The 43,465-nt window shown below is 58.9% G+C and carries 40 protein-coding genes and 1 pseudogene; 16 read left to right on the plus strand and 25 right to left on the minus strand.

The window, feature by feature from the left end:
• Positions 1-87: 87 nt before the first annotated feature.
• Positions 88-989, plus strand: a pseudogene (locus AB5Y91_RS14505) (IS3 family transposase); the annotation flags it as partial.
• A gap of 143 nt (positions 990-1,132) precedes the next feature.
• Here the strand turns inward: AB5Y91_RS14505 and AB5Y91_RS14510 are convergent.
• The gene (locus AB5Y91_RS14510; protein ID WP_368170119.1) at positions 1,133-2,056 is read right to left on the minus strand and encodes a WYL domain-containing protein; all 924 of its coding nucleotides are present in this window, start codon (positions 2,054-2,056) and stop codon (positions 1,133-1,135) included.
• A 100-nt stretch (positions 2,057-2,156) separates the two neighbouring features.
• Between AB5Y91_RS14510 and AB5Y91_RS14515 the strand changes: the two genes are divergently transcribed.
• The 5 genes from AB5Y91_RS14515 to AB5Y91_RS14535 all read left to right on the plus strand — a co-directional run bounded on the left by AB5Y91_RS14515 (position 2,157) and on the right by AB5Y91_RS14535 (position 8,147).
• Positions 2,157-2,447: a DUF4258 domain-containing protein gene (locus tag AB5Y91_RS14515; protein ID WP_368170120.1), complete on the plus strand. Its 291-nt coding sequence runs from the start codon at positions 2,157-2,159 to the stop codon at positions 2,445-2,447.
• A gap of 6 nt (positions 2,448-2,453) precedes the next feature.
• Positions 2,454-3,095: an ADP-ribosylglycohydrolase gene (locus tag AB5Y91_RS14520; protein WP_368170121.1), complete on the plus strand. Its 642-nt coding sequence runs from the start codon at positions 2,454-2,456 to the stop codon at positions 3,093-3,095.
• 710 nt (positions 3,096-3,805) lie between these two features.
• On the plus strand, positions 3,806-6,178 hold the full coding sequence (locus tag AB5Y91_RS14525; RefSeq protein ID WP_368170122.1) for a dynamin family protein: 2,373 nt from the start codon (positions 3,806-3,808) through the stop codon (positions 6,176-6,178).
• On the plus strand, positions 6,175-7,092 hold the full coding sequence (locus tag AB5Y91_RS14530; RefSeq protein WP_368170123.1) for a diguanylate cyclase regulator RdcB family protein: 918 nt from the start codon (positions 6,175-6,177) through the stop codon (positions 7,090-7,092). The genes AB5Y91_RS14525 and AB5Y91_RS14530 overlap by 4 nt, the downstream gene beginning before the upstream one ends.
• Complete coding sequence (locus tag AB5Y91_RS14535; RefSeq protein WP_368170124.1) at positions 7,077-8,147, plus strand: patatin-like phospholipase family protein; 1,071 nt, start codon at positions 7,077-7,079, stop codon at positions 8,145-8,147. Before AB5Y91_RS14530 ends, AB5Y91_RS14535 begins: the two co-directional genes overlap by 16 nt.
• 103 nt (positions 8,148-8,250) lie before the next feature.
• On the opposite strand, the gene AB5Y91_RS14540 is transcribed toward AB5Y91_RS14535, so the two are convergent.
• Positions 8,251-9,159, minus strand: a complete 909-nt coding sequence (locus AB5Y91_RS14540; protein WP_234568122.1) for a WYL domain-containing protein — start codon at positions 9,157-9,159, stop codon at positions 8,251-8,253.
• 100 nt (positions 9,160-9,259) lie between these two features.
• On the opposite strand from AB5Y91_RS14540, the gene AB5Y91_RS14545 reads away from it, so the two are divergent.
• Both AB5Y91_RS14545 and AB5Y91_RS14550 read left to right on the plus strand, forming a co-directional pair.
• On the plus strand, positions 9,260-9,481 hold the full coding sequence (locus AB5Y91_RS14545; RefSeq protein ID WP_139744413.1) for a hypothetical protein: 222 nt from the start codon (positions 9,260-9,262) through the stop codon (positions 9,479-9,481).
• 74 nt (positions 9,482-9,555) lie between these two features.
• Positions 9,556-10,215 carry an ADP-ribosylglycohydrolase gene (locus AB5Y91_RS14550; RefSeq protein WP_234568120.1) on the plus strand — a complete coding sequence of 220 codons (660 nt, stop codon included), beginning with the start codon at positions 9,556-9,558 and terminating at the stop codon, positions 10,213-10,215.
• Between the two features lie 29 nt (positions 10,216-10,244).
• Here the strand turns inward: AB5Y91_RS14550 and AB5Y91_RS14555 are convergent, their stop codons facing one another.
• The 5 genes from AB5Y91_RS14555 to AB5Y91_RS14575 form a co-directional block, all read right to left on the minus strand.
• On the minus strand, positions 10,245-10,901 hold the full coding sequence (locus AB5Y91_RS14555) for a HEPN domain-containing protein (protein ID WP_234568118.1): 657 nt from the start codon (positions 10,899-10,901) through the stop codon (positions 10,245-10,247).
• A gap of 503 nt (positions 10,902-11,404) precedes the next feature.
• The gene (locus tag AB5Y91_RS14560) at positions 11,405-12,124 is read right to left on the minus strand and encodes a metallophosphoesterase (RefSeq protein WP_368170125.1); all 720 of its coding nucleotides are present in this window, start codon (positions 12,122-12,124) and stop codon (positions 11,405-11,407) included.
• 255 nt (positions 12,125-12,379) lie between these two features.
• Entirely contained in the window at positions 12,380-13,150 is a 771-nt protein-coding gene (locus tag AB5Y91_RS14565; protein WP_368170126.1) for an ABC transporter substrate-binding protein, read from the minus strand.
• A 53-nt stretch (positions 13,151-13,203) separates the two neighbouring features.
• Positions 13,204-14,019, minus strand: coding sequence for a carbon-nitrogen hydrolase family protein (locus tag AB5Y91_RS14570; protein WP_368170127.1), 816 nt, complete (start codon positions 14,017-14,019; stop codon positions 13,204-13,206).
• An 8-nt stretch (positions 14,020-14,027) separates the two neighbouring features.
• Positions 14,028-15,179, minus strand: a complete 1,152-nt coding sequence (locus AB5Y91_RS14575; protein WP_368170128.1) for a methionine aminotransferase — start codon at positions 15,177-15,179, stop codon at positions 14,028-14,030.
• A 113-nt stretch (positions 15,180-15,292) separates the two neighbouring features.
• On the opposite strand from AB5Y91_RS14575, the gene AB5Y91_RS14580 reads away from it, so the two are divergent.
• Entirely contained in the window at positions 15,293-16,183 is an 891-nt protein-coding gene (locus AB5Y91_RS14580) for a LysR family transcriptional regulator (RefSeq protein ID WP_368170129.1), read from the plus strand.
• Positions 16,184-16,293: 110 nt separating this feature from the next.
• Here the strand turns inward: AB5Y91_RS14580 and araA are convergent, their stop codons facing one another.
• Genes araA through AB5Y91_RS14595 form a run of 3 tightly spaced genes read right to left on the minus strand, consistent with a single transcriptional unit; the run spans position 16,294 to position 20,180 of the window.
• Entirely contained in the window at positions 16,294-17,793 is a 1,500-nt protein-coding gene (gene araA / locus AB5Y91_RS14585; RefSeq protein WP_368170130.1) for an L-arabinose isomerase, read from the minus strand.
• 15 nt (positions 17,794-17,808) lie between these two features.
• Positions 17,809-18,507, minus strand: a complete 699-nt coding sequence (locus tag AB5Y91_RS14590; protein WP_368170131.1) for an L-ribulose-5-phosphate 4-epimerase — start codon at positions 18,505-18,507, stop codon at positions 17,809-17,811.
• Entirely contained in the window at positions 18,504-20,180 is a 1,677-nt protein-coding gene (locus AB5Y91_RS14595) for a ribulokinase (RefSeq protein WP_368170132.1), read from the minus strand. Before AB5Y91_RS14595 ends, AB5Y91_RS14590 begins: the two co-directional genes overlap by 4 nt.
• 361 nt (positions 20,181-20,541) lie before the next feature.
• Between AB5Y91_RS14595 and AB5Y91_RS14600 the strand changes: the two genes are divergently transcribed.
• From AB5Y91_RS14600 to araC, 4 genes are all read left to right on the plus strand, one after another.
• The gene (locus AB5Y91_RS14600) at positions 20,542-21,525 is read left to right on the plus strand and encodes an arabinose ABC transporter substrate-binding protein (protein ID WP_163149068.1); all 984 of its coding nucleotides are present in this window, start codon (positions 20,542-20,544) and stop codon (positions 21,523-21,525) included.
• Between the two features lie 66 nt (positions 21,526-21,591).
• Positions 21,592-23,088, plus strand: a complete 1,497-nt coding sequence (gene araG / locus AB5Y91_RS14605; RefSeq protein WP_368170133.1) for an L-arabinose ABC transporter ATP-binding protein AraG — start codon at positions 21,592-21,594, stop codon at positions 23,086-23,088.
• Between the two features lie 50 nt (positions 23,089-23,138).
• Positions 23,139-24,140 carry an L-arabinose ABC transporter permease AraH gene (gene araH / locus AB5Y91_RS14610; protein WP_106887023.1) on the plus strand — a complete coding sequence of 334 codons (1,002 nt, stop codon included), beginning with the start codon at positions 23,139-23,141 and terminating at the stop codon, positions 24,138-24,140.
• A gap of 132 nt (positions 24,141-24,272) precedes the next feature.
• Positions 24,273-25,184, plus strand: coding sequence for an arabinose operon transcriptional regulator AraC (araC, locus tag AB5Y91_RS14615; protein ID WP_368170134.1), 912 nt, complete (start codon positions 24,273-24,275; stop codon positions 25,182-25,184).
• A 76-nt stretch (positions 25,185-25,260) separates the two neighbouring features.
• On the opposite strand, the gene AB5Y91_RS14620 is transcribed toward araC, so the two are convergent.
• Positions 25,261-25,881, minus strand: a complete 621-nt coding sequence (locus AB5Y91_RS14620) for a bifunctional 4-hydroxy-2-oxoglutarate aldolase/2-dehydro-3-deoxy-phosphogluconate aldolase (protein ID WP_163149066.1) — start codon at positions 25,879-25,881, stop codon at positions 25,261-25,263.
• Positions 25,865-26,827, minus strand: coding sequence for a sugar kinase (locus AB5Y91_RS14625; protein ID WP_368170135.1), 963 nt, complete (start codon positions 26,825-26,827; stop codon positions 25,865-25,867). Before AB5Y91_RS14625 ends, AB5Y91_RS14620 begins: the two co-directional genes overlap by 17 nt.
• Before the next feature lie 314 nt (positions 26,828-27,141).
• Between AB5Y91_RS14625 and kdgR the strand changes: the two genes are divergently transcribed.
• Positions 27,142-27,936 carry a DNA-binding transcriptional regulator KdgR gene (gene kdgR / locus AB5Y91_RS14630; RefSeq protein WP_106887019.1) on the plus strand — a complete coding sequence of 265 codons (795 nt, stop codon included), beginning with the start codon at positions 27,142-27,144 and terminating at the stop codon, positions 27,934-27,936.
• Positions 27,937-28,060: 124 nt separating this feature from the next.
• On the opposite strand, the gene AB5Y91_RS14635 is transcribed toward kdgR, so the two are convergent.
• From AB5Y91_RS14635 to kduI, 3 genes are all read right to left on the minus strand, one after another.
• The gene (locus tag AB5Y91_RS14635) at positions 28,061-28,585 is read right to left on the minus strand and encodes a YgjV family protein (protein WP_106887018.1); all 525 of its coding nucleotides are present in this window, start codon (positions 28,583-28,585) and stop codon (positions 28,061-28,063) included.
• A 67-nt stretch (positions 28,586-28,652) separates the two neighbouring features.
• Complete coding sequence (gene kduD, locus AB5Y91_RS14640) at positions 28,653-29,414, minus strand: 2-dehydro-3-deoxy-D-gluconate 5-dehydrogenase KduD (RefSeq protein WP_290071074.1); 762 nt, start codon at positions 29,412-29,414, stop codon at positions 28,653-28,655.
• Between the two features lie 80 nt (positions 29,415-29,494).
• Complete coding sequence (gene kduI, locus AB5Y91_RS14645) at positions 29,495-30,331, minus strand: 5-dehydro-4-deoxy-D-glucuronate isomerase (RefSeq protein ID WP_234676952.1); 837 nt, start codon at positions 30,329-30,331, stop codon at positions 29,495-29,497.
• A 280-nt stretch (positions 30,332-30,611) separates the two neighbouring features.
• On the opposite strand from kduI, the gene AB5Y91_RS14650 reads away from it, so the two are divergent.
• Positions 30,612-30,944: a SemiSWEET family sugar transporter gene (locus AB5Y91_RS14650; RefSeq protein ID WP_111910953.1), complete on the plus strand. Its 333-nt coding sequence runs from the start codon at positions 30,612-30,614 to the stop codon at positions 30,942-30,944.
• Positions 30,945-31,097: 153 nt separating this feature from the next.
• Here AB5Y91_RS14650 and AB5Y91_RS14655 read toward each other — a convergent pair whose 3' ends face one another.
• The 7 genes from AB5Y91_RS14655 to AB5Y91_RS14685 form a co-directional block, all read right to left on the minus strand.
• Complete coding sequence (locus AB5Y91_RS14655) at positions 31,098-31,931, minus strand: sugar phosphate isomerase/epimerase family protein (RefSeq protein ID WP_368170136.1); 834 nt, start codon at positions 31,929-31,931, stop codon at positions 31,098-31,100.
• A 183-nt stretch (positions 31,932-32,114) separates the two neighbouring features.
• Entirely contained in the window at positions 32,115-33,758 is a 1,644-nt protein-coding gene (locus tag AB5Y91_RS14660) for an alpha-glucoside-specific PTS transporter subunit IIBC (protein WP_234676954.1), read from the minus strand.
• A gap of 35 nt (positions 33,759-33,793) precedes the next feature.
• Positions 33,794-34,867, minus strand: coding sequence for a glycoside hydrolase family 105 protein (locus AB5Y91_RS14665; RefSeq protein ID WP_368170137.1), 1,074 nt, complete (start codon positions 34,865-34,867; stop codon positions 33,794-33,796).
• The gene (locus tag AB5Y91_RS14670; RefSeq protein WP_368170138.1) at positions 34,864-37,326 is read right to left on the minus strand and encodes a hypothetical protein; all 2,463 of its coding nucleotides are present in this window, start codon (positions 37,324-37,326) and stop codon (positions 34,864-34,866) included. The genes AB5Y91_RS14665 and AB5Y91_RS14670 overlap by 4 nt, the downstream gene beginning before the upstream one ends.
• A gap of 545 nt (positions 37,327-37,871) precedes the next feature.
• Entirely contained in the window at positions 37,872-38,579 is a 708-nt protein-coding gene (locus AB5Y91_RS14675) for an oligogalacturonate-specific porin KdgM family protein (protein ID WP_106887010.1), read from the minus strand.
• 447 nt (positions 38,580-39,026) lie between these two features.
• A complete protein-coding gene (ykgO, locus tag AB5Y91_RS14680) occupies positions 39,027-39,152 on the minus strand; it encodes a type B 50S ribosomal protein L36 (protein WP_025326720.1) in 126 nt (41 codons plus the stop codon).
• The gene (locus AB5Y91_RS14685; RefSeq protein WP_368170139.1) at positions 39,149-39,418 is read right to left on the minus strand and encodes a type B 50S ribosomal protein L31; all 270 of its coding nucleotides are present in this window, start codon (positions 39,416-39,418) and stop codon (positions 39,149-39,151) included. The genes ykgO and AB5Y91_RS14685 overlap by 4 nt, the downstream gene beginning before the upstream one ends.
• Positions 39,419-39,673: 255 nt before the next feature.
• Between AB5Y91_RS14685 and AB5Y91_RS14690 the strand changes: the two genes are divergently transcribed.
• Positions 39,674-39,928 (plus strand): DinI family protein, encoded by a 255-nt coding sequence (locus AB5Y91_RS14690; protein WP_025326722.1) that lies wholly within the window; start codon positions 39,674-39,676, stop codon positions 39,926-39,928.
• Between the two features lie 125 nt (positions 39,929-40,053).
• Here the strand turns inward: AB5Y91_RS14690 and AB5Y91_RS14695 are convergent, their stop codons facing one another.
• From AB5Y91_RS14695 to AB5Y91_RS14705, 3 genes are all read right to left on the minus strand, one after another.
• Positions 40,054-40,818, minus strand: a complete 765-nt coding sequence (locus AB5Y91_RS14695) for a DUF2927 domain-containing protein (protein ID WP_368170141.1) — start codon at positions 40,816-40,818, stop codon at positions 40,054-40,056.
• An 81-nt stretch (positions 40,819-40,899) separates the two neighbouring features.
• On the minus strand, positions 40,900-41,403 hold the full coding sequence (locus AB5Y91_RS14700) for a M48 family metallopeptidase (RefSeq protein WP_368170140.1): 504 nt from the start codon (positions 41,401-41,403) through the stop codon (positions 40,900-40,902).
• 131 nt (positions 41,404-41,534) lie between these two features.
• On the minus strand, positions 41,535-43,178 hold the full coding sequence (locus AB5Y91_RS14705; protein ID WP_162627260.1) for a hypothetical protein: 1,644 nt from the start codon (positions 43,176-43,178) through the stop codon (positions 41,535-41,537).
• Positions 43,179-43,465: the final 287 nt, after the last annotated feature.

Below are 43,465 nucleotides of genomic sequence, written 5' to 3' on the forward strand. Positions count from 1 at the left end.
CAGTACCGCGATCGGGTGGTCAAGGGATTGCACCGTCGGGCCGCCGAGTTTGGTTTCACCCTACAGGCAATCGAGGGTGTTTCTTAGGAAGGCTAATGCTCTCTTGATGGCTGACGAACTCGAACGTACGCGCTGATAGACCGGTTAATAGAGCAAGCCCCCACCTCCCTGGTCTGCTGCGCCTTCGGTATCTCAGCCGCCTGTTTTTACGACTACCTGGCTCGCAAACGCAGCATCAACCCCGAGCGGTTGCAGCAACGAAGCGAACTGCGGCGTCTGTTTAAATAGAGCCGGAGCTCAGCGGGCAGCCGAGCCCTGATGTCGATGATGCGGGAGCTGGGGCATCAGATTGGCCGATTCAAGGTGCGCAACTTGATGAAGGAAGTGAGCTGGTATCGAAATAGCCTGGCTACCATGCCTATAAGACAGCCCGGTCCGAGCGACCGGATATCCCGAATGTGCTGGCGCGCGAATTTGATGTCCAGCAACCCAATCAGGTGTGGTGTGGCGGTATCACCTACGTCTGGGCCGGTGGTCGTTGGCATTACCTGGCGGTGGTTCTCGACCTTTATGCCCGCCGAGTCGTGCGCTGGTCGATGTCTGACAAGCCTGATGCAGAGCTGGCAATAAAAGCACTGGAGATGGCCTATCAGCAGCGGGGTTGCCCATCAGGTGTGCTATGTCACTCAGACCAGGGCAACCAATACGGCAGCCGGGCATTCCGGCAACGACTGTGGCGCTATCGCATGACCCAGAGCATGAGTCGGCGTGGCAACTGTTGGGATAACGCACCGATGGAGCGATTGTTCAGGAGTCTGAAGACAGAGTGGCTCCCGACAACGGGATACATGAGCCTACGGGAAGCGAAGCGGGATATCAGCTATTACCTGATGGATGACTACAACTGGCGGCGACCGCATCAACACAATAATGGGGTATCGCCAGTGAAGGCCGAAAATCGGCTTAACACAGTGTCCGGATTTAGTTGACCGCTACAACTGATTATGATCAATTGCTGACGCGTCTTGGCACTATGTAATTTGGGGCCTTTGATTGGAAAAGGCTCCCGCCATGGCGGGAGCACTTCTTGTTGAGTTCTCTTTGCCGGATGTGATGAGTGCAGGGAGTGCCACTAGTGTGGCAGCACTTGCAAATCCGCACTCTTGAGTTTGAAGGTACAGCCTTGCTGGATGAGCTCCTCCCGATTGGCCAGCACCAGCGGGTAGAGCAGGGGATGTTGTTGGTGTTCGCCGTTATAGCTCACCTGCATCCGCTCCAATGCGTAGTGCATCAAAGGGATGCGCTGGCTGATCAATAACTTGCCATCTGACATGGCGTAGTCGCTGGCGATGATGGCTTGCTGACCTTGACTAAGACTTGGATTGGGAACGACTACGCCGCTGACTTGGGTGTTCCACTCCAGATCCAGTTCCCTACCATGGGGTGACGCATCCAGCAGGTCAGGTTCGCCACGAAAGCGGCTCATCACGAAGTCCAGATATTCTCCTTTCTTCTCGCAATAGGCCCGCACATGCCAGCGGATCCCGTCATAAACCAGGGTATGAGGCACGATATTGCGGCCGCTCTGCTCTTCTGAACTCAGTGACACATAGTCCACATCTACCCGTAACTGGCCTCGAGCCGCTTGCACCAAACCACGTACGATCTTCGGGTCAATATGTCGGTTTGGCACATCCAGGATCTCTATGTGGCCGTAGCGCAGATCCATCAAGGGTAGGGTCAGAACCCCGGATTCGTGCTGGCGCTGATATTGCTTCTCCCGGTGCAGCAGCATCAGATACTCGTCAACCTTGCCTTCACTAAAGCGGGGCACAAACTGGTCGGTTGGTTTGTATCCCTTCAGGCTCTTGTCATAAACCAGCCCGTCAGGTGCGTATTCGTTGAGGTAGAGGTTGATGTCTCGCGAGGCTTGCTGGCGACCGATATTGAAAACGGTTGTCAGGTGGTTGGTGGTGAGTCGTCCTTCCCACAACAAGACGATCTCCAGCAGGCGAAAACGCAGGGTTTGATCCCAGGTGAGCTCTTTGGGTGTCATATGTGCTCCAAAATGCGACATGTGTATGTAACCAGTATCGGCATGAGTATACAGGCTACATATAATGAGTCCATCTAAAGCGGCACCAAAGGAGAATGTCATGAACGGTAAACTGGATACTACCTATAGCCATCATGCGTCATGCCGGATGCAGCAACGTGGCATCGCACCCGAGCTTGTAGAAGTGCTCCTGAACATCGGATGCTCTACTTATCACAAGGGGCGCGAACTGGTTTATCTCGATCGCAATGGATTGGCAATGCTGCAAGCCAGCTGGGGCTTGCCAGCGGAATTCTGCCAGCGTCTGCGTCGTCACTATCTGGTGCTGCAGGGCGGCGAGATTGTCACCGTTGGCCACAAAACCACCCATTTCAAACGCGATCGCCACTGAGGCACTATGAACCAACATCTGGTACCGGGTCAGGGGGATGCCCCCCTGATCAAGGGGATTGCTTGCCTGCTGTCAGCTGAGCGAGTCACGGAACTGACCTCTTTACTTGGCAAGGGGGGGCCTCACCAAGTTCGTGGGGCATCACCGCTGGCGGTTGTGACCGCATTGGCGATCCATATCGAGCAACATCGGCTGGATCGCACGTTACTGCCCATTTGCCAGGGGCGTGAGCAACTGATGGCCGGAGCTGCTGACTTGCTGGGGAGAGAGGCAAGTTTTGAAGATCAAGACGCGTTTCGCCTGCTGGCACTGCTGCTCGACAAATTGCTGCGGGGAGGGGGTGACAGCCGTCAGGCCAAACTGGATGGACTCACACCTAGCGTGATGGAGCAGCGGGCACTGGCGGCCATATCCCCGAATACTGGTTCCGTAGTGCGCGGCAGCTGGCGGCGCAAGTCACGTAATCAGTTGGGTCATGCCAGTTGGTTGGATGTGGTGGAAGCGGCCCTTTGGTGTTTCTGGCATGGTGACGCCTTGGAAAGCGGCGAAGTATTGCTCGGCGTGCTGTTGGGTCGGGATGAGCGAGTAAGGGGGGTCTATGGTTTGCTGGCCGGGGCTTTCTACATGAACAAGTCAGCTGGGTGCTGATGAGGCTGTTTGAATGTTATTTCAAGGCATTGAAATATAACTGCAAATTGAACTTCTGCAGTTTATGACCACGAACTTCTGCATGTTGTGTTTCACATATGAAACAGCTGGACTGGCCTTACTTGTTTTTTTGCGGCCAAAGCGGATGAAGTCCTGACGGTTCAGTTGCTCAAACGAACACCGTTACTATCTGTAGCAATGGTCCTCAAATTTCATCATGTCCCAATTGTGTACCGCGCTCATCAGCGTAAGAAGCATAAACCTTTATAAATCAGTTCATTAAAAAACACATATTGCAAAACGTGGAAGTAGAAGGTGGGCTCGCTGCCGGGCTGTGCTGTTTTGCTCATGTTGCTCGAGGTGAGGTGTCCGATGGCGGCGCCATGGCGCCTGGGTGGGCGGTGCCATGCACCGCAGTTGCCAGCATGGTAAACCATAGCGCAGGCAGAGCGAAGCCCGGGCGCCTTGGCTGCCGGTTTATTGGGCGGAAAGTGATATGTGGTGGGTTCAGGTCTGGTATGCATGGTTCATGCTGACATGTGCTTGAAAATGTGACATGTGAGTCTGTACAGTACTTAAAATCCAGATTGCCAATCTATATCATCAGGCCATCACAGATTTGGCATGTTCGTTCGTCCAAGAGCGAATGCGTAAGAAAATGTTACCAGAGTGTGTTTTTGCATTAAAAATGAGCAAAATAAGGAAGAATAATGCACGAGAATAATATCGAGTTGTTGTGTCATGAAGCCGAAAGATTGTTAGAACTTAACATTGACTTGCTGCAAAAAATGCTCACAGAACCGAAAGTTCTGGGCGATAGCAATGCTCAATTGTTTGATCGCAGTAAAGCTGAAAAGAGAATTGAAGAGTTGCAGGGGGAGCAAAAAAAAATTCTCGGGAAAGAAATGGTCCTTGCAGTTGTGGGTACTATGAAAGCGGGTAAATCCACGACCATTAACGCGATTGTCGGCAAAGAGATCCTACCCAACCGCAATCGCCCGATGACATCGATTCCAACCTTGATTCGTCATGTGCCGCGTAAAATAATACCAGAGTTGCGACTCGATAATATTGAGCCTATCCAGAAACTGTTCGTGACGTTGCAGAAGAAAATCGATACTGAAGATGGTAAAAAACTACTCACTGAGCTGAAAAAAGATCAGGCACTATGGAAGTTGCTGGATATTATTGCTGATAATACATGGCTTAAAGGCAATTATTATGGTGAAGAGGATATATTTTCTTGTCTCGCTTCGCTTAACGACTTGGTTCGTTTGGCTACAGCGTTACGTGTGGATTTCCCTTTTTCTGCCTACGAAGAAGTCCATAAACTCCCAGTAATTGAGGTAGAGTTTAGCCACCTTGTCGGAATGGATGATAGCCAAGGTACGCTGACACTCTTAGATACACCTGGCCCTAATGAGGCAGGTCAACCTCAGCTACAAGCAATGATGCGCGATCAGCTACAAAAAGCCTCCGCTGTTCTTGCGGTGCTAGATTACACCCAGCTGAAATCAGAGGCGGATCAGCAAGTACGTAAAGAATTAAACGCTATTGCAGAAGTTGCTGCTGGTCGCCTATTTGTACTGGTCAATAAATTCGATCAAAAAAACGCTAATAGCGACAACGCTGAGACCGTTAAACAGGCAATTCCCGCCATGCTAGATAGCGGCGCACTAAACAGTGATCGTGTTTACCCTGGTTCATCTCTTCGAGCTTATTTGGCAAACCGAGCGCGCAGTGTAGTAGATCAAGCCGGTAAACTCTCTGTCAGCGAAGAATGGGTTGATGATTTTGCCAAAATGGCATTTGGTCTCGACTGGAGAGAAGAGGAAGATGATGTTCTTGCTGATGTGGGAATTGTGCTCAAAAAGGCAAACACAATCTGGCGTACATCACTATTTGAGAAACTGATTACTGAAGTGATCCACGCAGCTCATGCCAAAGCGGCGGCGCTGGCGGTAGACTCTGCTGCGGCTAAGCTGGTACAGAATGCTGAAAATATCGACGAATATCTGTCGTTACGTCATCAGGGGCTGCAGGCCAGCATTCAGACCTTGCAGACACAAATAAAAGATCTTCTAAGCGACATCGACAATATCGATAATTACCAGAAACAAGTCGATAGCGAAGTAAAAAGTTCGATGGGAAGAATTACCCATCAAACTGGCGAGCTGCTAAGTAGCTCGGAGAAAATACTAAATGAACAACTGGACGAATATTTCAAAGACGGTAAGCGTAAAGAGCAAGATGCATTTAACATGCAAGCACAGCAACAGGGGCGTGGTTTTTGGAACTTGATGAGTACGGTTGCCGGGAATACGCCATCAGGCGACCGCGATTTTGACCCAAATAACTCAGAAGTGAAATTTTCTGAACATGCTGAAGCAGTCCAGTTCATTGAGCGGATAGAAGAGTCGGTAACCAGCCTGCTGGCCGAAACCGAAAAGAAAATTAAACCGACACTAACCGACATCGTCAGTACCATCGAAAAAAACTTCCATGGCACTACCATGCAGGCGGTCGATAAGATTGCAAGCCAAATTAACTCGCGACTGGAAGACGATGGCTTCACGGTGAAAATCTCTTTTCCTAAAGTTAGTCAGTTACAGACCAATCTTGCCATTGGCACCCGTATGACAAACCTTCTGGAAGAGAAAACCTTTAGCGAAACGCGGCAGCGCCGCTCCAGCGGTGCATGGGGAACGGTATGCAAATGGTTCAATACAGACAACTGGGGCTGGGAAACTTACAGTGTGGATGTCACCCGTAGCGTAGTAGATATTAGAAAAATAAAAATTGCTGTCACCAACCAGACCAGAGCACACTTTAAAGAGCTCAACAATATGATTTCTAAAAAAATAAATGAGCCGATTTTGCAAGAAATTAACACTTTCTTCATTTCCTTTAAAGGCAAGGTAGAGCAGCTTCGCAATACTCTGATCCAGAGCACAGAAGATCATAAAAGTAGCAAGCAAGACCAAGAACAATTGACTGAGCGCCTTAGCGCACTGAGAAAGCTAACACCGGAGATGATCAGTGACAGTAAGATACTCAAGAAAGAGTTGGAGCCGATGCTGTGATATCAACATTTACTGCAACGTTTCCTAATAGCGAGGCGTGCCAAATCCTGGCATGCCTGCCGGAGAAATTTATCGTTGATTTCGCCAACGGGATAGATGTAGTTCACGACCATGTGCGTCAACAAACGGATCGATCCTTTTTTCGGCGCATCAAAGAAGGATTCAACGGGCGATCATCCCAGAGGCAGCAAGCTATCAATGCTTCGTTGTTAGATGGGGTGGAGGCCTCTCTCAATTGGCTTACCGAGTTAACGTCATCACTTGCAACCACCAACTATGCGCTTGCACAGGTGAACGATAGGGTCAGTTCGTTGATGCAGGATACAGCTACCATTGCACACTATTCTGCAGACACTCGCGAACAGTTGAACATGTTGGCGACGCAAGTAAATAAACAGTTACATCATCTGGAACAACAGCTCCGTAGTGTCGATCGGCTGCAACGTGGCCAGCTGCATTTGGAACAAATATTTTCCACTTGGAGTGCTGGTCGATATTCACTCCTACCCCTGGCTGGACGTTGCTATGTGGCACTGGAAGAGCTGCGTTGGGGGGCATTTGGTGAAGTGATCCGCCATGGTGAACAGCAACAGGCAAAACAGTTACTGGATATTCTAAGAAATCGAGCAGTGGTTCAGCTTGCAGAAGACCATAACAGTCCAACATCGATGTGCCACGACACGCGCAGTTGGTTAACTTGGCAGGGTGAGCATGAGCAATACAGTGACTGGTCCGCAGCCGTTAACTGGTTGGCGGACTGGTGTAATGAAGATACTCATCCCATCATCTGGTCCACTACACAGTCATACAATGCTCCGCCTATACGTATGCCACGGTTGTGTTCTGCAGAACGCATTGCTGGTGCGATGGTCGATGAAATCTTCAGCAAGGAGTTAGTATGGATCAGCCGATGAAAGTAGGGCTGGCGCTTTCCGGTGGAGGGGCCATAGGTGCTTATGAGGTTGGTGTGGTCAGAGCCTTGGCTGAATCAGGTACAGATCTTCATGTTGTTGCTGGTGCTAGTATCGGTGCACTAAATGGGGCTATTTTGGCCTCTTCAGATACTTTGGCTCAGGCTGCAGAAAGGATGACGGAAATTTGGTCGCATCTGGGCAATAGCAAGGTGCTAGAGCTAAACAAATCTATCTATTTCTCACTACTGACACAGTTTGGCTTAGGGTTCGGCACACCAGTACTAAGCAAAGCAGGAGGCATTATATTCGAGGCTCTCAGTCGTGCTGCATTGGTTACGGGGGGGGTAGGGCAGCAAAGTGACTCGTTGTTATCTGATCAGCCACTTATCGATTTGATGAACCGCTATCTGGATATCGATGCCTTATCTTCCGGATTGCCATTGTACGTTTCCTTATATCCTACAGAAGGTGGCATGAAAGATATTTTTAATTGCATAGCCGCCGAGTTTGGGGTCGGTACGACTCGTATTTCGGAGTTCCATCACGTACAAAGTTTACCTGTCAATCAACAGAAAGAGGCGTTGCTAGCCTCTGCCGCGTTACCCTTATTGTTTAAATCACGCGAGATTAATGGTGTGCTTTACAGTGATGGTGGAATGGGAGGCTGGCATACAATGCAGGGCAACACACCAGTAAAACCTTTGGTTGACGCTGGTTGCAATATGGTGATTGTCACTCACTTAAGCGATGGCTCGCCGTGGGACCGCCACAATTTCCCAGACACTACTGTGTTGGAGATTCGCCCGCAAAGTTCCTTAAAACGTCATGATGGTTTATTTGGAGGTGGAAAGGATCTGCTTGGCTTTACTGCCCAGCATATCCGTTCATGGATTGAGCAGGGTCACCATGACACAATGAGTGTAATAGGGCGAATCCAGAAACCTCTCCAAGCTCGACAGGCACTTCGTACTTCGGAAGTGATCGTTTCAGACAGCCAAGACAGGAATATTCAAACTGGTATAGCGCTAAAAAGCGCTATGGATAGGTTGAGATAATCGCAAAAAGTTAATGTCGTTGAACTCAGATAAATTGGGTCATAGGCCTGCGACATTAAGACTAAAAATGTGAGAGGCGTCATGCCTCTCTTTTTTGTCGTGGTTAATAATCTACATTTTTGAGCTTGAAGGTACAGCCTTGCTGAATTAGCACCTCCCGATTTTCCAACACTAGCGGGTAGAGTAGTGGATGCTGTTGGTGTTCGCCGTTATAGCTTACTTGCATTCGCTCCAGTGCGTAGTGCATCAGGGGGATCCGCTGTGTGATCAATAACAGCCCATCGCTCATAGCATAGTCTTTGGCAATGATAGCCTTTTGTCCTTCGCTGAGGCCCGGATTGGGGATCACCACGGCGGTGACCAGGGTGTTCCACTCCAGATCCTGATCCCGGCCGTGAGGGGAGGCATCCAACAGTTCCGGCTCTCCGCGAAAACGGCTCATCACAAAATCCAGATATTCCCCCTTCTTTTCGCAATAGGCGCGTACATGCCAGCGGATCCCGTCATAGACCAGGGTGTGAGGCACGATATTGCGGCCGCTCTGCTCCTCTGAGCTCAGCGATACATAGTCCACATCCACCCGTAATTGGCCCCGAGCCGCTTGCACCAAACCACGTACGATCTTTGGATCGATATGGCGGTTTGGCACATCCAGGATCTCTATGTGGCCGTAGCGCAGATCCATCAAGGGTAGGGTTAGAACCCCTGATTCGTGCTGGCGTTGATATTGCTTCTCCCGGTGCAGCAGCATCAGGTACTCGTCCACCTTGCCTTCACTAAAGCGGGGCACAAATTGCTCGGTGGGTTTGTATCCCTTCAGACTTTTGTCATAGACCAGTCCCTCTGGCGAGTAGCAGGTCAGGTAGTGGTTGATATCCCGCGAGGCCTGTTGGCGGCCGATATTGAAGGCTTTCATCAGGTGATTGGTAGTCAGCCTCCCCTCCCACTGCAGCACGATCTCCAGCAGGCGAAAACGCAGGGTTTGATCCCAGGTGAGTTCTTTGGGTGTCATATGTGCTCCAAAATGCGACATGTGTATGTAACCAGTATCGTCATGAGTATACAGGCTACATATAATGAGTCCATCTAAAGCGGCGTCAAGAGAGTATGTCATGAACTACAAGCTGGTTCTCACCTACCACTGTCAAGCCTTGTGCCATATGCCATTGAGGGGGATTGTCGCTACAGCCATAGGCTCTCTGTTCATGTTTGGCAGGGGCAAGTATTACAGGGAGAAAAAAGTGTTTTACCTCAAGCATTTCGCGCTCAGGAAACCGCAAGCAGGAGGTGATCTGATACTCCAAAATGCTAACACCCGCATCGCCACTACCTGATTTGGCCAGGTAGCGACATCGTTACCATCAGCAACCGCATCACTTATTTCAAACACCATCGTCACTGAGGTTCTATGAATTCAAATCTGATATTGGATCAGGCGGCAATGCCTCTGATCATGGGTATCTGTTGCCTGCTGCCAGCCGAGCAGGTCGGCGAACTTGTGACTGTGATTGCAGAAGAAGAGGGTCGATTGGGCGTTATGTCATTGACGGAGGCCGAGGGAACGCCTCACTGTATTGAGCTGCGCAGATTGACGCGTTTGGCTTTGCATATTGATCGGCATCGGTTGGATCGTACTGTTCTGCCCATCTATCAAGGGCGGGAGCAACTGATGGCAGGGGCTGCTGCATTGTTGGATGACGATGTGACTCTTGCATGTGGTGATGCCATGCGGTTATTGGCATTGCAGCTCGACAAGCTGTTGAGGGGAGGCCGTGGCAGTACACAGGCCAAACTGGACGGGCTAACCCTCAGTGTTATGGAGCAAAGAGCGCTGGCCGCCCAGTCCCCCAACACCGGTGCTGTGGTGCGGGGGAGCTGGCGCCGAAAATCACGTAATCAGCTTGGCCGAGGCAATTGGCTCGATGTGGTCGAAGCGGCGCTCTGGTGTTTTTGGCATAGCGACACCCTGCAAGATGGCGAAGCCCTGCTTGGTGCACTGCTGGGCGCAGATATCCGAGTGCGTGTTGTCTATGGCATGTTTGCGGGGGCCTTTTACCTGGCGGATTAGGCCAAGCTACGTAACCCCTCAGTGACGGACTAACTCGTCATTTCCACCACTGGATAGCAGGCGTCTCCCCACAGGGTTTGTGGATGGGCCATCATCAGCGCGATGATCACCGGTATAAGCTTGCCTAACAGGTTTGCACAATCTTTAAGTTGCTTGCGATTGACCGAACTATTCCAGGTGGCGCCGCCATGCATTAGTTGATTTCGCAGAGTATAGAGACGGTTAAATACGACACCCAGCAACTGCGGTGTATTGCTGCTTGCCAGTGCTTGGGATGCCATTTTCTTGCCCTGTGCCAGTCGTTCCTTCCATAGTGTTTCGCTTATCTTGCCACTGTGAAAATCCCAGAAGCCTTGGAGTACAAAAGGGGTATCCAGCAAAATACGGATACTCCCAGAAAATTCCTGCCACACGAGCTGCTCGATCTGCCTGTGCTCATCCAGCTCGCACAGTTTTTCCAGAAAGCCTTTGAAGGTTTCCTGCTCTGACAAGCGGCGATTGTCATCGATTTCGGTGGCATAGGCAGCGTTGAAGGCAATCCAGAGAAAAATGAAGCGGCCATCTTCATCTTCTGCCATCTCTGCCCGTTGCAGCCAGCTCAATGCGCGATGCACACGCAACTTTAGGTTGGCAGGTGAGTGTTCACGTATTTCACGGTGACGATTTTTCAGTTGTTCGAAATTCAACAATGATCTCCTTCTCCATCGGATGAATAGTCAGAATTCGAGGCCCTAAATTTGCTAACGGTATTGTGGGTGGGCCGTCTGACATGGGGCGAATCGGTTGGAATGGCAAACTTGAAATCAGGCTTACTTTCGGGCTGCATCCCGTATCTTGGCCATCGCCAGCTCCATCATAGTGGCAGGTGCTCTTTCAAGTGGTGAGTGACTGCATTTGGGGCATACCTCGAACCAGGAGAGGCCACACACAAGCGCGTCACTCTTAGGGACAACCGTCTTTTGCCAGCCGCATTGGGGGCAATGAAAAGTAAATGGAGGTGGAGGCACAGGCATGACATTCCCCAAAGAGGTTCCTTTGGGCCTAGCCTACCACGGTTCGATATTGATGGTCGCAGCCTTGGTCACAGACTTTCATCGATATCTGCATCTTGAAGTGTGCTCATCATCCCGGACTGAATCGCCGCGGCTCCAATCAGTAGAAAGATCAACCCCTGATACAAAATATCTCCTCAGGGGTTACCACTGGGTGGGAGCGCCGGCATCAGGGTGTGCAGATCCAGCAGGGTGAAGAAGCCGCCTTCGTCGGGATACCAGCCGCCGGTGTCTATGTAGTAGACATTGCCAAGGCGGGCCGGGCGGCCTACCGGGGTGTGGCCCACCACCAGGGCGACGAGACCCTCGACGCCGCTCTCGTCCAGCCGCTCGATGCGGCGCCTTGACCAGAGGCAGACGTTCTTGATGGCCCTAAGTTTCCCGCCGCTCACCCCTGCATCCAGTGTGTCCAGCAGCCCCTGCCAGGAGGAGAAGGGGCAATCGGCGTGGAGCAGCCCGACCGGGCCGGCCGGGGTGGCCACTTCGATGGCGATAGGCAGGGTGCGGTAGTGGGCGGCGAACGCCCCCTGTTCGCCCGGGGTCAGCTGCTGAAACCAGCCGCCGCCGTTCTGGATCCAGTTCTCCCGATCGCAGCTCTCGTAACGGCAGACGTAGTCGTCGTGATTGCCGCAGACAGGGTGAAACCAGGGCTTGGCCAGCCAGTCGAGCACGGCTGTGCAGTCGGGGCCGCGATCCGTCAGATCGCCGACGGAGAAGAGGCGATCCCGAGCGGGGTCGAATCTCGCCTGGTTCAGGGTCTGTTCCAGCCGAGAAAAGTAGCCGTGGATATCGCCGACGGCGAGATCCCGCCCCAGAGGATTGCGGGAGAAGCGTCTGATCAGCGGGGTCGGGTTCATGGCTTGCCTCCTTGTCTGGTGTGACCGGCTCGCGGCGCCGCCGGATGGCCTATGGGGGATCAGGGCTCGTGGACAAGTGCAGCATGGCATGCTCTGCCTCGCCATAGTAGAGGCAGGTGGGGGAGGCTCTTTCGCGTCGAGGTGACAGGCGGCCTGCATAAAGGAGGGCCGTTTGCCGCCTTGCCGGCAGATCCCGGATAAAAAAATGCCAGTCGGTGTTGACTGGCATGGTGTGATAGCGGCCCGGCGTCGGGATCAGAGCAGGTCTTCGAGCTGGTACTTCTTGAGCAAGGTGTCGAAGGTGCCATCGGCCTTGACGCTCTCGATGGCGGCATCGAACTGGCTCTTGAGCTTGTCATCGTTTTTGCGCAGGGCCACCGCTACCCCTTCTCCCAGGATCTTGTCCTGAGTGCCGTTGTACTGGGGACCGACGAAGGCGAACTGCTTGCCCATCTCCTTGTCGAGGAAGCCGACCTTCAGCTGCACCATGTTGCCGAAGGTGTAGTCGGCGCGGCTGGACTGCAGATCCAGCATGGGAGACTGGGCGTTGACGTAGCGCTTGATCTTGGCCACGTCACCGTAGCGGGCTGTGATGAAGTTGTCCTGGGGCGTGCCTTCCTGCACCGCTATCACCTTGTCCTTGAAGTGCTCAGGGGTGTCGGCAAAGTCGGCCGCCTTGTCGCTGCGCCCCACGAAGCGGTTCTGCATCATGTAGTAGACCTGGCTGAAGGCGACCTTCTGGCGCCGCTCATCCGTGATGTTCATGGAGGACATGATGGCGTCGTACTTGCGCACCTGCAGGCCGGGGAGCAGGGCATCCCAGGGCTGGTTGATCACCTCGCACTCCGTCTTCATGGCCGCGCACAGGGCATAGGCCAGATCCACTTCGAAGCCGCCGAGCTTGCCGTTGCTGTCGACCATTTCGAAGGGAGGGTAGGTGGCGTCGGTGGCGATCACCAGGGGTTTGGCGGCCGCCTGGCCGGCGGTGGCCAGGGCCAGCAGCATCATCAGTGTATTGAGTTTCATGGTCAGTCCCTTGAAGTGTGGTGTCATTCCTATGGTTCTAAATGGTGCCGGCCTCAAGGGCCGACGGCTATCTTGCGATGGGTGAGGGCCGGCAGCTGGCTGCGCACCTTGCGCTGGGCCGCCAGATCCAGGGTGGCGATGGCCAGTCCCTGACCCTCCTCTACCTGGGCCAGCACCCGGCCCCAGGGATCGATGATCATGCTGTGGCCGAAGGTGCGGCGCCCGCCGGGGTGCTCTCCCCCCTGGGCCGAGGCCAGCACGAAGGCGAGGTTTTCCACCGCTCTGGCCCGCAGCAGCAGCTCCCAGTGCGCCAGCCCTGTGGTGTGGGTGAAGGCCGCTGGCAGGGCGATGAAGTCGGGGGCGGGCCCCAGGCGAAACAGCTCGGGGAAGCGCAGGTCGTAGCAGATCCCGAAGCGCAGCACGCCCCAGGGCAGGGGATGGCTCACCACCTCCCGGCCCGGGCTCATGGTCACGGCCTCGTCATACTGCTCCTGCCCGGTGCAAAAGCCAAACAGGTGCAGCTTGTCATAGCGGCTGGCCAAGTGCCCTTGCGGGTCGATCAGCAGGCTGCTGTTGTGCATCTTGCCGGGCTCTTCGCTCGAAAGCGGCAGGGTGCCAGCCAGTATCCAGATCCCGAGCTCCCGGGCCAGCCCCTGGGCCCAGGCCAGCAGAGGGTGATCGCTCACGGGAGCGGCCAGGGCCACCCGCGCCCGCTCGTCGGCAGGCATCAGGTAGAAGTATTCTGGCAGCAGGGCCAGCTCGGCCCCCTCGGCCGCGGCCTGACGCAGCAGGGCCTCGGCCTGGGCCAGGTTGTGGTCAAGCTGGTCCCCTGAAACCATCTGCAGGACGGCAACGCGCACAGAATCCATGGTGCCTCCTATACGCCGCACAGGCGCTCGGCGCCCGCCAGCAGGGTGTCGTCATCCTTGGAGAAGGAGAGGCGGATGACCCGCTGATCCGTGCCGTCGTGATAGAAGGCGGAGACGGGTATGGTGGCGACCCCGTGGTCGCGGATGAGGCGCTGCACGAAGAGGCTGTCCGGCTCGTCGCTGATCCGTTCATAGCTCGCCAGCATGAAGAAGCTGCCGGCCGAGGGGAGCAGGGTAAAGCGTGAGTCCGCCAGGGCCGAGACCAGCAGGTCCCGCTTGCGCTGGTAGAAGTCCGCCAGCCCCTGGTAGTGGGCCGGTTGCTGCAACAGGTGGGCGAAGCCGTATTGCATGGGGGTGTCGGCGGCGAACATGGCGAACTGATGCACCTTGCGGATCTCCTCCATCAGGGGGCGGGGCGCCACGCAGTAACCCACTCGCCAGCCGGTGACGTGGAAGGTCTTGCCGAAGGAGAAGACGGCGACGGAGCGCTCCACCAGCTCGGGGTAACGGATCACGCTCTGGTGCAGGGCGCCGTCGAACACCACGTGCTCGTACACCTCGTCCGAGAGGATCAGGATGTCGGTGCCGCGCACCAGGCGGGCGAGGTGCTCCTGATCCCCCGCCTGCCAGACGGTGCCGGTGGGGTTGTGGGGGGTGTTGAGCACTATCATGCGGGTGCGGGGTGTGATGCGGGCCGCCACCTCATCCCAGGGGATGGCAAAATGGGGGGCCTTGAGGGCGATCACCACAGGGGTGGCCCCCTGCAGCTGGATCATGGGGCGGTAGCTGTCGAACGCCGGCTCGAACATGATCACCTCGTCCCCCGGGTGCACCAGGGCGGTGATGGCGCAGAACAGGGCCTCGCTGGCGCTGGCGGTGATGGTGATCTCCTCGCCCGCGTCATAGTGGTGGCCATAGCTGGTCCCTATCTTGGCCGCCAGTTGCTCGCGCAGGGCGGGCAGCCCCGTCATGGGGGCATACTGGTTCTCCCCGGCCAGCATGGCCTCGTGGGTCACCCGGATGAGCTCGGGATCGCAGGGGAAACTCGGGGCCCCCTGGGAGAGGTTGATGCTGGGATGGCGGGCAGCCAGATCCCCGATCACGCTGAAGATGGTGGTGCCCACCTGGGGCAGTTTGCTGACAATGCGGGGGGAAGACATGGCGCCATCACCGATGTGTGTGAAAGATGCCCCTTTTTAGCCCTCGCTTCCTTGCCGGACAACGGATTATTCGGCATGTTATGCATGAGTTTTTCTCAAGCATGGAGGCTTGTATGTTGTCTAGCCAACCCCGCAGCCAGTTGCCCCTGTATGGCTTGCAGGTTTTCGAGTGTTCTGCCCGCCATCTGAGTTTCACCCTGGCCGCCGATGAGCTGTGCGTGAGCCAGGGGGCGGTGAGCAAGCAGATTGCCCAGCTGGAGGCCCGCCTCGGCCACCTGCTGTTCGTGCGCGGCACCCGTTGCCTGGCCCTGACCCCGGCCGCCGAGCGGTTGCTGCCCTTCGTTCGTGAAGGGCTGGCCCGCATGGGGGAGGGGCTCAGCGCCTTGCAGACCCTGCCCCACGAGCAGGCCATCAGCATCAAGGTGCCCTCCTGCGCCAGCCGCTGGCTGTTGCGACGGTTGCAGGCGTTCGAGGGGGAGGCAGTCGAAGTGCGCGGCAGCCACAGCCACGGCATCGATTTCTCCCGGGAGCCCTTCGATCTCGCCATCGTTTATCAATCCTGTCAGGCCAGGTACCCCCATAGCCAGTCGCTGTTTCGGGAGCGGCTGACCCCGGTCTGCGCCCCCGCCTTTGCCGCCAAGCACCGCCTGTTCGAGCGCACCATAGAAGAGCTGCCCCGGCTGCCCCTGCTCCATGCCAGCGCGGATAGGCGGGACTGGCGCAACTGGTTCGCCGCCTTCCTCGACACCCCCTGGCAGCCCCAGGGCGGCCAGCTGTTCGATACCCTGGACCTGGCGATGAATGCCGCCTTGCAGGGATTCGGCCTCTCCCTCGGGGATCCCACAATCGTGGCCGAGGAGCTGGAGAGCGGTGCCCTGGTGGCCCCCTTTGCCCCCGTGCTGGAGACGGACCACGAGTACGCCCTGCTCGCCCGCCCCGACAGCCAGCGGCAGGGGGTGGCCCGCACCTGTCACTGGCTGCTGGAGAGCCGCGCCCAGCCCTGATCGCCGTCAGTGCCTCCCCTGACGGGGTGACATCTGTCTGCCCCATCAAAAAACAACAGCCCCGCTGGCGGGGCTGTTGTCATTGTGGTGGCCGCTGGCCGAGTAAGGGGTCAGTGGCAGATCTTGTAGTAGACCTCGTTCCAGCGCAGGGCCTCCTTGAGCGCGGGGATCCGGGTGTGCTCGTCGATCACCACGAACTCTATGCCCATGATGTCGGCGAAGGTGCGCAGCTGCTCTATGTCGACCGATTGGGTGAACACCGAGTGGTGGGCGGCCCCCGCCAGGATCCAGGCCTCGGCACTGGTTTGCAGGTCGGGCATGGGTTTCCACAGGGCGCTGGCCACCGGGAGTTTGGGCATGGCCTCTGGCAAGTCCACCACTTCGAGCTGATTGACCACCAGCCTGAAGCGGTTGCCCAAGTCGATGAGGCTGGCATTGACCGCCTTGCCGGCGGGGGCCGCAAACAGCAGGCGGGCCGGATCGGCCTTCTTGCCAATCCCCAGGTGCTGGGCGTCCAGCACGGGTTTATCGGCGGCGATGGAGGGGCAGACCTCCAGCATGTGGGCCCCCAGCACCAGGTTATTGCCCGCCTCCAGGTGGTAGGTGTAATCCTCCATGAAGGAGGTGCCGCCCGCGAGGCCGGCTCCCATCACTTTCAGGGTGCGCAGCAGGGCCGCTGTCTTCCAGTCCCCTTCGGCCCCGAAGCCGAAGCCTTGCTGCATCAGGCGCTGGCAGGCGAGCCCCGGCAACTGGTGCAGGCCGTGGAGATCCTCGAAGGTGGTGGTAAAGGCGCCAAAGCCGCCGTCGGTGAGGAACTTCTTCATCCCCAGCTCCTGGCGCGCCGCCTCATACAGAGATGAGCGCAGCGGTCCGCCCGCCTGCACCGCCTCGGTCAGGGTGTAGCTCTCTTCGTATTCGGCCAGCAGCGCCTCGATATCGCTGTCGGACACGGCGTCGATCACCTTCACCAGATCGCCGACCGGGTGGTAGTTCACCTGATAGCCGAACTGGATCTGGGCCTCTATCTTGTCGCCTTCGGTGACCGCCACGTTGCGCATGTTGTCGCCAAAGCGGGCGATCTTGAGGTGGCGGCTGTCGTGGATGGCGGCGGCGACCCGCATCCAGTTGCCGATCTTCTGTCTGGCCTCTTCATCCTGCCAGTGGCCGACCACCACTGTGCGGGGCAGCCGCAGGCGGGCTCCCATGAAGCCGAATTCGCGCCCACCGTGGGCGGTCTGGTTCAGGTTCATGAAGTCCATGTCGATCTCGCTCCAGGGGAGATCCCGGTTGAACTGGGTGTGGAACTGCAGCAGGGGTTTTTGCAGCTGACTCAGGGCCGGGATCCACATCTTGGCGGGGGAGAAGGTATGCATCCACACCATGAGCCCCACGCACTGCTCGCTGTGATTGGCATCGCGAGCGACGCTGCTTATCTCATCGAGTGTGGTGCCTGTGGGCTTGAGCACTATCTTGATGGGCAGCCCGGCCCCCTCGTTGAGCTGGTTGGTGATGGTGTGGGCGTGATCGGCCACCTGCTTCAAGGTGGTGGCGCCATACAGGTGCTGGCTGCCGACCAGGAACCACACTTCCAGCTGTTTCATCAATTCCATCTTGGTGTCCTCTTTTTACGCTTTTGTCTGGCCGTAATAGGCGTGTTTGCCATGTTTGCGCTGGTAGTGCTTCTCCAGCAGGTAATGGGGCAGGGGGCTGGCTGCGGGGTTGATCTGGCCGGTGAGCCAGGCCATGCGGGCCACCTCTTCCAGCACCACGGCGTTGTGCACAGCATCATCGGGGCTCTTGCCCCAGCTGAAGGGGCCGTGGTTGGCCACCAGCACCCCCGGCATGGTGAGGATGGGGGTCTGTTTGAGGGTCTCGACGATGAGATGACCGGTCAGCCCCTCGTAGTCCTCCTCCACTTCCCCCGGGGTGAGCAGGCGGGAGCAGGGGATCTCGCCGTTGAAGTAGTCGGCCTGGGTGGTGCCGAAAATGGGAATGGGGCGTCCGGCCTGGGCCCAGGCGGTGGCGTGGGTGGAGTGGGTGTGCACCACGCCGCCCAGTTCGGGATAGGTGCGATAGAGCACCAGATGGGTGGCGGTGTCGGAGGAGGGACGCAAGGACCCTTCCAGCTGCTTGCCCGCGAGATCCAGCACCACCATGTCCTCGGCCCGCATCCGCTCGTAGCTGACGCCGCTCGGCTTGATCACCACCAGACCCTGTTCCCGGTCTATGCCGCTCACGTTGCCCCAGGTGAAGGTCACCAGACCGTGGCGCGGCAGATCCAGGTTGGCGGCGAGCACCTGCTCCTTGAGGATGTTGAGGCTCATGCCAGTGCCCCCCGGTTGTAGAGGGGTTCGGCGGCGGCGCTCCAGGCGAGGTAGCGCTGGTAGAGCCGCTCATACTCGGCGACCCGCACCGGATCCGGCTGGTGGGTGCGCTCCACGGCGCTCGCCATATGGCGCTGGGCATCCGCCACATCGGCGTAGAGACCGGCCGCCACGGCGGCAAAGATGGCCGCCCCCAGGGCGCAGCACTGATCCGAGGCCACCACCTGGATGGGGCGATTCATCACGTCGGCGCAGGTCTGCATCACAGTCGTTGATTTGCGGGCTATGCCGCCGAGCGCAATCACCTGCTCCACCGGCACCTGCTGGCTGGTCATGCACTCCATGATGCTGCGGGCCCCGAAGGCGGTGGAGGCCACCAGGGCGCCGAACAAGTCGGGCGCATCGGTGCCGAGGTTGATGCCGGTGAGGGTGCCCTGCAGGCGCTGGTTGGCATAGGGGGTGCGGCGGCCGTTGAACCAGTCGAGCACCACAGGCAGGTGGGCGAGATCGCGCTGCTGCTCCCAGGCGGCGGCGAGGCTCGGCAACAGCTCCCGCTTGTGGGCCTCGATGGCGGTACGAAGCTCGGGGTATTGGGCGGCGAGGCTGTCCAGCGGCCAGCCGAGCTGGCGCTGATACCAGGCATAAATGTCGCCGAACGCCGATTGTCCCGCCTCCAGCCCCACCATGCCCGGCACCACGCTGCCGTCCACCTGACCGCAGATCCCGGCAATGGCGCGCTCGCCTATGGTGGCCTCATCCGCGATCAGGATGTCGCAGGTGGAGGTGCCTATCACCTTGACCAGCGCATTGTTGCCGGCCCCGGCCCCCACAGCCCCCATGTGGCAGTCAAAGGCGCCGCCGGCGATCACCACCTCGCAGGAGAGGTGCAGCCGCTCGGCCCACTCCGGGGTCAGGGTGCCGACCGGCAGATCGGCGGTCCAGCTGTCGGTAAAGAGGGGGAAGTCGAGATCCTGGGTCAGCAGCGGATCCAGGGCGTTGAGAAAGTCGGCGGCAGGCAGACCGCCCCAACTCGGGTGCCAGAGGGACTTGTGACCGGCGGCGCAGCGCCCGCGCTTGAGGGTCGCCGGGGCCTGGGTGCCGCTCAGTATGGCGGGCACCCAGTCGCACAGTTCGACCCAGTTGCAGGCGGCGGCGCGCACCGCAGCATCGGCTCGGGAGACGTGCAGTATCTTGGCCCAGAACCACTCGGAGGAGTAGATGCCGCCTATGTAGCGGCTGTAGTCGGGGAACTGGCCGCCGTGGCACAGGGCCGTGATGGCCTCGGCCTCCTCGATGGCGGTGTGATCCTTCCACAGCACGAACATGGCGTTGGGGTTGTCGGCAAATTCCGGGCGCAGGGCCAGCACTCGCCCTTCCTCATCGATGGGGGCCGGGGTGGAGCCTGTGCTGTCCACCCCTATGCCGCGCACGGCGGTTCGCTGGGTTGGGGTGAGCTGACTCACCACAGCCACCACTGCCTGCTCCATGGATTCGATGTAGTCGAGGGGGTGGTGGCGGAACTGGTTGTTGACCGGCTGGCAGTAGTGGCCGGCCTGCCAGCGTGGGTAATAGACGACATGGGTCGCCAGCTCGGCGCCGTCCTGGCAGCGCACGGCGAGTGCCCTGACCGAGTCGCTGCCGAAATCGAGTCCGATGACGATGTGCTCAGACATATGTGCTCCTGACCATCAATGAGGGGTGACTGGGGAGGAACCATAGGAGATGCACCGGACGGACGGTTAGCCATTGGCTGCTGGAAATATGGATTTAAACGCTACAAGCGCAAGAGGGTGACCCTGGTCGAGGATTCTGTATGTAACGATTTTGCTAAATATATAGACAAAATGGCTGCAATCTCATGGCGTGATCCTGCTCTCCATTTTTCCATGTGAAAACGATTACAACTTGGTTCGCTCATCTAGCAACAACAATAACGTCATGTTTGGACATGTTTTTATGTGGCGGTCAGAGGAATGGACCCAATGGCTGCGTTTCATGGATACATGGATTGATGGAACATCTGGAGACACTCGCATGAACAAAATCGTTAAAGGCATGATCGCGATGGGGTTTGCCCTTGGTATGGCAAATTCTGCTTTCTCGGCCGAGGCGCTGAAGCTGGGCTACCTGGTCAAGCAGCCGGAGGAGCCCTGGTTCCAGACCGAATGGAACTTCGCCGACAAGGCGGGCAAGGATCTCGGTTTCGAGGTGATCAAGATAGCCGTGCCCGATGGGGAGAAGACCCTCAATGCCATCGACAGCCTGGCGGCCAATGGCGCCAAGGGTTTCGTCATCTGCACCCCGGACCCCAAGCTCGGGGCCGCCATCATGGCCAAGGCCAACAGCATGGATCTCAAGGTCATCACTGTGGATGACCAGTTCGTCAACGCCAAGGGGCTGCCCATGGAGCAGGTGCCCCTGGTGATGATGGCCGCCACCAAGATTGGCGAGCGCCAGGGCCAGGAGCTCTACAAGGAGATGCAAAAACGCCAGTGGGACCTGAAGGCAACGGGGGTGCTCGCCATCACCGCCGATGAGCTGGATACCGCCCGTCGCCGGGTCGACGGCTCCTTGAGCGCGCTCAAGGCTGCCGGTTTCCCTGAAGGCCAGATCTACCGCTCCCCCACCAAGGCCAACGACATTCCGGGGGCCCTGGATGCCGCCAACTCCATGCTGGTGCAGCACCCCGAGGTCAAAAACTGGCTCATCGTCGGCATGAATGACAATACGGTGCTCGGCGGCGTGCGTGCCACCGAAGGACAGGGCTTCAAGGCCGAAAACGTCATCGGCATCGGCATCAACGGGGTGGATGCGGTGAACGAGCTCTCAAAGTCCAGCGCCACCGGCTTCCTCGGCTCCCTGCTGCCAAGCCCGGACGTGCACGGCTACAAGAGCATCCAGATGCTCCATGACTGGGTGGTCAATGGCACCGAGCCTGCCAAGTTCACCGAAGTGACCGATGTGGTGCTCATCACCCGCGACAACTTCAAGGTCGAGCTGCAGAAGAAAGGTCTGTGATCGCCAACCCCTGATACCCATGCCGGCATGGTGCCCTGCGCCGTGCCGGCTGGCTGGAGTCATGTCATGAATCAAGTTCCATATCTGGAGTTTTGCGGCATCAGCAAGGAGTTCCCCGGCGTCAAGGCGCTGCAGAACGTCTCCTTCTCCTGCCAGCAGGGCTCGGTGCATGCGCTGATGGGGGAGAACGGCGCAGGCAAATCCACCCTGCTCAAGATCCTGAGCGGCTTTCAGGCTCCCACCACGGGGGTGGTGAAGCTGGCCGGCCAGGAGAAGGTCTTTCAAGACACGGTCGATGCCCTGGAGAGCGGGATCGCCATCATCTATCAGGAGTTGCATCTGGTCCCCGAGATGACCATCGCCGAGAACATCTACCTCGGCCAGTTGCCCACCCGGCGCGGGGTCATCGACAGGGAGAAGCTCTATCAGGATGCGGCGAAACAGCTGGCGCGCCTCGGCATGGATGTGTCGCCGGAGACGCCGCTCAAGTACCTGTCGCTGGGGCAGTGGCAGATGGTGGAGATCGCCAAGGCCCTGACCCGGGACGCCAGCGTCATCGCCTTCGACGAGCCGACCAGCAGCCTGTCGTCTCGCGAGATAGATCAGCTGTTTCGGGTCATTCGCCAGTTGCGGGACGAGGGCAAGGTCATTCTCTACGTCTCCCACCGCATGGACGAGATCTTCGCCCTGTGCGATGCCATCACCGTCTTCAAGGATGGCCAGTTTGTGCGCACCTTCGCCTCCATGGCCGAGGTCAACCGGGATCTGCTGGTCAAGACCATGGTGGGGCGGGATCTGACCGACATCTATGGCTACAGCCCGAGGGCACTCGGCGAGGTGGGCCTGCGGGTAGATAACCTGATGGGGCCGGGACTCAAGGCGCCGGTGTCGTTTGAAGTGAAACGCGGCGAGATCCTCGGCATCTTCGGGCTGGTGGGGGCCGGTCGCAGCGAGCTGATGAAGCTTGTCTTCGGCGCCGAGAAGGCGCATGGGGGCGAGATAGTCGTGTTTGGCAAGCCGGTGCCCATCCGCAACCCCATCGACGCCATTCACAGCGGCATCATGCTCTGTACCGAAGACAGAAAGGCGCTCGGCATCATCCCCATTCACTCGGTGCAGGAGAACATCAACATCAGCGCCCGCCGCCACAAGGCGTGGGGGGGCTTCTGGATCAACCAGAAATGGGAGGACGAAAACGCGAGGCTCAGGATCCGCGACATGCGGGTCAAGACCCCGTCCCCCCATCAGGCCATCATGAACCTCTCCGGCGGCAACCAGCAGAAGGCCATTCTGGGGCGCTGGCTCTCCGAAGACATGAAGGTGATTTTGCTCGACGAGCCGACCCGCGGCATAGACGTCGGGGCAAAGAACGAGATTTACAACGTGATTTACGATCTGGCCAGGGTGGGCATCGCCGTGGTGGTGGTCTCAAGCGAGCTGCCTGAGGTGCTGGGCATCGCGGATCGGATCATGGTCATGCGGGAGGGGGTGATTGCAGGGGAGCTCTCCCACGATGAGGCCGACGAGGTCAAGGCACTCAATCTGGCCATGCCGGCCCGTTAATCCCCCGTGACTGCAACGGGATAGCACCCAGAATTTTTAGGAGAAATACCATGACAACAACTACCTCTGCCGGTCAGGCCGCGACCGTCTCGGCGGCCACCGGCTCCAGAGTGCAACTGGCCCGAGTGTGGGATCAGTACGGCATGCTGGTGATCTTCGCCATCCTGTTCCTGCTGGCCTGCGCGCTGGTGCCCAATTTCGCCAGTCTGATCAACATGCGCGGCCTGGGGCTTGCCGTCTCCATGTCGGGCATGGTGGCCTGCGGCATGCTGTTCTGCCTCGCCTCCGGCGAATTCGACATGTCGGTCGGTTCCGTGGTGGCCTGCTCCGGCGTCGCCTGCGCCGTGGGCATCAACGCCACCGAGAGCATCACGGTCGGCATACTGGCCGGCATGTCGGTGGGGGTGCTGTTTGGCCTCATCAACGGCATAGTGGTGGCCAAATTCAAGATCAACGCCCTCATCACCACCCTGGCCACCATGCAGATGGCGCGAGGGGTGGGCTACATCATCTCGGACGGCAAGGCGGTCGGCATAGTGGAAGAGGGCTTCTTCGAGCTCGGCAACTCAGCCCTGTTCGGGATCCCGACCCCGGTCTGGCTGACGGCGCTCTGCTTCGTGCTGTTTGGCCTGCTGCTCAACAAAACCACCTTCGGTCGCAACACCCTGGCCATGGGGGGCAATGAGGAGGCCGCGCGCCTCGCCGGGGTCAACGTGGTGCGCACCAAGATCATCATCTTCACCATGACCGGGCTGATTGCCTCCATAGCCGGCATCATACTGGCGTCGCGCATGACCTCGGGCCAGCCCATGACCTCCATCGGCTTCGAGCTGGTGGTCATCTCCGCCTGCGTGCTGGGTGGGGTCTCCATGAAGGGGGGCATCGGCAAGATCTCCTACATCATCGCCGGTGTGCTGATCCTGGGGCTGATGGAGAACGCCATGAACCTGCTCAACATCTCCCCCTTCGCCCAGTACGTGGTGCGTGGCCTCATCCTGCTCGCCGCCGTGCTGTTCGACCGCTACAAGCAGGTGCGCAAGGCCCGGGTCTGAGCGGTTGCGCCCTCAGGCACCAGGTCGGCCCACGCTGGCCTGGTGCCTCCTTCGAGCAAGCTGTGAGCCAGTTCAATAAATTCACATCAGGCCGCTTGCGAAAATAGGTTGTTCCAACGCCGGATCTCTACAATGGCCCAAGCCGATTTTTTTACCCAAGCGCTGTTTTCCGCCATGTCTTCGATGCAAAAAGAGAAGCCGAAACAACTCAATCCCCTGTTGCCGGGTTACGCCTTCGACGTCTTCCTGGTCTCGGGCATGACCCCCATAGAGCAGGGGAGCGCCCTCGACTTCATCATCGACCGCCCCCAGGGCATGAAGGGTTTCATCGTCAACCTGACCATCAGGGGCAAGGGGCAGATCTTTCAGGGGGATCAGGCCTTCACCGTGGAGCCCGGCGACCTGCTGCTGTTCCCGCCGGCGGCCGTGCACTATTACGGCCGGGCGCCGGATGCGCGGGAGTGGTATCACCGCTGGGTCTACTTCCGGCCGCGAGCCTATTGGGCCGACTGGCTCAAGTGGCCCCAGGTGACGGAGCGGGTGGGGCGTCTGCAGCTGGCGGACAGCCAGTTGCTCGCCGAATTTGACGCCCTCTTCCTCGACATCGAAGAGACCCACCAGCAGCTGCGACCCATGTCGGAACAGCTCGCCATGAACCTGCTGGAGCGGCTGCTCATTCGCTGCTACGAGGCCTCCTCCCTCAATGCCTATCCCACCATAGATCACAGAGTTCACCAGGCGTGCCAGATCCTGAGCGAGTCCCTCTGTGCCGAGATCTCGGTGGAGGCGCTGGCGGAGCAGGTCTTCTTGTCCCCCTCGCGGTTGGCCCACCTGTTTCGCGAGCAGGTGGGGGTGAGCATAGTGCGCTGGCGCGAGGATCAGCGGATCATGCGGGCCAAGCTGCTGCTGCAGACCACCCCCATGTCGGTGGCCACCATAGGTCAGCAGGTGGGTTATGACGATCAGCTCTACTTCTCCCGGGTGTTCCGAAAGCGGGTCGGGGTCAGCCCCACCGAATACCGCAAGTGCGCCACCCCCCTGTGATGCCGGGCACGGCAAGCTCCCAGAGATGACAAAGCCCTCACAATGAGGGCTTTGTCATTCAGGTGCGGGCCTGGGTTCAGAGCGCCGCGACGGCCTCACGGACCAGGGCGCCTATCTTGTCCCACTCCTGTTTCTCGATGAGATCCGCCGGGACCATCCAGGTACCGCCGCAGGCAAACACCGAGTTCAGGGCCAGGTAATCCTTCACATTGGCGGGGCTGACGCCCCCGGTGGGCATGAAGCGAACCGGGTAGACGGCGCTCATGGCCTTGAGCATGGGCAGGCCACCGGAGGGCTCCGCCGGGAAGAACTTGAGGGTTTGCAAGCCCAGCTCCATCGCCTGCTCGACCAGGCTGGGGTTGTTGACCCCGGGGATCATCAGCACGCCGCGAGCCTGGCAATACTGGACGATGCGCGGGTTGAGGCCGGGGCTCACGATGAAGTCCACCCCGGCGTCTATGGCCTGATCCACCTGGTCCGTGGTGAGGACTGTGCCGGCCCCGATGATCATGGCGGGGAAGGCGGCCCGCAGCTGACGGATAGCCTCGGCCGCCGCCGGGGTGCGGAAGGTGATCTCGGCGCTCGGCATGCCGTTGTCCATCAGGGCTTGGCCCAGGGCCACGGCGTCGTCGGCGTTCTGGATGGCGATGACGGGGATGATCTTCAGGGTCGAGAGTGTTTCAAGCAAGGTTGACATGGGTTGCCTCAGCAGTGGGAAGGGGGGTTGTTGGCATCGCCGAGCCGGGAATGATGGCCCCGCGATGCTGGATGACGGTGCCGGCCAGCAGATGGGCATAGCGGGCCGCTTCGCTTGCCGCTTGCCCGGCGAGCCGCGTGGCGAGGTAGCCGGCGCTGAAGGAGTCGCCCGCCGCCGTGGTGTCTATCACCCGCTCCCTGGCCAGTGACATGGCAGGCACCTGGTCGTGCCGCTCGCCTTGTACTATGAGGCAGGGCGCGGCCCCGCGTTTGATGACGATCTCGCCGACCCCGAGCGCCTGAGTACGCGCCACAACCTCAGCCTCCTGGCTGTCGCCCCACAGGGAGAATTCGTCGTCCAGGGTCAGGAAGGCGATGTCGGTGAGGGCCAGCATGGCACGGTAGGCCTGTTGCGCCGCCTCCTTGCTTTCCCACAGCCGTGGCCGGAAGTTGTTGTCAAAGGCGATCTTCACCCCCTTGGCCCGACACAAGGCCAGTTGCTGCAGCAGGCTGGCACGATCGGCGAGGGGGAGGATGGCGAGGCTGATACCGCTCAAATAGAGCCAGTCAACGTGCTGCAACTGTTGGCAGATTGACCCGGCGTTTTCGCCCTGCAACCAGTAGCGGGCGGCGGCATCATTGCGCCAGTAATGGAAGGTGCGCTCGCCCCGGGCATCGGTTTCGATGAGATAGAGACCGGGCAGTTTGTGCTCCAGCCTCTGTACCAGCTCTGTGTGCACCCCTTCTTGTTGCCACTGGGTCAGCATGGCGTCGCTCATGGTGTCGGTGCCAAGGGCAGTGACATAGGAGACGGCCAGATCGGGGTTGGTACGGGTCAGGTAGACGGCGGTGTTGAGGGTGTCCCCTCCAAAATGACGGACTATGCCTGCCTTGCTCTCGGATAGTTCGATCATGCACTCGCCAATGACGGCAATCTTGGTCGGCATATGCCCTCCCGTGTTGATGACGCCGTTATTATATTTAATGTGTAACTCGCATCAAATAAAATAAAACATCATTTCATAAAAATGCGATATGGCCCCACTATGGGACTAATGGTGCGATCTTGATGTCGAGGGAGGGGGCTGCATGGCCGCCGTGCCGCCCGGTTGCAAGGGCGGCGGCGTCGGTCAGCCGGGTCTGTGACCTCATCGGCAATGGCGCAGAGCCTGGGCGTTGCCGCCTGTGAAACACACCCATGGCTATGATTGGGCTTGCGTTTCAAATACACTGAAACGATGGAGCTTATAAGGAGAACCCTATGTCAGTGGTAGATACCTCGCCAGATTCCGTTTCATCCGTCCTGAAGGTCTTTGGCATCCTGCAGGCGCTGGGGGAGCAGAAAGAGATTGGCGTCACCGAGTTGTCCCAGCGGATCATGATGTCGAAGAGTACCGTCTATCGCTTCTTGCAGACGATGAAGACCCTGGGTTATGTCAATCAGGAGGGGGAGTCCGACAAGTACACCCTGAGCCTGAAGCTGTTTGAACTCGGTGGCAAGGCGCTGGAGCATCAGGAGCTGATCCCGATCGCGGATATCCAGATGCATCGCCTGGGCAAGCTGACCAAGGAGACCCTGCACCTGGGGGCCCTCGATGAGGACAGCATCGTCTATCTGCACAAGGTAGACTCCGAGTACAACCTGCGGATGTACTCCCGCATCGGTCGCCGCCGCCCGCTCTACAGCACTGCCCTGGGCAAGGTGATGATGGCCTGGCTGCCCGAGGAAGAAGTGCGCGGCATGTTGGCCAATGTGAGCTTTGAGCGCTTTACCGAGCACACCCTGACCGACATCGACGCCTTGCTGGCCCAGTTGGTCCTGGTGCGCGAGCAGGGTTACGCGGAAGACAACGAAGAGATGGAGCCTGGCCTGCGCTGCTTCGCCGTGCCCATCTACAGCCGCATGGGGCGCATCATCGCCGGGCTCTCACTGTCACTGCCCCTGGTGCGTTTCAGTGAAGAGAACAAGGAGGAGCTGGTGGGCTTGCTCCATGAGGCCGCGGCCCGTATCTCTGCTGAACTCGGTTTTCACGATTATCCATTCCTGGCCAGGTAACAGGGGATGAGCCGCGGCAGCCTGCCGCGCTCTTTCTCGAACCAAGCCGGTGGCGGGACTGTCTGACAGCAGTTCCGCCACCGGCTTTTTTGTCGCTTTCCGTGCTCGCCCGGGCACCAGGGACTTATAACTGTGGCGTGCTCGTGCATCTTCCCCGTCGCCGCGCCCTGTAGAGGCCGAGGATGATGTGGCCGTTGACGATGAAAAAGCTGCCTTCCAGCAAGATGCCTCCCCATGACCCCGCCCAGATGTTGTGGACAAGCCAGCAGACTGTGCTGCTCAACATGCACAACCGCAGCGCCATGCCCTCGAGCCGAAACAGGGCGTAGGTGCTCAAGGTGGTGCCGAGCAGCGTCAGCAACTGGATGGGGTGTATGACCTTGGGCATCACCAATAGCCAGGTCAGTCCCAGAAAAAACAGCATCACACCCAGGCCGCGATAATAGCCGGAGACCCAGGTCCGTACCGCACAGAGCAGGCAGTTGATGGCGGCGGCCGTGGCGCCGAGCAGCATGAAATGGGCTGTGAGGAGTGCACCGTTGAGGGTCAGGTGCAGCCGCAGTTTGCTGTCCTGAGATTGCAGGAAGGCGGTGATACCTATGGCACAGGCCAGCAGGCCAAGCAGTTGGGCCAGGGAGTCGAGCGGCATTGGATAGATCCCGAGACGAGATGAACGAAAAAAGGCGCCTGATGGCGCCTTTTGTATGGGTTAAGGGTTAGCGAGCCAGCCAGCCACCATCGACGGCAATGGTGTAGCCGTTGATGTAGTCGGAGGCGGGGGAGGCCAGGAAGACCACGGGGCCCATCATGTCATCCGGCACGCCCCAGCGTCCGGCCGGGATCCGCTCCAGAATGGCGGCGTTGCGATCCTCATCGGCGCGCAGGGCAGTGGTGTTGTTGGTGGCCATGTAGCCGGGGGCGATGGCGTTGACGTTGATGCCTTTGTTGGCCCACTCGTTGGCCAGCAGGCGGGTGATCCCCATGACGCCGCTCTTGGATGCCGTGTAGGAGGGGACGCGGATCCCGCCCTGGTAGGAGAGCATGGAGGCGATGTTGACTATCTTGCCGCCCTGGCCCTGGGCGATGAACTGTTTGGCGACCGCCTGGGACATGAAGAAGACGCTCTTGATGTTGATATTCATCACGTCGTCCCAGTCCTTCTCGCTGAAGCTGATAGCGTCGTCGCGGCGGATGATGCCGGCGTTGTTGACCAGGATATCGACGCGGCCGAACCAGGAGACAGCCTGATCCACCAGGGCGGGCAGGGTATCCACCTTGCTGACATCGGCCTTGAGGCTCAGGAACTGGCGCCCGAGCGCCTCCACCTTGGCGATGGTGTCGGTGGGCTCGACTATGTTGATGCCGACGATGTCACAGCCGGCTTCGGCCAGACCGAGCGCCATGCCCTGACCCAGACCAGTGTCACAACCGGTCACTATGGCAACCTTACCCTTCAAATCGAATGCATTGAGAATCATCTTGTTTCCTCTGCTGCCACCCGAAGTGGCAGGCATGATGGGGGAAAACGGGCAGTGCACACTGCCCGGCAAAGAGGGGATCAGCGCAGATCCCTGACAGCCACATGATCCATGTCGCCGAACACCTGGTTCTCGCCGACCATGCCCCAGATAAAGGTGTAGGCCTGGGTGCCGACGCCGGAGTGGATGGACCAGCTCGGGGAGATCACCGCCTGCTCGTTGTGAACCAGCAGATGACGGGTCTCGTCCGGCTTGCCCATCATGTGGAACACGGCGGCGTCGTCCTTCATGTTGAAGTAGAAGTAGACCTCCATGCGGCGCTCGTGGGTGTGGCAGGGCATGGTGTTCCACAGGCTGCCCTCTTCCAGCTGGGTCATGCCCATCACCAGCTGGCAGGTCGGCAGCACATCCGGCACCAGGTACTTGTAGATGGTGCGACGGTTGCTGGTGGCCGCATCTCCCAGGGTGGCCGGGGAGGCCTCTGCCCGGGTGACCTTGCGGGTCGGGAAGCTCACATGGGCCGGGGCGCTGTTGTAGTAAAACTTGGCCGGCTGCGCGGCGTCGACGCTGACGAAGCTCAGCTCGCGGGCACCCTGACCCACATAGAGCGCCTCGGCGTTGCCAACTTCATAGGTAGTGCCATCCACCACCACCACGCCCGGGCCGCCGATGTTGATGAGGCCAAGCTCGCGGCGCTCGAGGAAATAGTTGACGCCGAAGGTCTTGCCCAGCGCGTCCGAGAAGGCGAGGGGGCTCTGAATTGGCATGATGCCGCCGAACACGATGCGGTCGATGTGGCTGTAGGTCATGGTCAGCCGATCGGCGCTGAAGATCTCTTCCACCAGAAACTCACGGCGCAGGCCCTGAGTGTCCAGCTGCCTGGCATGATCGCTGTGAATGCTTTGACGAATTTGCATGGTTAACCTCGATGAGCGCCGCAGGTTGGCAGTCGCGTTGTCTGTAGTGTCAATAATGATAACAAGTGAAAAATAAAAATCAAAACACTGTTTTGTATTTTTATTTGTTGAGATTAAACTTCCTGTCCGGTGTGGCTCATGGCCGTGCCGGGCCCGTGAAACCGGGCCACAGATCCCTTTGCCGCACCAAGATATGTGCGCGGCCAAGAGCGGCTGCCTCCCTGCCGGGTGGTGGCGACAGGTCATTCGTTGCCAATCTCATTCAATAACAGGTCTATCAATGAACAAGTGTGTTTCATCCAATCGAATCATCATGCTGGCCGGGGTGGCTGCCCTGAGCACAGTTCTGTTTGCCTTCGATACCGCCTCCCTCGGGCTCTGTGCGGCCTTCCTGACCACGGGATCCTTCTCCCTGCAGGTGTTCGACATCCTCAAGACGCGGGAAACCAAGGCGATCTCCACCAAGATGTACCTGGTCTTCATCAGCGGCCTGCTGCTCTGGCTGACCTATGGCCTGAAGTCGGGCGACACGCCGCTGATCATGGCCAATGGCATCACACTGCTGCTGGCCAGCGCCGTCATGGTGCTGAAGTGGAGCAATGAGCGGGCCTGACCCAATAGCCGCGAAGATGACCATCCCCCACCGGGGATGGCCATCGGACGCGCCATCCATATCGGGGCTCAGCTCCCTCCCTCTGGTGGATGAACCAAGCGGCGCCCCGGGCGCCGTTTGTCGTAGGGGGCTCATCCTCTCCCGCATCCCGTGTTATCGACTCAAGTGGCGTAGATAGGCCACGCTCTCCCGCAAGGCGTCCCCCGTCAGCTCCTCGACGATGATGGGAATATGGGTCAGCTGACACTGCGCCAGCATGACCAGCACCTCGGCATAATCGATCAGCCCCTGCGCCAACCCCACCGACACCTTGTCACGTCCCGCCAGGATGAAGTTCTTGAAATGAAACAGCCGGATGCGCTCGCCATGCTGGTCGAGAAAATCCGCCAGGATCTCGCGCCAGTTCGCGGCGTTGTCGGCATCCAGCAGATTGGCCAGATCCAGGGTCACCAGGAAGTGCTCCCCCAGGCGGGCATTCAGCCGCGTCAGGCTCCGGGCGTCGTGAATGATGTGATCGCACACCGCCTCGACCAGAAAGTCGCAACCTGCTTGCGCCAGATCGGGTTTTAACTGGGCCAGGGTCTGCTCCACCTTGTGAAAGGCGGCGGCGCCGTGGTTGTCCGGGTGCCGGCTCCAGTCATCGTCGTTCAGGGAGCCGGTCTCGCTGCCCACGGCGCCGATGTGGCAGTGCTGGGCGAGCTCGATGTTGAGCCGTACCCGCGCCAGCTCGCGCCCCAGGACGTCGGCGTCGGAGTGGGCGGGGTTGAAGTAGCTGGCCAGCAGGAAGAGGGGGAGCCCGGCCTCTTGCAACTGCTGGATGTGGGTAGTCAGGGCGTGGATATCACGGGCCTGATAGGCCTCGGGCCAGCTCTTGTGCACGGCCAGCTGCAGCCCGTCGAGGCCGAGCTCATGTGCCTGGGCGATCAGCGCCTGGGGCGTCTGATCCGCGAGATCATGGGCACGGGCCCCAATCTTCAATCTGTTCATGACATGCTCCTGTGGGTCATGGCTGTCTCTGACAGCGGTTTGGCACCTGGCGAGGGCCGGCATCAGAAACGGCTTGCGAGCCCATCTGGGCTCGCAAGTTCAAGAGGCAAGTCGCGGCGCTCGAATGGGCCCCGGTGAGGGGGCCCGATGCGTGCGCTTGCCATCGGCACAATCAGTGCTTCATCAGGCGGCAGGGGCCGGGACGGCGGTGTCGGGGGCTGGCTGCGGGCCCTTGTTGTACTCCTGCTCGAAGTACTCGCGCACCATGGGAGCCGACAGACCGACCACCACCTGCAGGTTCTTGCCAGAACGCATGACCCCCAGGGCACCGGCCTGTTTGAGGGCCTTGTCATCCTGCACCAGGGTCTGATCCTTCACCACCAGGCGCAGACGGGTCTGGCAGTTGCCTATGGTCTCGACGTTGTCACAACCCCCGACACAACGCAGGATGGCGGCGGCTCTGAGGCGATCCGGCTCCTGACCGGCCACGGCCTTGCCAGACTGCTTGTCGCGGTAGTCCTGCTTGGAGTAGAGACGCACGTCGTCTTCTTCCTCTTCATCGCCACGACCCGGGGTCAGGAAGTTGAACTTCAGGATCATGTAGCGGAACACGAAGAAGTTGATGGCGGCGAAGCCGAGGCCCAAGGCCAGGTGGATCCAGATGAGGTGAGCATGGTTCTTGGCGTAGAAGACCCAGTTGAACAGGATGATGTCGTTCAGACCGCCGCCCATGAAACCGACCACGCCGGACAGATAGAGCGCCACGCACAGGGTCGCGCCTATGACCGCATTGATGAGATAGAGCACAGGGGCCACGAACAGGTAGGTAAATTCGATGGGTTCGGTGATGCCGACCGCCATGGCGGTGATGATGGCCGGGATCACCAGGGCGGCTATCTTGCGCTTCATCTTCTGTTTGGCGGTGGCATAGATGGCAAGGCCGGCCCCCAGGGAGCAGAACACGCTGATGTTGCCGTACAGGGAGTAGCCGGCGGCCGGGAACTGCTCAACCAGGGGCACGGTGGAAGCCGCGTAGGTGGAGACGTTCTCGATCCAGTGGGTATAGAGGCCGCCGTCGACCACGGCCGGGCCGAAGAAGAAGGGGAAGTAGACGAAGCGGTGCAGACCGGTCGGCACCAGGATCCGCTCCACGAAGGCGAGCAGCCACATGCCGAAGGCATCGGCTTCCACATAGAAGCCCTGCATGGCGTTGATCCCCACCTGGACCTTGGGCCAGAACTCGCAGGTCAACCAGGCCATGGGCAACATGACGAAGAAGGAGATGATGAAGACCAGGCTCATGCCCTGGAAGATGGTGAGGTAATCCGGCAACTTCTTCTCGAAGAAACGGTTGTGGATCCAGGTCACCACACCGCCGATGATGAGGGAGAAGACGATGCTGGTATCCAGCGTCTTGATGCCCCCCACCAGCGCCAGGCCACTGGAGCCGCCCACTTCCTGATTGAAGTTGACCCCGAACTCAGGCCCCCAGAAGGTGAGCATGCTGTTGGTGAAGTAGTTGTAGGCCATGTAGGCAAAGAAGGCGACCAGCGCAGCCCGGGCCTGACCCGTCTTGGCGAGACCCACCGGCAACGCCATGCAGAACAGCAGGGGGAAATTGCGGAAGATGGTCCAGCCCCCCGACTTGATAATGGTCATCACCTTGAAGAAGTTGGAGTCTGGGTGAGCCAGATCCCCCATGATATCGGGCATGGTGAGCAGCCCGGTGATGGCGAGCAGCAGACCGGTAAAGGGTAGAAAGGCAATGGGGACAGCCATGGCACCGCCAAAGGTCTGGAAGGCCCCCATAAAGTTCCGTTTGGACATTTAGTTTTCTCCGAATGGTTACAGCAATAAAGTGTTCAGGCCAGCCACTGGCCCTGCTCCAGCTCGAGCAGCAGCAACATCGTCAGCGCCTGGGCATAGGGCACGGGCGCCATGGCAATGTCGCAGTAGTACTGATGGTCATGACCCACCATGGTGCCTTTGGAGGCCTCGAGGACGATGCCGTCCCCATCGATGCGCTGCCACACGGCACGGGCCGCCCGCAGCGCCGGTTCCACCGTGCTCTCATCCAGCAGGCCCAGACGGACACAGCGCAACATGCCATAGGCGATCCCCGCCGTGGCCGAGGACTCCTGGGGAGATAAGGGGTCATCCAGCACCGTGTGCCACATGCCGTTGTCGGCCTGCAGCTCGCACAGGGAGCGCACCTGGCGCGCCACCACCTGGGTGAAGTAGCGCCGCACGCCGGCATCCAGGTGCTCCCCCATCAGATCGATGAACTCGGGCACGGCCACGGTGATCCAGGCGTTGCCCCTGGCCCAGAAGGCCTCGGCGTAATGGTGCCGGTCGAGGAAGGTCCAGCCGTGGTACCAGAGGCCGCTCTTGGGCTCGCTCAGGTAGCGGGTGTGCAACAGGAACTGGTAGACGGCCTCGTCGATCAGATCCTGCCGTGCAAGCACCCTCCCGGCGGTGCCGAGGAACAGGCAGGTCATGAAGAGGGTGTCATCCCAGAGCTGGCCGGTGTTGGGTTGCTCCTTCACCACGTGCTGGAAGCCGCCCTCTTCGGTTCTGGGCAGGTTGGCCAGCAGATCGTCGGCCCAGGCGTTGACCACCTCGCGCAGATCGGCGCGGCCGCTGTGGCCCGCCAGCAGCGCCAGGGTGATCATGGGGGCAGTGGTGTTGATCTGCATGGCGGGCAGCCCTTTGGCTATCTGCCCCTCATACCAGGCCAGCAACGAGGCTTGCAGTTCGGCGTCGTCCTTGTGCCGGGCATAGCGCCAGAAGCCGTAGAGCCCGACCCCGACCTCCCACTCCCACTGCTCGAACTGGATGGCCAGGCCCTGGCTGGCGGTCAGCTCGCCCATGCCTTTGAGCTGGCAGAAGCCGCGGACCACCCGCTCCAGGGTAGGGATGAGTACTTGCTGTTTCATTGTGCCTCTCCACGATAGGTGACGATGGGATCGCATCCCGCCTCGGCGGGGAAGGAGTAGGAAACCCCCTCGATCAGGCAGTTGCCCTGCCAGTCCAGGCGCATGAGCTCAGACTCCGGGGTACAGGCGATGGTCGTCTCGCCCTCGAGGCGGACCTCGAGCGCCGCCATGCGTTGGCAGAAGGCCGCGAAGGCCATATCGTCGCCATGGCCGACCTCGATATACCAGGCCACCCGGTGCGCCTTGGCGCGATATTCGTTGCCGGCGGTCATCCCCGCCGTCACCGCGCACAGGGGGGTCGAGCAGCCGATGGCGGCGAAGGCATTCCCGGCCCGGATCAGGCAGCAGTGAGTCGTCACGATCACCTGATCGAAGGCCTCCGCCGGCAGGTAAAGGTGGGTCCAGGGGAAGGGGTCATCCTCGGCCAGCTGATAGAGCTGCAGGGTGCGGTTTTCCACCTGCATCACCCGCGGCAGCACGCCGTTGCCGGACCAGTAGGAGGGGCGCTGCTCGCCGCCGGGTTCGGCTTCGCCGGGGTGGTTGACCCAGAATTTGGCGTCATGACCGGAGGCGAACTGCACATCCACCAGATGCTGCTGATGGCCGCGCTGACCGGTGTTGTGGTCGACGCAGCTGGAGAGGCTGACACCCGGCTCCTTCCAGACGACTATCTTGCCGCCTCCCGCCTGATAGCAGGCCGCCAGGGTGCCCTGTTGCAGGGTCGCGTAGCGGTCAGCCGCAACCGGCGGCTGATAGTCGCTGGCGCAGAACAGCGGCAGGGAGGCGCACTTGCGGTTATACCAACCGCCGCCCCAGGCGACGTTGCCGTAGGCCGACAGCTCGGTGAGCACGCCAGCCAGCAGCTCCTTCTCGTAGACCCGCCCCATGGTGCCGGCGGCGATCCCTGCCTGATAATGCAGTGAGCTGAGCAGCATCAGCCGATCGATGAGCGCCTTGGCGCGCTCGCGCACCCAGGCATCTCCCGCCAGCTGATAGAGCGCGAACAGGCCGATGTAGTCGACCGGGTAGTAGGGCGCCGAGTTCCACTCGACGAAACCGTGGCGATCGATGGCATCGAACCACAGCGCCAGGCGCTCTGCCGCGATGGCGCGTTGCTGCTCGCCGCTGCGTCCCGAGGCCAGGAAGCGCTCGTGAGGGAACAGCTGGCCAGCCAGGTATTGGGCGGTGTGGAAGCAGAGGGTATGGTTCTCGCTCCAGAACCACATCACATCGTTGCCCGGCTCATCCAGCCAGTAGCGGTAACCGAGGATGGAACTGCGCACCCGGCGCCACATGGCGGGCTGGAAGTGCTCGCCCTGATGGCGTTGCCAGATCCAGAGCAGCGGGACCAGGGAAAAGTCGGAGCAATCCTCGCGGGCGCTGATCCGTGCCAGGGTATCGAGCAGCAGCTGATCGGCCTCGGCCGTTAACTCGCCGCAGTGCAGCATGGCCAGCAGGCGAGCGGTGCGATCCATGCCATGACGGGCGGTGTGGCGCAGCGCCTGCTGCTTGCGATCGCTCAGGCTGGCTGATTGCTCGGCCTGGCCGAGGGGTTGCATGACGTTGACACCGACGCTGCGGCTGATGCTGACGCCGGCACAGTGCATGTTCAGCACGATCTGGTAGTGCGCCGGCCCTATGTCGGCGGGGAGCGCCAGGGTCAGCAGATGGCTACCCGGCGAGAGGGTGCCGAAATCCACCTGACGCACCTTGAAATTGTCATTGCCCATGCCGTGGATCTCGCCTTGCAGGCGAACGGGATGAGCCGGTGCGGCCACGCCGAGCCGGATTCGGGCCTGGTTGTGCCAGGCGCTGAGTTCGGGGCGCATGGCGCCGGCAAGCTGGCACAGCTCATCGAGCACCTTGGCATCGATATGGGGCAGCGAGACCCCAAGAGGCGCGTGACCACGGTAGATGAGTCGCAGCGCAAACACCGTATCCCGTTCGAACAGCTCTTCCAGATGGACCAGCAGGGTGTTCTTGCCCGCCTGCAAGGGCAGCATCAGCTCGCAGCTCTGCAGCTTGTTGCGGGTGAAGGGGGTGAACCGGGTGATGGCAACCCCGTCGCACCACAGGCGGGCCCCCCCACAAGTCGACAGCTGGAAGGGATAGTTTCCCGCCTCGTTGGCATGCAACTCCACCTCCAGCCAGCGCTGCACATGGAATGGCACACGCTGGAAGGAGGAAAAAGAGACGGTATCGCTCTCGCCGGTGAAACTCACCTGAGTGCGAGGCAGGGCTTCATCCGGTTCGACGGTGCGCTCGGCCATCTGCTGGCGGAAAATGCGCCGGCAAAAGGCATCGTCTTGCGGCCCGGCACCATTCTGGAAGCGGTAATCCATGGCCATGTCCATGGCTTCACCGGCAAAAAACTCGGCGAATCGCTCCTCGCGTGGCTCAGATACGCAAAAACGGGTGAGTGCCGCATTTGGCTCAAGCACCCAATTTCCAAGCTTCATACAACTCTCCTTGAAGCTATTGACACCCATAGGGCTTTATTTATATTGAGTAACCAGACGAACCCCTTTTATGTAATTAAAGGGGTTCGTCACCTTAATGAATATAAAAGCGAATAGCAGTCTTCTTTAACGGCAGTCGATGAAAGTCATTGGGCCGTTTGACATCTGATTTCATCCCTCATTCAACGCAATGATGCAAACTGTGACCTGGGCGACAATATGCCACCAGTCAACCGGTTAATACTTCCTGAACTGGAGCATAACCATAATGCTTGTTCATTCAGTGACAGCAAAATGTCAATTTAAGATAAGTCAGTATTGCGTGACACAAGGCCCATATTCAGTGATGAATTGTCATTCGTAATGAATGCAAGGGGTCATTGGATTCCCTTTTTATTTCATCTCTCACGACCTTTTATTTGCCGTGTCATCGGACCAAATTGGCATCGACTTTCAAGGGTGCTGTCGTTATTCACTGACCCCAATGGCTCTTGATGCCGCAGAGATGAACCTGGGGGCTCTGCCATGAGGGGGGAGGCTCAGGCTTAGAAGATGTACTCAATTCCGACCCGCCAGCGCCACTGCCAGTCATTGGGGTAGGGGTTGTCATCGGCCGGATCGTTGTATGATACGTAGCCGATTTCGGTGAAGGGGCGCCAGTTCTTGTTGATGGGCACGCGGATGGTGACGTTATTCAGATATGAATACTCTTCGCCATTAAAGTCAGGATAATCGAGCTTCTTATATTCGAAGTCATAGGCAACAGACCAATTCTCTGCGTTATAACCAAGGTAATAATTCAACTGGAAATAATGACCGTTCTCCTTGTTGAGCGAATCATCGTAGTTACGCTGACCCACCCGGAAACGTGCGGCAGTATAAAAGTTGGGATTGAACCAGTAAGTTGGTTTGAAATGAACACGCAGATCTTGCACGTCATTGGTGATCTCGGTATTGAATCCGGCTTCCCACCACCATTTGTCATTGGGTTTGGCAAGATAGCTCAAGTCATATTCAGTGCCCGTGGTATGAAGTTCATCGAAAGCACCTTCGCCCTCACCTCCGTTGGTAAATTTGGATTCGACGCCAAATCCCCAACCATTATCGAAGCGGTGGGAAACCACCAGACGATCGCTTTGTTGATCCTGTTTTTCCAGGAACTCGTGTCGATAATTGAGGCTCCATGCATTTGCATTCATGCTGGTGAGCGCCGAGCAGACGGCGATGGCTGCACATGTGAATTTCAACGTCATAACGTTCGATCAATCCTATGAAAAAAAGCTACTGACAGTGGTCCCATTGCCAGATAGCGCATGTGGCTTTCAATCTGGATTGGACTCGTTGGGGTCGAGTTTGGTGGCAAGGCACGGCCGTGGGTTGTGAAGGTCAGCTCGTGCATCTGTGAGGACGTGCCGACCAGGTTTCATCTCACCAGGCATTTTGCAATTTCAAAACGACGGTTCAAATATAGTTCATTTGGTGTTTCATTTACAATGGTGGCGACATGATCACATCCAAAAATGGGATCTGCATCTATATAAAATGAAACGATGTTTCTTTTATGGTGGTGGAGGGGGTTGACTGGAACTTGGGGGGGAACATTCATGGCTCGAAGACGAGCAGGCGGTGTTTGCGATGAGCCAGAAATGATCTGGCCCTCGGAAAGAGGGCCAGGGAGGATGGACAGTGTGTCTGCGTGTTTAGCCCTGGCGAGCCTTGAATCTGGGATTGCTCTTGCAGATCACGAACAGCTTGCCGCGTCGACGAACGACCTGGCAATCCGGGTGGCGTGACTTGGCTGATTTCAGGGAGGCGAGCACTTTCATGATGTCTCTTTTCCTTTGTTGAAGAATTGACCGAATCGCTGACCGAAGCGGGCGACCTGTCCTTCCTTGCCGACCTGCTTCTGCTTGCCGGTATAGAAGGGGTGGGAGGCACTGGAGACATCCAGCGTCACATAGGGATAGCTATTGCCATCTTCCCATTGCTTGGTGCGTTCGGTCTGCAAGGTGGATCCGATCAGGAAGCAGGTGTTGCTGGCCAGATCGTGAAACAGGACCTTGCGGTATTCAGGGTGAATGTTGGGGCGCATGATTGTCTCTTTTTGTTATGTTATAACACAAGCTAATGATGTGATGGATGAGAATCAATATCAACCATTTTTTCTCCTGAGGTGACTAGGCAGGATGAAACGCGCTCAAGGAAAGTGAGCGGCAGGGAATGCGGATGTGGTTATGACAGGGAGAATGATGGATTGTTGAGCGATGGAGGTGGAACGAGAAGCTGAGCCTTTACTTTTGATTTTTACTGTATAAAAATACAGTTAACCATCATGGAGACCTATCCTATGCGCCTGGAAATCATCATCGACAGAAAACATCAGATCCCCACTGCGACCATGGAGGCGCTGCGCCAGGAGTTGCTCAAGCAACTGGGCGAGCGATTCCCTGATCTGCATGTGCGGGTCGCCCCGGGCAGTGCCATGGCCCTGACGGTCAGCCGTGCCAGCAAGGAGGACAGGGAACTGGCCGAGACCATGGTGCAGGAAGTATGGGAGAACGCCGAGAGCTGGATGCCGGAGGCAGAAGGCGCCGAGGCCTGATCAGGGGCAGGTGGTCGATTTACCTGTCCTGGTGAGGCTCTCACCCCGATTTGAACGAAACGCAGCTCAAGGCTGCGTTTCGTGTTTGTGGGCAGGGGGCCGGGGGCTTAGCCAGGCCAGAAAAATCAGAGCCCGGCCCAGCGTTTGAGGCTGCCGCTCTGTACCCGCTGGTTGGCCTCTGCGATGTCCCCATTGGCGCGAAGCGTCTTGAGGGCAATGGGCAGGGCAGTACGCACCTCGTCGGCCGTCATCCCTGCCCGGAGTACGGGATGATAGGCAAGCTTGAGCAGCACATAGTCGAGGCCGGTGGGGAAGCTGTCGATGCTGTTGTCATTGAAGATGGAGGGAAACACCTTGTTCGAGTCGTTGGGCAGCCCCATCACCTGGGTGAGCTCTTCCACCACGCAATCCAGGAAGCGGCCCTTGGCCCGACTGTAGTCCACCGGGATGATGATGGTGGCACGGGTGATCTCGTAGCGGGCATTGGTGGCGAAATTGGCCAGGCAGATCCCCTCCTTGAGGGCAATGCTGACAGAGTCATCCTGGCGCATGGTACGGCCGGCCCAGCTGGCCATCTGTTGGTGCCTTGTCATGATGAGGGTGAGATTGGGGTTGTCGTTGACAAGCTGTATGGGGTGGCCGGTGATCCTGGCCAGATGCTGGCTCTGCACCTTGACCACCTCGGCCTGCAGCGCCTTGTCGCCAAATTCGTTGATGAGCTTGAGGCGGATGGGGCCTTGCCAGCGGGAGAAGCGTACCTGGGCCTCATGCCCATATTCTCGTTTCATGGCGACTTCCATGAAGCTCTGGACCAGATAATCGTTGCTCTGCCAGCGTTCGGCGGCCTGCAGGGAGCAGGGCAGCAGCGCGGCGAGCCACAGGGCCAGCATCCGGCCTGGCGTGATATGACGACGGCTGTGCCCTGAACGAATGTGCCCTGGGATCATCTTGCCTCCTTGCAATCGATAGGGTCAGCCCGAGGAGCGTTCGATGTCACGCCAGGTGAGCCAGAGCCTGAGATCGAACTCCAGTTGATGATAGTCCGGTTCCATGTGCTGACAGAGCTGGTAGAAGGCCTTGTTGTGATCCTTCTCCCGCAAGTGGGCCAGCTCGTGCACCACTATCATCTTCAGGAAGGCGGGATGCGCCTCCTTGAACAGGGCGGCGATGCGGATCTCGTTCTTGGCCTTGAGCTTGTTGCCCTGTACCCGGCTGACATAGGTGTGCAGGCCGAGGGCATCCTTGATCACATTGATCTTGCCGTCGAAGATCACCTTGGAGAGCGGCGCCGAGCTTTTCAGGTAGCGGTTTTTCAGCTCCATGGTATAGGTCAGCAGCGCCTTGTCACTCTGGACGAGGTGGGTCTCGGGGTAGCGTTTGGCCAGCATCTCGCCGAGTTTTCCCGCCGCGATCAACTGCTGTACCTGGCTCTTGAGCGGGTCAGGATAGCCCCCCAGATAGGTCAGTTCGGCCATGATGTCTCCCCCTTCACACTAAAAAAGAGCGCCATTGTAATCATGATGGGCCCCCTTGAACACACGTCTGCACGCCAATGAAAGGGGCCGTCGCTGTTGCCAGCGACGGCCCCGACTTTTGTCAATCGGTCTCAGCGACGGCGATAGAGACCCGGATCCACCTCTTCGTAGCGGTCCGTCAGATATTGATAGAAGGCGAGGCTGGAGGGAGAGCTCGGCGTTTTCAACTGCTCTGCCACCCGCTCCGGCTTGGCGATGATGAACTTGGGATCCTGCCGCCTGATGTCGGCCAGCACCCGCTCGCGCACGTCATAGGGCGGGTTGACGTTGGCGAAGAACAGATAGGCGGAGGCGGGCTGGCGATCTGTCCACAGATAGTATTGCGGCTGTATGCCATCGACCCAGATCTTGTCGGCAGGCCCGGTCTCGGCCTTGATCCTGTCGACCCTTACCTGGGCCGGCGGATTGAACGGCTTGCCCTTGAGGTTGCCCTCCCAGGCGTTGTTGACCAGGAGTGCCAGCATGGCGAGCGACGCCAGCCAGGGGGTGGCGCTGCGTACATCCCAGGCGCGCCAGAGCGGTACCAGGATGAGCACCGGCAGGGCCCACAAGAGACTGTTGCCGAGCACTTCGCGCACTCGCGGCAGCGACCACTCCTTGGTGCTCCAGCCGTAACCGAGCTGCTGGGCCAGCAGCCAGCTCGCGGTCAGCACCACCAGGGAGATGCAGAGCAGACCCAGGGCATCGGACTGCTGCTCGCTGCGATCCAGCAGGCAGGCGAGTGGCAGCAGACCAAGCTGCAGGTAGAGCACGTCGTAGTGATCGAACACGTGGCCGGAGACGGAGTTGGCGATCAGGGTGAAGAGCACGCCGAACAGGGTGGCGCACAAGGCGGGCAGATACCACTCCTGGCGGCGTCCCAGCATCAGCACAATGAAGGCCGGCAGCAGCATGACGAGGCCGGTACGCAGCAAGCCGACGGCCCCCACTTCCGGGGAGAAGCCGTTGCCGTAGCTCCCCTCGAAGAAGATGCCGAAGGCGTAGTATTTGAATTCGGCCAGCAACCCGTGGTGCTGGAAGTAGGCAAACAGCGGGCCGCCGATCAGGGCCAGCCCCAGCAGGCTGGAGCAGAGCAGACCGAAGGCGCAGCGCCACTGCTCACGCAGACACCAGTGGCAGAACAGCACCAGATACCAGGCCCCCCAGAAGGCGCCGTTGTTGGTACGCATCCAGGCCACTATGGCGAAAGTGAGGGCCGCCACCAGGGCCGGGCCCCAGCGAAACTGCTTGTCCAGCAGCAGGGTGATGAAGGCCCACTGGGCGATGAGGGCCAGGTGGAAGGTCCAGTCCTCGGTCATGTTGCCGTAGTAGTAGCGGGTGCTGTAGAGCGCGAGGAGCGCCAGCATGCTGCCGAGGCGGGCCCGCAGGGAGAGACCCAGCTGGGAGAACGCCTGCCAGCTGGCGAGCAGGCCGAGCCAGCAGAGGACCCACTCCAGCAGCCAGATCCCGAAGAAGCCCCCCAGATGGTAACCGAGGGCGTCGAGGGCGAAGATCATGGGGCCCTTGATGTCGATCATGTCGCGGTAGAGCACGCCCCCTTCGCTCCACATCTTGCCCATCACAGCGAACAGGGAGGCATCAAAGCCGGGCGCCATGCCGTGGAACAGCGGGTTACGCAAGCAAAACAGCAGCGCCATCAGGGCGGTGAGCAGGACAACCAGCGGCTTGAGCCCGGGGTTGTAGCGCTGAGGGGTAAAACGGATGGCGTGATTCATGGATGACCTGTTCCTGCGGGAAAGACGTAAAAGCGGGCCTATCTTGCCGAGGCCGGCAGTCCGATGCAATGGGCTGGGGCGATGTGTTTGAAATAATGTATAAAAGTAACGTTTTCAGTGCCTGCATTGCACAAGACGAACGGCGGTGCCTGGTGTTGCCGAGGCCGGCAGTCCGATGCAATGGGCTGGGGTGATGTGTTTGAAATAATGTATAAAAGTAACGTTTTCAGTGCCTGCATTGCACAAGACGAACGGCGGTGCCTGGTGTTGCCGAGGCCGGCAGTCCG

Source organism: Aeromonas sp. R4-3 (assembly GCF_040908275.1).
In the GTDB taxonomy this organism is placed as follows: domain Bacteria; phylum Pseudomonadota; class Gammaproteobacteria; order Enterobacterales; family Aeromonadaceae; genus Aeromonas; species Aeromonas rivipollensis.

Coding starts and splice junctions, on each gene's coding strand:
- AB5Y91_RS14510 (WP_368170119.1), bottom strand. CDS start 2,056: ATGACACCCAAAGAGCTCACCTGGGATCAAACCCTGCGTTTTCGCCTG.
- AB5Y91_RS14515 (WP_368170120.1), top strand. CDS start 2,157: ATGAACGGTAAACTGGATACTACCTATAGCCATCATGCGTCATGCCGG.
- AB5Y91_RS14520 (WP_368170121.1), top strand. CDS start 2,454: ATGAACCAACATCTGGTACCGGGTCAGGGGGATGCCCCCCTGATCAAG.
- AB5Y91_RS14525 (WP_368170122.1), top strand. CDS start 3,806: ATGCACGAGAATAATATCGAGTTGTTGTGTCATGAAGCCGAAAGATTG.
- AB5Y91_RS14535 (WP_368170124.1), top strand. CDS start 7,077: ATGGATCAGCCGATGAAAGTAGGGCTGGCGCTTTCCGGTGGAGGGGCC.
- AB5Y91_RS14540 (WP_234568122.1), bottom strand. CDS start 9,159: ATGACACCCAAAGAACTCACCTGGGATCAAACCCTGCGTTTTCGCCTG.
- AB5Y91_RS14545 (WP_139744413.1), top strand. CDS start 9,260: ATGAACTACAAGCTGGTTCTCACCTACCACTGTCAAGCCTTGTGCCAT.
- AB5Y91_RS14550 (WP_234568120.1), top strand. CDS start 9,556: ATGAATTCAAATCTGATATTGGATCAGGCGGCAATGCCTCTGATCATG.
- AB5Y91_RS14560 (WP_368170125.1), bottom strand. CDS start 12,124: ATGAACCCGACCCCGCTGATCAGACGCTTCTCCCGCAATCCTCTGGGG.
- AB5Y91_RS14565 (WP_368170126.1), bottom strand. CDS start 13,150: ATGAAACTCAATACACTGATGATGCTGCTGGCCCTGGCCACCGCCGGC.
- AB5Y91_RS14570 (WP_368170127.1), bottom strand. CDS start 14,019: ATGGATTCTGTGCGCGTTGCCGTCCTGCAGATGGTTTCAGGGGACCAG.
- AB5Y91_RS14575 (WP_368170128.1), bottom strand. CDS start 15,179: ATGTCTTCCCCCCGCATTGTCAGCAAACTGCCCCAGGTGGGCACCACC.
- AB5Y91_RS14580 (WP_368170129.1), top strand. CDS start 15,293: ATGTTGTCTAGCCAACCCCGCAGCCAGTTGCCCCTGTATGGCTTGCAG.
- araA (WP_368170130.1), bottom strand. CDS start 17,793: ATGGAATTGATGAAACAGCTGGAAGTGTGGTTCCTGGTCGGCAGCCAG.
- AB5Y91_RS14590 (WP_368170131.1), bottom strand. CDS start 18,507: ATGAGCCTCAACATCCTCAAGGAGCAGGTGCTCGCCGCCAACCTGGAT.
- AB5Y91_RS14595 (WP_368170132.1), bottom strand. CDS start 20,180: ATGTCTGAGCACATCGTCATCGGACTCGATTTCGGCAGCGACTCGGTC.
- AB5Y91_RS14600 (WP_163149068.1), top strand. CDS start 20,542: ATGAACAAAATCGTTAAAGGCATGATCGCGATGGGGTTTGCCCTTGGT.
- araG (WP_368170133.1), top strand. CDS start 21,592: ATGAATCAAGTTCCATATCTGGAGTTTTGCGGCATCAGCAAGGAGTTC.
- araH (WP_106887023.1), top strand. CDS start 23,139: ATGACAACAACTACCTCTGCCGGTCAGGCCGCGACCGTCTCGGCGGCC.
- araC (WP_368170134.1), top strand. CDS start 24,273: ATGGCCCAAGCCGATTTTTTTACCCAAGCGCTGTTTTCCGCCATGTCT.
- AB5Y91_RS14620 (WP_163149066.1), bottom strand. CDS start 25,881: ATGTCAACCTTGCTTGAAACACTCTCGACCCTGAAGATCATCCCCGTC.
- AB5Y91_RS14625 (WP_368170135.1), bottom strand. CDS start 26,827: ATGCCGACCAAGATTGCCGTCATTGGCGAGTGCATGATCGAACTATCC.
- kdgR (WP_106887019.1), top strand. CDS start 27,142: ATGTCAGTGGTAGATACCTCGCCAGATTCCGTTTCATCCGTCCTGAAG.
- AB5Y91_RS14635 (WP_106887018.1), bottom strand. CDS start 28,585: ATGCCGCTCGACTCCCTGGCCCAACTGCTTGGCCTGCTGGCCTGTGCC.
- kduD (WP_290071074.1), bottom strand. CDS start 29,414: ATGATTCTCAATGCATTCGATTTGAAGGGTAAGGTTGCCATAGTGACC.
- kduI (WP_234676952.1), bottom strand. CDS start 30,331: ATGCAAATTCGTCAAAGCATTCACAGCGATCATGCCAGGCAGCTGGAC.
- AB5Y91_RS14650 (WP_111910953.1), top strand. CDS start 30,612: ATGAACAAGTGTGTTTCATCCAATCGAATCATCATGCTGGCCGGGGTG.
- AB5Y91_RS14655 (WP_368170136.1), bottom strand. CDS start 31,931: ATGAACAGATTGAAGATTGGGGCCCGTGCCCATGATCTCGCGGATCAG.
- AB5Y91_RS14660 (WP_234676954.1), bottom strand. CDS start 33,758: ATGTCCAAACGGAACTTTATGGGGGCCTTCCAGACCTTTGGCGGTGCC.
- AB5Y91_RS14665 (WP_368170137.1), bottom strand. CDS start 34,867: ATGAAACAGCAAGTACTCATCCCTACCCTGGAGCGGGTGGTCCGCGGC.
- AB5Y91_RS14670 (WP_368170138.1), bottom strand. CDS start 37,326: ATGAAGCTTGGAAATTGGGTGCTTGAGCCAAATGCGGCACTCACCCGT.
- AB5Y91_RS14675 (WP_106887010.1), bottom strand. CDS start 38,579: ATGACGTTGAAATTCACATGTGCAGCCATCGCCGTCTGCTCGGCGCTC.
- ykgO (WP_025326720.1), bottom strand. CDS start 39,152: ATGAAAGTGCTCGCCTCCCTGAAATCAGCCAAGTCACGCCACCCGGAT.
- AB5Y91_RS14685 (WP_368170139.1), bottom strand. CDS start 39,418: ATGCGCCCCAACATTCACCCTGAATACCGCAAGGTCCTGTTTCACGAT.
- AB5Y91_RS14690 (WP_025326722.1), top strand. CDS start 39,674: ATGCGCCTGGAAATCATCATCGACAGAAAACATCAGATCCCCACTGCG.
- AB5Y91_RS14695 (WP_368170141.1), bottom strand. CDS start 40,818: ATGCTGGCCCTGTGGCTCGCCGCGCTGCTGCCCTGCTCCCTGCAGGCC.
- AB5Y91_RS14700 (WP_368170140.1), bottom strand. CDS start 41,403: ATGGCCGAACTGACCTATCTGGGGGGCTATCCTGACCCGCTCAAGAGC.
- AB5Y91_RS14705 (WP_162627260.1), bottom strand. CDS start 43,178: ATGAATCACGCCATCCGTTTTACCCCTCAGCGCTACAACCCCGGGCTC.